The 57,671-nt window shown below is 38.3% G+C and carries 51 protein-coding genes, 1 tRNA gene and 4 pseudogenes (2 of these 56 cut by a window edge); 34 read left to right on the forward strand and 22 right to left on the reverse strand.

What is annotated here, in order from left to right; genetic code table 11:
- Positions 1-1,977, forward strand: the 3' portion of a protein-coding gene (locus F933_RS02455; RefSeq protein ID WP_005058226.1) for an NADPH-dependent 2,4-dienoyl-CoA reductase. It extends 54 nt beyond the left edge of the window; the window shows 1,977 of its 2,031 coding nt (coding positions 55-2,031); the start codon falls outside the window, past its left edge; it ends in the stop codon at positions 1,975-1,977.
- An 85-nt stretch (positions 1,978-2,062) separates the two neighbouring features.
- Positions 2,063-2,152: transfer RNA gene (locus F933_RS02460), tRNA-Ser, on the forward strand.
- Positions 2,153-2,597: 445 nt separating this feature from the next.
- Here the strand turns inward: F933_RS02460 and F933_RS02465 are convergent.
- Positions 2,598-3,947, reverse strand: a complete 1,350-nt coding sequence (locus F933_RS02465) for a hypothetical protein (protein WP_004801557.1) — start codon at positions 3,945-3,947, stop codon at positions 2,598-2,600.
- Positions 3,948-4,096: 149 nt separating this feature from the next.
- Here F933_RS02465 and F933_RS02470 point away from each other — a divergent pair, with 149 nt between their 5' ends.
- The 3 genes from F933_RS02470 (at position 4,097) to F933_RS02480 (ending at position 6,752) form a co-directional block, all read left to right on the forward strand.
- On the forward strand, positions 4,097-4,270 hold the full coding sequence (locus F933_RS02470; protein WP_228127864.1) for a helix-turn-helix transcriptional regulator: 174 nt from the start codon (positions 4,097-4,099) through the stop codon (positions 4,268-4,270).
- 216 nt (positions 4,271-4,486) lie between these two features.
- Positions 4,487-5,821: a YagK/YfjJ domain-containing protein gene (locus F933_RS02475; protein ID WP_005058230.1), complete on the forward strand. Its 1,335-nt coding sequence runs from the start codon at positions 4,487-4,489 to the stop codon at positions 5,819-5,821.
- 1 nt (position 5,822) lies between these two features.
- Positions 5,823-6,752 carry a hypothetical protein gene (locus F933_RS02480; RefSeq protein WP_005058232.1) on the forward strand — a complete coding sequence of 310 codons (930 nt, stop codon included), beginning with the start codon at positions 5,823-5,825 and terminating at the stop codon, positions 6,750-6,752.
- Positions 6,753-6,820: 68 nt separating this feature from the next.
- Here F933_RS02480 and F933_RS02485 read toward each other — a convergent pair whose 3' ends face one another.
- Positions 6,821-7,330, reverse strand: coding sequence for a hypothetical protein (locus F933_RS02485; RefSeq protein ID WP_005058234.1), 510 nt, complete (start codon positions 7,328-7,330; stop codon positions 6,821-6,823).
- A 112-nt stretch (positions 7,331-7,442) separates the two neighbouring features.
- On the reverse strand, positions 7,443-8,564 hold the full coding sequence (locus F933_RS02490) for a hypothetical protein (RefSeq protein WP_005058235.1): 1,122 nt from the start codon (positions 8,562-8,564) through the stop codon (positions 7,443-7,445).
- Between the two features lie 799 nt (positions 8,565-9,363).
- Between F933_RS02490 and F933_RS02495 the strand changes: the two genes are divergently transcribed.
- The 13 genes from F933_RS02495 (at position 9,364) to F933_RS17130 (ending at position 22,943) form a co-directional block, all read left to right on the forward strand.
- Positions 9,364-9,681 carry a hypothetical protein gene (locus F933_RS02495; RefSeq protein ID WP_005058237.1) on the forward strand — a complete coding sequence of 106 codons (318 nt, stop codon included), beginning with the start codon at positions 9,364-9,366 and terminating at the stop codon, positions 9,679-9,681.
- 63 nt (positions 9,682-9,744) lie between these two features.
- Positions 9,745-10,794: a DUF932 domain-containing protein gene (locus F933_RS02500; protein WP_005058238.1), complete on the forward strand. Its 1,050-nt coding sequence runs from the start codon at positions 9,745-9,747 to the stop codon at positions 10,792-10,794.
- Between the two features lie 170 nt (positions 10,795-10,964).
- The gene (locus F933_RS02505) at positions 10,965-12,107 is read left to right on the forward strand and encodes a YqaJ viral recombinase family nuclease (protein WP_005058240.1); all 1,143 of its coding nucleotides are present in this window, start codon (positions 10,965-10,967) and stop codon (positions 12,105-12,107) included.
- Positions 12,108-12,206: 99 nt separating this feature from the next.
- Complete coding sequence (locus F933_RS02510) at positions 12,207-13,103, forward strand: recombination directionality factor (protein ID WP_005058241.1); 897 nt, start codon at positions 12,207-12,209, stop codon at positions 13,101-13,103.
- A 155-nt stretch (positions 13,104-13,258) separates the two neighbouring features.
- The gene (locus tag F933_RS02515) at positions 13,259-13,711 is read left to right on the forward strand and encodes a hypothetical protein (protein WP_005058242.1); all 453 of its coding nucleotides are present in this window, start codon (positions 13,259-13,261) and stop codon (positions 13,709-13,711) included.
- A 48-nt stretch (positions 13,712-13,759) separates the two neighbouring features.
- Positions 13,760-14,959 (forward strand): TolC family protein, encoded by a 1,200-nt coding sequence (locus tag F933_RS02520; RefSeq protein WP_005058243.1) that lies wholly within the window; start codon positions 13,760-13,762, stop codon positions 14,957-14,959.
- 10 nt (positions 14,960-14,969) lie between these two features.
- Positions 14,970-16,448: an efflux RND transporter periplasmic adaptor subunit gene (locus F933_RS02525; RefSeq protein ID WP_005058244.1), complete on the forward strand. Its 1,479-nt coding sequence runs from the start codon at positions 14,970-14,972 to the stop codon at positions 16,446-16,448.
- Between the two features lie 11 nt (positions 16,449-16,459).
- Complete coding sequence (locus F933_RS02530) at positions 16,460-19,588, forward strand: efflux RND transporter permease subunit (RefSeq protein WP_005058246.1); 3,129 nt, start codon at positions 16,460-16,462, stop codon at positions 19,586-19,588.
- An 11-nt stretch (positions 19,589-19,599) separates the two neighbouring features.
- Positions 19,600-19,935, forward strand: a complete 336-nt coding sequence (locus F933_RS02535; protein ID WP_005058248.1) for a hypothetical protein — start codon at positions 19,600-19,602, stop codon at positions 19,933-19,935.
- A 41-nt stretch (positions 19,936-19,976) separates the two neighbouring features.
- Positions 19,977-20,690, forward strand: coding sequence for a HupE/UreJ family protein (locus tag F933_RS02540; protein WP_005058251.1), 714 nt, complete (start codon positions 19,977-19,979; stop codon positions 20,688-20,690).
- An 11-nt stretch (positions 20,691-20,701) separates the two neighbouring features.
- Positions 20,702-21,340, forward strand: coding sequence for a hypothetical protein (locus F933_RS02545; RefSeq protein WP_005058253.1), 639 nt, complete (start codon positions 20,702-20,704; stop codon positions 21,338-21,340).
- 81 nt (positions 21,341-21,421) lie between these two features.
- A complete protein-coding gene (locus F933_RS02550; protein ID WP_005058254.1) occupies positions 21,422-22,729 on the forward strand; it encodes an MFS transporter in 1,308 nt (435 codons plus the stop codon).
- A gap of 88 nt (positions 22,730-22,817) precedes the next feature.
- The gene (locus F933_RS17130) at positions 22,818-22,943 is read left to right on the forward strand and encodes a YHYH domain-containing protein (RefSeq protein ID WP_000733641.1); all 126 of its coding nucleotides are present in this window, start codon (positions 22,818-22,820) and stop codon (positions 22,941-22,943) included.
- Between the two features lie 50 nt (positions 22,944-22,993).
- Here the strand turns inward: F933_RS17130 and chrA are convergent, their stop codons facing one another.
- From chrA to F933_RS02570, 4 genes are all read right to left on the reverse strand, one after another.
- Positions 22,994-24,346: a chromate efflux transporter gene (gene chrA / locus F933_RS02555; protein WP_005058256.1), complete on the reverse strand. Its 1,353-nt coding sequence runs from the start codon at positions 24,344-24,346 to the stop codon at positions 22,994-22,996.
- Between the two features lie 11 nt (positions 24,347-24,357).
- Positions 24,358-25,269 (reverse strand): chromate resistance protein ChrB domain-containing protein, encoded by a 912-nt coding sequence (locus F933_RS02560; protein ID WP_005058258.1) that lies wholly within the window; start codon positions 25,267-25,269, stop codon positions 24,358-24,360.
- A gap of 301 nt (positions 25,270-25,570) precedes the next feature.
- Positions 25,571-26,449: a toll/interleukin-1 receptor domain-containing protein gene (locus tag F933_RS02565; RefSeq protein WP_005058259.1), complete on the reverse strand. Its 879-nt coding sequence runs from the start codon at positions 26,447-26,449 to the stop codon at positions 25,571-25,573.
- 73 nt (positions 26,450-26,522) lie between these two features.
- Positions 26,523-27,800, reverse strand: coding sequence for a tyrosine-type recombinase/integrase (locus F933_RS02570; protein WP_005058260.1), 1,278 nt, complete (start codon positions 27,798-27,800; stop codon positions 26,523-26,525).
- Positions 27,801-28,132: 332 nt separating this feature from the next.
- Between F933_RS02570 and F933_RS02575 the strand changes: the two are divergent.
- Positions 28,133-29,340 (forward strand): annotated as a pseudogene (locus F933_RS02575) (tyrosine-type recombinase/integrase).
- Positions 29,341-29,425: 85 nt separating this feature from the next.
- Here F933_RS02575 and F933_RS02580 read toward each other — a convergent pair.
- The 6 genes from F933_RS02580 to F933_RS02605 form a co-directional block, all read right to left on the reverse strand.
- On the reverse strand, positions 29,426-30,529 hold the full coding sequence (locus F933_RS02580; RefSeq protein ID WP_228127860.1) for a DUF5677 domain-containing protein: 1,104 nt from the start codon (positions 30,527-30,529) through the stop codon (positions 29,426-29,428).
- Between the two features lie 327 nt (positions 30,530-30,856).
- Entirely contained in the window at positions 30,857-31,120 is a 264-nt protein-coding gene (locus tag F933_RS02585) for a Txe/YoeB family addiction module toxin (RefSeq protein WP_005058263.1), read from the reverse strand.
- Positions 31,104-31,367 (reverse strand): type II toxin-antitoxin system Phd/YefM family antitoxin, encoded by a 264-nt coding sequence (locus F933_RS02590; RefSeq protein ID WP_005058265.1) that lies wholly within the window; start codon positions 31,365-31,367, stop codon positions 31,104-31,106. Before F933_RS02590 ends, F933_RS02585 begins: the two co-directional genes overlap by 17 nt.
- 347 nt (positions 31,368-31,714) lie before the next feature.
- Positions 31,715-31,981 carry a helix-turn-helix transcriptional regulator gene (locus F933_RS02595; RefSeq protein ID WP_005058267.1) on the reverse strand — a complete coding sequence of 89 codons (267 nt, stop codon included), beginning with the start codon at positions 31,979-31,981 and terminating at the stop codon, positions 31,715-31,717.
- Between the two features lie 103 nt (positions 31,982-32,084).
- Positions 32,085-33,080, reverse strand: coding sequence for a hypothetical protein (locus F933_RS02600; protein WP_005058270.1), 996 nt, complete (start codon positions 33,078-33,080; stop codon positions 32,085-32,087).
- Between the two features lie 22 nt (positions 33,081-33,102).
- Positions 33,103-33,876, reverse strand: coding sequence for a YagK/YfjJ domain-containing protein (locus tag F933_RS02605; RefSeq protein WP_005058272.1), 774 nt, complete (start codon positions 33,874-33,876; stop codon positions 33,103-33,105).
- A gap of 770 nt (positions 33,877-34,646) precedes the next feature.
- Between F933_RS02605 and F933_RS02615 the strand changes: the two genes are divergently transcribed.
- Both F933_RS02615 and F933_RS02620 read left to right on the forward strand, forming a co-directional pair.
- A complete protein-coding gene (locus F933_RS02615) occupies positions 34,647-36,095 on the forward strand; it encodes a hypothetical protein (protein ID WP_034710334.1) in 1,449 nt (482 codons plus the stop codon).
- A 293-nt stretch (positions 36,096-36,388) separates the two neighbouring features.
- A complete protein-coding gene (locus F933_RS02620) occupies positions 36,389-36,973 on the forward strand; it encodes a hypothetical protein (RefSeq protein ID WP_005058277.1) in 585 nt (194 codons plus the stop codon).
- 61 nt (positions 36,974-37,034) lie between these two features.
- Here the strand turns inward: F933_RS02620 and F933_RS02625 are convergent, their stop codons facing one another.
- From F933_RS02625 to F933_RS02640, 4 genes are read right to left on the reverse strand one after another with little or no spacing between them, the layout of a single operon-like run.
- On the reverse strand, positions 37,035-37,652 hold the full coding sequence (locus F933_RS02625; RefSeq protein WP_005058279.1) for a hypothetical protein: 618 nt from the start codon (positions 37,650-37,652) through the stop codon (positions 37,035-37,037).
- Between the two features lie 18 nt (positions 37,653-37,670).
- On the reverse strand, positions 37,671-38,270 hold the full coding sequence (locus tag F933_RS02630; protein WP_005058281.1) for a lipoprotein: 600 nt from the start codon (positions 38,268-38,270) through the stop codon (positions 37,671-37,673).
- A gap of 50 nt (positions 38,271-38,320) precedes the next feature.
- A complete protein-coding gene (locus tag F933_RS02635) occupies positions 38,321-38,734 on the reverse strand; it encodes a hypothetical protein (RefSeq protein WP_005058282.1) in 414 nt (137 codons plus the stop codon).
- 17 nt (positions 38,735-38,751) lie between these two features.
- A complete protein-coding gene (locus F933_RS02640; RefSeq protein WP_005058284.1) occupies positions 38,752-39,180 on the reverse strand; it encodes a hypothetical protein in 429 nt (142 codons plus the stop codon).
- A 694-nt stretch (positions 39,181-39,874) separates the two neighbouring features.
- Between F933_RS02640 and F933_RS02645 the strand changes: the two genes are divergently transcribed.
- The 7 genes from F933_RS02645 to imm40 all read left to right on the forward strand — a co-directional run bounded on the left by F933_RS02645 (position 39,875) and on the right by imm40 (position 49,112).
- Positions 39,875-40,108 carry a hypothetical protein gene (locus F933_RS02645; protein WP_005058286.1) on the forward strand — a complete coding sequence of 78 codons (234 nt, stop codon included), beginning with the start codon at positions 39,875-39,877 and terminating at the stop codon, positions 40,106-40,108.
- 37 nt (positions 40,109-40,145) lie between these two features.
- On the forward strand, positions 40,146-41,192 hold the full coding sequence (locus F933_RS02650; RefSeq protein WP_005058288.1) for a DUF932 domain-containing protein: 1,047 nt from the start codon (positions 40,146-40,148) through the stop codon (positions 41,190-41,192).
- Between the two features lie 160 nt (positions 41,193-41,352).
- Complete coding sequence (locus F933_RS02655) at positions 41,353-42,474, forward strand: YqaJ viral recombinase family nuclease (protein ID WP_005058290.1); 1,122 nt, start codon at positions 41,353-41,355, stop codon at positions 42,472-42,474.
- 251 nt (positions 42,475-42,725) lie between these two features.
- Complete coding sequence (locus F933_RS02660) at positions 42,726-43,628, forward strand: recombination directionality factor (protein ID WP_005058292.1); 903 nt, start codon at positions 42,726-42,728, stop codon at positions 43,626-43,628.
- A gap of 146 nt (positions 43,629-43,774) precedes the next feature.
- Positions 43,775-43,981, forward strand: a complete 207-nt coding sequence (locus tag F933_RS02665) for a hypothetical protein (protein ID WP_034710335.1) — start codon at positions 43,775-43,777, stop codon at positions 43,979-43,981.
- An 11-nt stretch (positions 43,982-43,992) separates the two neighbouring features.
- Entirely contained in the window at positions 43,993-48,801 is a 4,809-nt protein-coding gene (locus tag F933_RS02670) for an RHS repeat domain-containing protein (protein WP_005058294.1), read from the forward strand.
- Between the two features lie 11 nt (positions 48,802-48,812).
- Positions 48,813-49,112 carry an Imm40 family immunity protein gene (gene imm40 / locus F933_RS02675; RefSeq protein ID WP_005058296.1) on the forward strand — a complete coding sequence of 100 codons (300 nt, stop codon included), beginning with the start codon at positions 48,813-48,815 and terminating at the stop codon, positions 49,110-49,112.
- Between the two features lie 313 nt (positions 49,113-49,425).
- Here imm40 and F933_RS02680 read toward each other — a convergent pair.
- A pseudogene (locus F933_RS02680) lies at positions 49,426-50,049 on the reverse strand (IS256 family transposase); the annotation flags it as partial.
- A 258-nt stretch (positions 50,050-50,307) separates the two neighbouring features.
- A pseudogene (locus F933_RS17500) lies at positions 50,308-50,445 on the reverse strand (tyrosine-type recombinase/integrase); the annotation flags it as partial.
- Between the two features lie 238 nt (positions 50,446-50,683).
- Between F933_RS17500 and F933_RS02685 the strand changes: the two are divergent.
- Positions 50,684-50,956 (forward strand): hypothetical protein, encoded by a 273-nt coding sequence (locus F933_RS02685; protein WP_005058299.1) that lies wholly within the window; start codon positions 50,684-50,686, stop codon positions 50,954-50,956.
- A gap of 165 nt (positions 50,957-51,121) precedes the next feature.
- Positions 51,122-51,581, forward strand: a pseudogene (locus F933_RS02690) (recombination directionality factor); the annotation flags it as partial.
- 140 nt (positions 51,582-51,721) lie between these two features.
- On the opposite strand, the gene F933_RS02695 reads toward F933_RS02690, so the two are convergent.
- From F933_RS02695 to F933_RS02705, 3 genes are read right to left on the reverse strand one after another with little or no spacing between them, the layout of a single operon-like run.
- A complete protein-coding gene (locus F933_RS02695) occupies positions 51,722-52,729 on the reverse strand; it encodes an aldo/keto reductase (protein WP_005058302.1) in 1,008 nt (335 codons plus the stop codon).
- Positions 52,730-52,745: 16 nt separating this feature from the next.
- On the reverse strand, positions 52,746-53,744 hold the full coding sequence (locus F933_RS02700) for an NADP-dependent oxidoreductase (RefSeq protein WP_005058304.1): 999 nt from the start codon (positions 53,742-53,744) through the stop codon (positions 52,746-52,748).
- Positions 53,745-53,800: 56 nt separating this feature from the next.
- On the reverse strand, positions 53,801-54,604 hold the full coding sequence (locus F933_RS02705) for an oxidoreductase (RefSeq protein WP_005058306.1): 804 nt from the start codon (positions 54,602-54,604) through the stop codon (positions 53,801-53,803).
- Positions 54,605-54,840: 236 nt separating this feature from the next.
- Between F933_RS02705 and F933_RS02710 the strand changes: the two genes are divergently transcribed.
- The 4 genes in view from F933_RS02710 to F933_RS02725 are tightly spaced (at most 51 nt apart) and all read left to right on the forward strand, a layout consistent with a single transcriptional unit that may run on beyond the window.
- The gene (locus F933_RS02710) at positions 54,841-55,854 is read left to right on the forward strand and encodes an alpha/beta fold hydrolase (RefSeq protein WP_005058308.1); all 1,014 of its coding nucleotides are present in this window, start codon (positions 54,841-54,843) and stop codon (positions 55,852-55,854) included.
- 37 nt (positions 55,855-55,891) lie between these two features.
- Positions 55,892-56,755 carry an alpha/beta fold hydrolase gene (locus F933_RS02715; RefSeq protein WP_005058312.1) on the forward strand — a complete coding sequence of 288 codons (864 nt, stop codon included), beginning with the start codon at positions 55,892-55,894 and terminating at the stop codon, positions 56,753-56,755.
- Between the two features lie 51 nt (positions 56,756-56,806).
- Entirely contained in the window at positions 56,807-57,193 is a 387-nt protein-coding gene (locus tag F933_RS02720; RefSeq protein WP_005058313.1) for a hypothetical protein, read from the forward strand.
- A 9-nt stretch (positions 57,194-57,202) separates the two neighbouring features.
- Positions 57,203-57,671, forward strand: the 5' end (the start) of a protein-coding gene (locus F933_RS02725; RefSeq protein WP_005058315.1) for an NADH:flavin oxidoreductase/NADH oxidase family protein. The gene runs 782 nt beyond the window's last position; only the first 469 of its 1,251 coding nucleotides appear in the window; the start codon lies at positions 57,203-57,205; its stop codon lies off the right edge, out of view.

Raw genomic sequence — 57,671 nt, forward strand, 5'->3', positions numbered from 1 at the left:
AAAAACCGTGTCGTAATGGGCTCAATGCACTCAGGTTTAGAGGATCGTTTTTTTAATTATCCTAAACTAGCTGCTTATTTTGGTGAGCGAGCAAAGGGTGGAGTTGGATTGATCATCACAGGTGGTATTTCTCCAAACCGTCAGGGTTGGTTACTCCCTGCGGGCGGAACGATGAATAGTTTGGCAGATATTCCTCATCATCGTTTAGTGACTCATGCAGTGCATAAGCATGGCGCAAAAATTTTAATGCAAATCTTGCATTCAGGTCGCTATGGTTATCATCCATTTTCGGTTTCATCTTCACCGATTCAAGCGCCTATTAATCCATTTAAACCGCGTCAAATGTCTGATTCTCAGATTTTAGCAACAATTGATGATTACGCGCGCTGTGCAAGCTTAGCGAAAAAAGCAGGCTATGATGGCGTAGAAATCATGGGTTCGGAAGGTTATTTAATTAACCAGTTTCTCAGCAGCCATGTGAACAAGCGTACTGACCGTTGGGGCGGTGATATCGACAATCGTATGCGCTTCCCTGTTGAAATTGTAAAAGCAATTCGCGCTAAAGTGGGTGAAAAATTCATTATTGCATTCCGTTTGTCTTTACTTGATTTGGTACATGATGGCAACACAATGCAAGAAGTGATTGTGGTTGCAAAGGCATTAGAGAAAGCTGGAATTACGCTATTAAATACAGGTATTGGCTGGCATGAAGCACGTGTTCCAACGATTGTGACTTCTGTGCCACGTGCTGCATTTGTGGATTATACCGCAGCAGTGAAACAGCACGTATCTGTTCCAGTTATTGCTTCAAACCGAATTAATATGCCAGATGTTGCCGAAGAAATTATTGCTTCTGGCAAGGCCGATATGGTGCAAATGGCACGTCCATTCTTGGCCGATGCCTATTGGGTAAATAAAACCGCGACCAATCGTGTTGATGAAATTAATACCTGTATTGCGTGTAACCAAGCTTGTTTAGACCATGCCTTTAAAAATGAACGTGTCAGCTGTTTAGTCAATCCACAAGCGTGTCATGAAACAGAATTAGTTTATATCAAAACCAAGAAACCAAAGCGTATTGCTGTTGTTGGTGGTGGTGTAGCAGGTATGTCTGCTGCAACCGTTGCAGCAAGTCGTGGCCACGCCGTAACGTTATTTGAAGCCAATAACGATGTCGGTGGTCAGTTTAACTTGGCGAAAGTTGTGCCTGGTAAAGAAGAGTTTCATGAAACGATTCGTTATTTCAAAGTTCAGCTCAAGCAGACTGGTGTTGATGTACGTTTAAATACTAAAGCCAGTCGTGAGCAATTAGAACGTGAAGGTTTTGATGAAGTAATTGTGGCAACAGGTGTTGTACCACGCGCATTAAAAATTCAAGGTAGTACTGCACCACAAGTGTTGTCATATGCTGAAGTATTACGTGGTGCAGAAGTGGGTCATAAAGTTGCCGTGATTGGGGCAGGTGGTATTGGCTTTGACGTATCAGAGTTTTTATTAAAACCACCACACCAACCACAGCCACAACCATTAGTAGAATGGCAACGTGAATGGGGTGTTGATCCAGATCCTAATTATATTTCTGAAGGTGGAATGCAACGTCCAGAAGTTGAAATACCTGTGCGTCAAATTTATCTATTACAGCGTAAGACAACGCCATTAGGTATTGGTTTGGGCAAAACCTCTGGTTGGGTGCATCGCGCGCAACTTAAAAAGCATGCCGTACGTATGCTGCGTGGTGTGCAGTATAAAGCCGTAACTGATGAGGGCCTATGGGTTGAGCACAATGGTCATGATCAATTATTACGTGTCGATACGATAGTAGTATGTGCAGGGCAGGAATCAGTTAAAGAGCTGATGCCTAAAGAGGGTGAAAACACGTCGGCGAACTACCATATTATTGGTGGTGCGAAGCTTGCAGCTGAGCTAGATGCTAAACGTGCGATAAGAGATGGTGCTGAATTAGCCGCTAAACTCTAAAACTGATGAAACAATATGCACTTGAATACGTTGCAGTTAAATTTCTCTTGTGTAAAGAGGGCAAGCTTTGTATTCTTACGCACATGGAAGCGTGGCAGAGCGGTTTAATGCACCGGTCTTGAAAACCGACGAGGGTGTGAGTCCTCCGTGAGTTCGAATCTCACCGCTTCCGCCAAATATTTAAATAAGCCCTTGTTTTTACAAGGGCTTGTTTTTTATCTATGATTTTACCCCTCAACCTACCCCTCATCAAACATTGGATTAGGTGATATCTAAAGAGACATCTTTTTACTTATTTGGACATCATATTAGTTGAAAGAAAATTTCTAGTAGAATTCCAAACTGATTTTAAGGTGGGGAATTTTGCAAATATCCACTTTGGTCTTATGCTTGAATGGTCTGTTGTATTTGGTTTTTTACTGTTGCTTATCTTTACTTTCATCTTGGATGAGTTTTCTTGATCTTATACATTCTGTTTATGAGATTTTATCGATTCATAATTATGGGCAGACTGTAAAAAAATAAATCTACCCATATTCTTTAGATGCTTGTAAGTGATGTTAAACCCATAAATTTGATGATACTGGTATATCATACGGACTGTTAAGTTGTCTGCATCCTTACAGATTGATGATCTCATATAAATTTTCTGGTGATAAATTTTTCACCATATCATTTAGACCTTTACTTAGACTTGCTTTACTAAATGTATGTTCATAAAGTATGTCCCTCATACCACAAGTGATAAATATTGTTGCTTTTTTAGGCTTTATGGTTTTTATATCTTTATCATTTTCAAGTAATTCATAAAGCGTTTGGAACAAATCGGAAAAATAATCCATGCCTGTATGATTGATTGAGTTGCGACGATCTTGATTGATAGCATTCTCAATTATAGTTTGGTTTGCAGAGCCGTGAATTTCACTTAGCATAAATTTAGAATAATTCGCTGATTCAAACTGCTGGATGTTACCCTTGTTGATCTTTGTTTCAAAAATTTTATCGTAGTAAATCAGGCTGATTAGCGCAGTAAGAATTGCATCAGCTCTTTTGAGTACTTCAAGTGAATTTGCACAATCATCTAAAATGATGCTCAAGCTATGAATTTTTTCAGAAACCTTATTGTCAATAATAGGCTGGGCATCTGTCCCATTTCTCTGATTATCTAATCTTGTAGCCATAAATTCATGTATAAATTTACTTAAAAGCACAGGCAGATTGCTAACATCCTCTTCTAGATTTAGATGAAGATTTATGAACTTTGAAGGTGGCAAATTGGCATCTAACGGAGAGCATCCAATAAATGATTTTGTGGACTTCTGTAGTGGTGTACCATAAATTTTCAATCCTTTAATTGCATTCCTAACTTCGTGATATGAAGGGACTTGAGTTATATTTGTGCCTTTTATATCTTTGCTATTCTTAAAATTATGATATTCAATATAAATTTTAAGATAATCCAAAAATAGAGATTTAATATCCCAGAATGGTAACAAGTCAGGTAAGAAATACTTTTCGTTCAAAATACGTTTGAGGTTTGTCGAAAAATTGGGGAATTGTGTCCATTCTTCATAACTTTTGATGTTTTCCCAAAATATGCAATAAAGTTCTTCAAATATTGATGTTAGTTCATCTGGTTGAAGTAAATGGTTTAACAAAAATATATCTTCATCCACTAATTGCCTTGTTTGACAATATCCCATTACATGGTTGAGTAACTGTCTGCCAAAGACAATTATCTCTACTTCAATCTTGATTTGCTCAATAGGTAGTGACTTTCTTTCTTTATATTTTTCAGTTAGCAGGTTGACCAGTTGCCTCAATATTACATCCCTAATACGTATTAACTCGTTATACAGATTTGGGAAAGTTGCTTGAAACTCTCTTGCTTTTACAGCTTGCTTTACTAATTTTTGCATTACAGGGTGAGCTATTCTGTAAATTTCATGATCGAAGACGGGATTACTCATTTAAATACGCTACTTAACAATTGTGAATCTTGTTTTGCTGATGTTTCTGAGGATTCTAGAGCATATTTATATCCGAAGACATCCACATCAGGTTTAAATCGGAGTAAACAATGCAAACCTCAGAAACCAAAAAAAATCAGATTCTTAGAATGAAAGGAGTAACAGAATTAGTCTGTTTAAGTAAATCAAGTCTGTATGACAAAATGAACCCGAAATCCAAGAGATATGATTCGTCTTTTCCTCGTCCGATTAGATTGGGACTATCAGCCGTTGGTTGGTTAGAGCAGGACATAATTGATTGGATCAATTCAAAAAAAAGCTAACCAGATTAGCAAGATATCTTTACAACTCTCACATACCCTATTAACCCTTATAACACTGTAATTCCTTGATTTCGAGGTCATGGGATTACAGTGATTTTTACGCCTGACCATTTGTGTTACTTATATGATCAGTATATCTAATAATATTAATTATTATATAAATTGACTTAATTAACAAATTGTTAGGTGTAATTACGTACAGAGAAGTTCATTATTATGAATCAATCATCCTATCTTATGAGTAATAATCAAACACCTGCTTTAGCACATGAATACTTAACACAAGTACCTGAACACTTTCTAAATCAGCAGACTGAAATAACTGATACTGATTCATCTAATCAGCCCATTCAGATTACAGCACCATTGGAAGAGCAACAGTCTTTACTCAATTCAATGTATGAAGAATGCTTCAATGCAGCAGACGATCAGCATTCAAGCTCATTGGCATTGGATTACTTATTAGATTTCAACACTGAATATAACCAATATGAAATTCGATCAAATCCTGAAGCTGAGAAAATATTCTCAGAAATTGAATTAGTAAAACAAATCTTAAAACACAACTATGTGCAGGCTTATCGTAAGATCAAAGGCACTCTGTATCATGGATGGTATGAGCCTATTGATAAAAAATTCATTGAATTATTAAAGCAAATACTCATCCAAGGGTTTGATCCCCTAGAGCATTATGATTGTGAGCATCATAGGATTGTTATGCAAGCGTATAACGAAACTCTAAAGGGGTATTTTCATGCTGATTTTTATCTACATTATCCCAATGATCTTGTTCAGCTAAGAAATACTGATGGAACAATAACTTCAATTTGTTATGCAGAATTAATTAATCTATTCATTGAACGTTTGTATTTGCTAACTCAAGAAAAGGAATTCAAATACCAACAGAAAAAACGAATGGAACGTTCCCAATATCAGCAAAAGGTCGCTACAGAATGTGTAGATACGATACTGGCTAAACATTCGAGAATTGTCATTGCTCGTGTCGATTTTCGTTATGGAAAAACACAAAACCCTGAACTTGCCCAAGTCAAAGCAGATTTAATCACATGCCTTCGTTATTTAAAGCGGACTTCAAATTTACGTATATTGGGCTATCTATGGAAATTGGAATTTGCCGAAAAAACTGGTTATCACTACCACTGTTTTTTCTTTCTCGATGGTCGTAAACACTCACAGGACATTAAGCTAGCACAACAGATTGGTGAGGTCTGGAAAAGGGTGATTGGTATTGAGGGGGCTTACCATAATTGTAATCTTGATGCCCACAATGGCAAATATCGAGATGTAGGTATTGGCATCTTGCATCGCAAAGATAAACAAAAATACGAATATTTGATTGAAGCCATTCGTTATATCACCAAAAGAGACCAATTCATTGTGCATAAAAGGATTAAGCGGGATGAGGAAAATGAACAAAACCTTAGAAATGATAAAGCCTACTTCATACGTGTTTTTGGTAAAAATATTGCTAAGGATGTTGCAATAAAAATGGGGAAATCTGTTGGAAATACTGGAAAAAAGGAGGCTTGAAATGACCCATTATGCAATGACTCCTCAAGTACAACATATATTACAGACACCAATGCTCCCATTCATGCTAGATGTTAATACCCATTTATTTTTACGAGAGAGTATTCAAAATGCAGCCCAAATTGAAAATGGGAAACTAGCAGTTATGGATAAACGTGCGCCCAAGTGTATAGATAAGAATTATCGTATATTCTTAAATTCCCTACAGTGGCTGCATTACCATCGTATGGCATTACATGGATTCCAATTAAACCCTTATTGGGTTGCAATGCTTGATACGGCAGGTTTTTCTCATTACGGTAATATCAATTACCTTATAGCGAATGCAGAGGGTATTCATGGTCAATTTAAATATAAGTTCTTGAAACGACGGATTGCACTGGAATATACAAAATTTATTGAACCTATGAATGAAAGTATTAAATTTCAAAAGGCACTGTTTAAACGCTGTCTAGACAAACATAAGCAGATCAATTGTATGTTCTATGATTTGCCTTGTATTTTTACCATTCCTTTACAATTCGACGCTGAAGTTAAATTACCAAAACTTACTCGTAAATGGCTGGAAAGATTACACCGATCGGAAGTATTGTCTGATAAGTTGTATGATGTGCAATGGCGTATTGTTAAGTCACTGAATGGGTTTTACTCAGTCCAAGCAATTATTTATGTAATTGGTGATGAGACCCCATATTCCGATTTTATCTTGCAGGAATGGAAAGGGACTTGTTTAAATAAGGGGTATGAGATTAAGCAAGAAGCTCAATATTTACTTGAAGAAAAACACTGTTACTTTGCGGACAACGATATGCGTAGCTACTGGCGTAAACAGATTGAGTTTCTAAATGAACCACTCAAGATTTACCGCTATATGAGTCAGCATATTTCCTATTTGTGGCAAAGCTATACAGGGAACATCCCAACTCATTAAGTTTCTAAAATACAAGGCGCTCTGATTAGAACGCCTTTTTGCCATAGTAAATTTCCGTGATTAAATCTCTAAAAATTATAGGTATAGGTCAAACCACTATTGGTGGTAACCGTCACTTCACGCACATATTCAGCCGAACAACCAAGATAGACCTTTGCCACAGAACCATAGCGCATATTTTGGTAATCATAAGTACCTTTGCTTCTACAATTGCCACGATTGATTAAAACCCCTGTAATGGTGGTTGGCGCATCGTTCAAGGATATGATGTTTAATAAATCGCTATAACCTGTCATGGAGTATTGAGATTCCTCACGACGGACACGGACTTCAAACTGTTCTTGCACAGTGGGTTCAGTCACTTCTTCAGCATTATATGATTCATCTTCCAGAAAGGATTTATCAACGGCTGGAAAATCATCTTCGGATTGTTGAGGCGTTTCAGTCGCATCAGCAGTGCTATTCTCACTTGTTTGGGTCTGAGTATTTTTGGGTTTTGGTACATCGTTGCCTGAATTACATGCGGTTAAAGTCAGTAGCAGCATACTGTATAAAACAATAGATGGAATAAAATTCATTACACATGCCTATATTTAATTGAATATTGTGATCTACAGGGTTGGGCGAAAGCCCAACTCTGTGTATTTAATTGCTAGATAAATCAATTTCTTACTTTTATAAAAGTGGGAATTACTCATCGATCTTTTTAAATACCTTCTGGATCGGCGTGTAGTTATCCAGAGTGAAATCAAAAGGAATTGGTTTTTTCAGCGACACATCAAATTTCTTTAATCGGGCATTTTCTATGCCGTTGAAATGTTTGCGTTGAAAGGACATGGTACTTGGTTCAAGGATTGCGATCGGTTCATTTGCAGAATCAGCTTGAGTATTGTTAGTTTGATAAATGACTAAGCTATCTAATTCCAATTTATGGTTGTTGAAGTTGAAAATGTAACCGACATACTTTTGTCCATCAGCCGTAATAATATTTTGTGCTAACTCTGGCGTGGATGGTGCGGTGAAATTCACAATAAGATCCGATGCGAAATTCATATTCTCAAAATGTAATTGTTTCGAGTCAGCATCGTAATAAACAAAATTATCAATCGGACCATTTGGTCGATCATTCGGTGTATAGCTGCTTGGCATAAACAGACTTTGACCAGACGTAGCATTTAAACTAAGTTCTAAAAGCTTCAAGTCATAATTTAGATGGGCATTTTTAGTATCCAGTTCTTTTTGAAGTGTCTGAATACGTTGTTGATATTGTTCTGTACTCTCAAATTGATCTTTTTGCGGTGGAGTCACCTGCATTGTCGATCTTATATAATTGATTGCCGTATCATGCGCTGCACGCAAAGAATAGTCATCACCTAAAGCAAAAGTGAATGCTGGAAACTGTTGACCAGTATGTCCGATCACTAAAACCTGATTGTTTTTTAAAGCCAGTACATTTCTTAAATCATTCAGAACGGTCTGGAAATGCACACAGTTTGCACAATAGTCAGCCACATCCGAATTTTCAGCAAACATCTGCAATCCAGAGATGGTTTTATACGGCGGATAAAAGGAAAAATATCCCTCATCTTTTATTAATTCCTGAAAGCTTTCACCTGTTTTGGTGAGCGGAGGTGTAATTTCATTTCGAGCGATAATCAATGGAGAAGAAACAGCCTGTGCAGGGGCTTCATCATTCAATGATATTTTTTCAATCTTTTGAGATAGTTCTTCTTTCTGTACATTATCTTGTTGTGGTTTTGAGCAGCCGACCAACGCAAGGCTGGTGAGCAGTGCAATTGAAACGTATTTCATCCTCTTATTTCCCCATCCAATATTTTTAAAGTTTTTTAAAATGAATTATGAAATTGACTGTAATTTCAAATACATTTTGCTTGGCTGTCATAGGCTCTAGCTATGCTGTTACTGAGCACAATAAGGACACGCCAAATAAGCTGTGTGACGAATTCCATGATTTTTATCCAGCACAAAGCACCACTGTTGAATAACCCCATAAAGGAACAGCAGCGGATGGATGCCTTGAATCAATCAGGACACAGCGAAAGCGTGTGATAAATGAATCGGAATAAAATGTCGAAGAGGCGGGGAAAGTGCAGGGGAATAAAGCACAGTAAATTGCGTCATGGTTGACTATTCCTTTTGTAATGAGAAGTAGTCTTACCAAATTACTGTCAAATAATGGTGGCAAGACTAGAAGGGTTGACAGACTGATACAAAAGGAAATCAGCGCACGCAAGCGTGCCCCTCCTAGCCTCACCATAAAGGCGTGACTTAAGAGAACGCACAAAAACCCATATCGCGTTTGTTGTGCGCCTTTTGTAAACGGTCTGTCAAAACCGACTGACGATGTAGGTCAGCCCTAGCATCATAATCGTTGATAAAAAACAGGTCAATTGATCTGTAGACCGAGTATTCAAAAATCACTAAAAAATGATGATAAAAACGCATTCTAAAAAAATACAAATACATAGCATCTAAATGAGAACGATGCCTCTCCATTCGAGACAGCATCAAATAAACGTTTCACATACACAGCAATCATTTTGCCTGCTTTCCCAGCAGGCTTTTTTATTCATTTACAGGAAATACCACAATGAGTTTGCCATGTCCTTATTGCCAGTCCAGAGAGACGGTACAACTGCAATCACCCCAACATTTACCCAGCACCTCAACTAACAATCCAATTTCTAACAGTGTGATGTCACCGATGGCACTTGCCACATTAGGAGTGAGTGTTTCTAAAAGTCTAAACATTCCTCCGATTGCAGGTGCAATCGTTGGGGTGCTGATCGGAGGTATCTGGATGTTGATCACTGAAGATGAACAGCAACAACCACTACAACCAATCTATTGCAGACAGTATTACTGCAATCACTGTGACCGCAGCTTTAGCCCAAATTTACGCAATTGAGTATTCAGCAAAATTTAAATCTAACGCTTTACCCATTTTAAAATTAATACAGGAATTATTCTTATGGCACATTTAGTTGAAACAATGGCATTTGTAGGACAAACCCCTTGGCATGGTTTAGGCAATGAACTTACCCCAAACCAACCCATCGAGGTCTGGGCACAACAAGCAGGAATGGATTGGCGCATCGAATCCTCGGATGTCAGTTACATGGCTCAGAATGAAAAGGGACAAAGCATCATCATGCCTTTTGAAGAACAGCGTGTACTTTACCGTTCTGATACTCATGCACCGTTATCGGTGGTCAGCCAACGCTTTCAGGAAGTGCAACCGATGGAAATCCTACACTTCTATAAAGACCTGACCGAACAATCAGGCTTTGAACTGGAAACAGCAGGGGTGCTGAAAGGTGGCAAGAAATTCTGGGCATTGGCACGGACAGGACAAAGCTCAGCCTTAAAAGGCAAGGATGTCAGCAATGGCTACATTTTATTGGCAACTGCTTGTGATGGTACACTCGCCACTACTGCACAATTCACCAGTATTCGAGTGGTCTGTAACAACACTTTAGCCATTGCCCTCAAAGGACAGCACACCAGTGCAGGTGTGGTGAAAGTCCCACACAGCACTAAGTTTGATGCCGAGAAAGTCAAACAGCAACTGGGTATTTCAGTTCGCGCATGGGATGAACACATGTATGAAATGAAACAACTGAGCCAACGTAAAGTCACCCAACAGGAAGCAGCAGCTTATTTTGATGCGGTGTTTAACAATACCAGTCTGAGTATGGCTGAACAGGATGAAAGTATTATCCAGTTTTACCGTAATGCTGCAACAGCGACTCAAATAAACCCATCCAAAGCAGACAATAAAACCGAACCAAACGGACGTGCCATGTCGAAAGTCATGACCATGTTTAACGGACATGGGCGTGGGGCAGAACTGAGTTCAGCTAAGGATACCGCTTATGGATTATTGTGCGCGATTACCGAGTTCACCGACCATGAACGCCGCGCCATGAGTACCGATCACCGCCTTGATTCTGCTTGGTTTGGCGCAGGGGCAGCGATTAAACAACGCGGTTTGGAACAGGCACTTCGAATGGTGGGTTAAGAAAACTATACCATTCATTCAGTTTTATTTAAGCCCATTTATTTAGCCTAAGCATACGGTAAAGCAAGCCGTACAAGCACAGCAACACCTTTCGCCACATTCTCCAGATGTGGCTTTTTTTATGCCCGAAATTTAGCTTTTACGATTCTACTCATACAGGAATATTCAATATGCATAGCCATACTCAAATTCAAAACAGTTTAAATCATCCACCTTTACAACCTTATTCACCAAACCTGAATCCACCCACCCAAAACTCACCGACTCAGCAAGTTGAGGTGGGAACTCGAAGCAAACGTGACCGACCGAACAAACAGCCACGAAAAACCAAAGCCCCTGTAGCCAAACGTCTTGCCAATACTAAACAGCTCAATTACCAACAATGGCTTGAAGTTCGCAAACAGGGCATTGGCAGTAGTGATGCAGCAACTGCATGTGGATTGAATCCGTATATGTCGATGCTCGAACTATGGATGATTAAGACAGGACGGATGCAACAAAACATTGAAGATGAAAGTGCAGGCTATGCGCCTTTGTACTGGGGTAAACAGCTTGAGCCGTTGGTGGCAGAATACTACAGCATGCATACCAACCATAAAGTACGTCGAGTCAATGCGGTGCTGCAACATCCTGATGAAGACAAGTATTTTATGCTCGCCAATTTGGATTATGCCGTGGTAGGCAATGGCGAAGTGCAGATTTTGGAATGTAAAACCGTTGGAGAATATGGCTCAAAACTATGGAGAGATGGTGTACCACTGTATGTCCTCTGCCAAGTTCAGCATCAATTAGCCGTGACAGGCAAACAGGCAGCGCATATCTGTGCCTTGATCTGTGGACATGAAACCAAAATCTATAAAGTGACACGCAACGAAACCGTGATCCAGCACATCATTAATGCGGAACGTCACTTCTGGCAATGTGTGGAATCAGATATTCCACCGAGTGTAGATGCGTCAGATTCAGCAGCCAAAGCCTTGCAACAACTCTACCCAGAGCAGATTCCACTATTGGTGGAAGACTTGACCCAAAATGAACAAGCCAACTATCTGTTTAACCAATTGCTTGAGGAGCGACATAAGGTTGAGCAGCATCAACAGTATTTTGATGAACTCAAACATCAACTGCAAATACTGATGAAAGAAGCAGAGCGAGCGGTATTTACAGGTGGCTCTGTCACATGGAAGAAATCGCAGGACTCGATCAGCCTAGACAGTAAGTCCTTATTGAAACAGCATCCTGAATACCTACAGCAGTTTCCGCAAACCAAAGCAGGAACACGACGCTTTCAGATTTATCCGAATGGTGGATAAGACAGCTACGCATATCCCAAATTCAACTAAACCAACTGATCCCATACCTCAAAAGGTGTGGGATTTTTTATGCCCAATTTTTATTTAAAGGAAATGATCATGATTAAAGGTTTAGCAATTACACCACCAGTTTTAGGTCGTATCAGTATCGGAAAGATCATCGAAAAGAATGGTAAACGACTCCCTGAAAAGGATGACCAATTTACCATTACCAGTCAAATTCAAGGAAAAGATGGATGGGTCAAGCATCCACTGGATGAACAACTACGAGCTAAAGCACAAAACCAAAAACTCAGAACCATACCTGTACGGATGATCTTCAATGATCCTGATCTCAACTTAAGAGCAGAGTACAGCCTATTTGACCGCCAAACTGGACGTTTAATTTGCTCAGGCAACGGTGAAAGCTGTCAGCGACTTGGACAACATGGGATTGAGCAACATCCATGTCCATCTCCAGATTTATGCCCATTGGCACAAGGTGGATTGTGCAAGCCCTACGGACGACTTTACGTCAATCTGGATGAATCGGATGAGTTTGGCACATTCATCTTTAGAACCACAGGCTTTAACAGTATCCGCACTTTGGCGGCACGGTTGCGTTATTACCATGCCGCATCGGGTGATTTGCTTTCGTGCCTGCCATTGCAACTCACTTTACGAGGCAAGAGCACCACGCAAAGCTATCGCACGCCGATCTACTACGTGGATTTAACCTTAAGGGATGGCATAAACCTGAAAGATGCAATTAGCTCAGCCAAACAGATAGATGAGCAAAGTAAGGCAGCAGGGTTTTATCAGGAAGCTTTAGATCATGTGGCACGGCAGGGCTATGGCAATGCCAGTTTTGAGGTGGGTGGTGAAGAGGGCTTGGATATTGTTGAGGAGTTTTATACGGATGAAACGAAGCCAGAGCAGCATCAACAATCTTATGATCTCACTCATGTTCAGGATATTCAGAAAGGGTTGCAGCAGTCGGTGCAGGCTTTGAATTGAAATGAATTTAATTAGAAAAGAGTACTCGTACTCTTTTTTTGCAGATTTTGGTCTGTAGATAAGAAGATATTCACTTCTAGAATATCTGAGAGATGGATTTACTTTAATAACGCTTTTTAGTATTTTGTTAGCAAATCAGAAGTATGTCCATCGTCATGCGTTCAAGTAGGTTGTCTAAGCTTATACTCGCATTTATCCTGTTTTTGTTTACGATAACAATTACGGGAGTTCATGCGTGGGCACCTGTTTTACTTGAAAATATTGAACACCAACATGAATTAAGTATTGTTGTGGAAGATGATGCATCAAGTCATTGGTCTTTGCAGCACTCAGGTGATTCTTTTACAAGTATGACTGATCATGATGTAGAAACACACACTTGGAAGAATTTTGATGAGCCAATCTACCATCACTCGGTGAAGCCTATTTCTTCTGATAGTGATCTAAGCATAGACCCTGTGTTTATTCTAAGTTTTATCACTGCTCTTATTTTTCTGTTCCTAAAGTTATCTGAACATCAGATTCGGGTATTTGACTTTAGAAAAAGAATATTTATTTTACGTAATTCTTATACCTATACAAAAGCTCTTATTGTTCTAAGAAATTGATTTTTATATACAAAAAATAATTATTCATTTTTTTGTATAGGTAAAGTCATGTCTAAAATTTATCAGCTATTCCTTAGCTGTGGTTTTGTAGTAACGGCAGCAAACGCATTTGCGGAAACGAATTATGCTGAACTACAAAAGCAGGTTATCGCAAGTGATGCTGTACTCAATAGCCTACAGCAGTCCGAGCAAGCTTATGAAATCAACCAAAAGTTTGCTGGCAGATTAAATAATCCTACTTTCAATGTGGAGTTGGATAATCTTGGTAATTCCAAATTGAAGGGTTTGGATGGCTCAACAACCTTGTTAGGGTTGTCACAAGAGATTCCTCTTAGTAATAAACTCTCCTTGAGAAAGCAAATTGCGAGTTTTCAAGGTGATCGTAATCAGTTCGAAATAGCAAAGCGTCAGGCTGAACTCAAAGCAGATTTAAGAATCTGTATGGCGAACTGGTATGTGGCAACTCAACGTGCTGAAGTTTATTCAACAGAAAGCAAGTTTAATGCAAGACAAGCCAATGTTCTTTCGGAAAGGCTCAAGTTTGGGCGAGTCATTCCTTCGAATGCTCAGCTCAGTGCAGCACTTTCATCTGAATCAAAACTACGTTATCAAAATGAAGTGAAAAAGGGGCAGTTTCAGAAGAATCTGTGCTCTAAGTTCACATCGAATCTACCAAGTAACGCTTTAGAAGTTCCTCTAAGTTTTAATTTCACAGACAAAATTAGTTTGGCTGAGCAAGAAGCGTTTCTGAGTTCAAAATTGAAAAAGACACAATTTGAACTCGCTCGTAAAGAAGCAATACCTGATATCACTTTGGGTGTTGGGGTCAAAAACTATCAAGAAACCAATGACAAGGTATTCCAAGTTTCAACCTCAATACCACTCAATATCTTCAACCGAAATAAAGGCAATATTGCGATTGCCCAAGCGGAACAGATGAAAGCTGAAACGCAGTCTGTATGGGTTAGCCGTAATTCTAAAATTGAACTGGAAAACAAGTCCATTGAGGTTTCTAACTTAATCGATGTGATCCACCAATATGATCAAACCGTTTTGCCCGCAACCAATGAAAGTCTTCGCATTGCAGAGATGGGATACCAAGCAGGGAAAAACTCGTTACTTGAGTTCAATAGCATTAAGCAAATTTGGTTAGACAAACATCTTGCTCGATTCGATTTGTGGTTGGCTTTGCAGACAGAAATTGCAGAAGTCGAGCGCAACTACATTACTCATTTAGATCAAGAATAAGGGCAAGAATATGAATAAACCAACCAATACTTTAATGGCTACGGGCATTATTGCCTTGCTTGTCGTGTTATGTGCTGTGGCATGGTACAAGACAGGTCAAAAGACTCAGTCTTCTTCAGCACATGGGGAAGCAACAGAAGTAAAAGTTGCAGTAGCAGGTGACGAGAAAGGACCTCATGGTGGACGTTTATATCGTGATGGCGATTTCTCAGCGGAAGTGAAAATCTTTGAGCAGGGCGTAGAACCACATCTCCGTGTTTATGGGTATTTCAAAGATAAACCGCTTAAACCTGAAGCATTAACGGCAAATGTCTACATCAAACGTTTGGATGCAGAGCAAAATATTCAATTTAAACCAGAGAGTGATTACTTGATCGGTAATGAAATTGTCTATGAACCACATTCATTTTTAATGATTGTCAACGTTGATTATCAAGGTAAAAAACATACGTGGAAATGGGACACCAAAGAAGGTCGTGTCACCATGTTGGACAGTAGTATCAAGAGCAGTGGTTTAGAGCTCCTAAAAGTTGAATCCATGATGTTTGAAAATGCTTTAGAGTTAAAGGGAGAATTGAAGTTCCCTGATAATTTTGAAAGTTTTATCACACCGAAAGCAAGTGGAACACTCATCAAAACATATCGCACGATTGGCGATAAAGTAAGTCAAGGTGATTTATTAGCTACAGTACAAAGCCAAGACTTGATCCGCTTAAATGCTGAGCGTTCTATTGCAGTAGATAATTTGCAATTTGCACGTAAAAAGATGGAGCAAGAGCGAACGTTATTTCAAAAACGAGTATCGCCTGAAATTGACTACATTAATGCAAAGCGTGAATTTGATAATGCTCAGATTCGTGCCAATGAACTGAACAATTTAATCAGCTCTTATGGTGGTTCAGGCAACGGTACAATTGAAGTTCGGGCTGCGATGTCTGGCACAGTCTTACAAGTGCTAGGGGCAGTTGGATCAAATGTCACACCAGCTTCGCCAATATTTAAAATTGCCAATACATCTCAGTTACTTGCAGTAGTCAATGTTCCTGCGGATAAGCTGAATACAATTAACCCGAATGCTAAGGTGACTGTAAAACCTCAAATTCAATCAGGCACAGAAGAAGCATTGGGGACGATCAAATACATCAGTGATATCATTGATCCAAAAACACGTACTGCTCAAGTCTTTGTTGAAATTGCCAACCAATTTAAATGGCGTTCAGGTCAATTGATCACCGCACATATTTTTGAAAATCAAAGCTTGAAGCCTATGGTGGTTCGTGAAGATGCTTTACAAAACTTCCGTGATTGGGATGTGGTGTTCATTCGTGTAGGCAATGATTTTGAAGCACGTCCATTAGAGTTGGGTGAAAAATATAACGGGTTTGTTGAAGTTAAGTCAGGCTTAAAAGCAGGTCAGGTTTATGCGGCAGGCAATTCTTATTTATTAAAAGCAGAGCTAGGTAAATCTGGCGCTACTCATGATCATTAAGGGGTAGTACTATGTTTGACCAAATTGTTAAGCTTTCGATTAAGAATCGTTGGCTTGTACTGATCGTCTTCCTATTCGTAGCTGCATTGGGTGTTTATAACTATTTTAAACTACCTATTGATGCTGTTCCTGATATCACAAATGTACAAGTCCAAATCAACAGTGAAGCACAAGGCTTGTCTCCTATGGAGATGGAGTCACAAGTCACTTACCCGATTGAAACAGCTTTGGCAGGTATCCCTAATCTTGAATATACACGTTCTGTGTCGAGATACGGTTTATCTCAGGTCACGGCGATATTCAAGGAGGGGACGGACATCTATTTTGCCCGTCAAATTGTCAATGAAAAATTGCAAGGCGTGACACCAACACTACCAAGCGGCATATCGACTTCAATGGGACCTGTTTCTACAGGGCTTGGCGAGATCTTCATGTATACAGTTGAGAATGCCAAGAATAGTCTAAACCCACTTTCACCCACTGAATTAAGAACCTTGCAAGATTGGGTCATTAAACCTCAGCTTCGAAATGTAGAGGGTGTGAATGAAATCAATACTATTGGTGGCTATCTAAAACAATTTGTTGTTCAACCTGATTATGCTTATTTGCGTAGTATAGGGCTGGATCAGAAAGCTATTTTAGAGGCGATCTCTAAGAACAGCATGAACAAAGGTTCAGGGTACATTGAGAAAAATGGTGAGCAGTATTTAATCCGTTCTGATTCTCAAATTAACTCGATTGAACAAATCCAAAATATTCCGATCACGACGAGCAATGGTTATATCCTCAGATTGAAAGACGTTGCAAAAATATCGATTGGTCATGAATTACGGACAGGTGCTGCGACCAAAGATGGGCAAGAAATTGTACTGGGTACAGCGTTCATGCTTATTGGCGAAAACTCTCGAAATGTTGCTCATGCTGTAGATCAAAAGCTACAACAGGTTCAAAAGTCGCTACCTGAAGGTGTTGAAGCGAAAGCAGTCTACAACCGAACAACTTTAGTTGATGCAACGATTCAGACAGTGAAGAAGAATTTACTTGAAGGTGCAATTCTGGTCATTGTGGTACTTTTTCTTTTTCTTGGACATTTCCGAGCAGCCTTGATTACGGCGATGGTGATTCCATTATCCATGTTGATGACAATTACAGGCATGGTTAACCAAAAGATCAGTGCCAATTTAATGAGTTTAGGTGCACTCGATTTCGGAATTATTGTTGATGGTGCGGTGGTTATTGTCGAGGCATCTCTCGCTAAATTAGCCATGAAGCAAAAAGAGTTAGGACGTATTCTGACTCAAAAAGAACGTTTTACGACTGTGTTTGAAGCAACAAAGGAATCTCGAAAAGCGATTCTTTATGGTCAATTGATCATTATTTTGGTTTATCTGCCTGTGATGACTTTGACTGGTGTTGAAGGCAAGATGTTTACACCAATGGCTGCAACGGTAGTTATGGCTTTAGTTGGTGCAATGATTCTGTCAATTACGTTTGTCCCTGCAATGGTGGCATTAGTTACTACAGGTGAAATTAAAGAAGAAGAGTCAAAGATTGTTCATTTTATTAAGAAATTGTATAGCCCAATTTTAGATTGGTCTTTAAATCACAGATATTTACTGATCGCCTTTGTCTCAATATTCTTTATATTCAGTGCAAGTCTTTCAACTCGTTTAGGTTCAGAATTTATACCTTCTTTAGATGAGGGGGATGTGGCATTACATGCTTTGCGTATCCCAGGTACTTCATTAACTCAAGCCGTTGAAATGCAATACACGCTTGAAAAAGAAATTGTGAAAATTTCTGAAGTTCAGACCATGTTTGCCAAAGTTGGAACAGCAGAAATCGCCACTGACCCAGTTCCACCCAATGTGGCTGATAACTTTGTCATGTTGAAGCCACGTAGCGAGTGGCCAAATCCAAAGAAACCAAAAGCGGAAGTCGTTGCAGATATTGAACGAGTAGCTAAAGGTGTTTATGGAAATAATTACGAGTTCACTCAGCCGATTCAAATGCGCTTTAACGAACTTATTTCAGGTGTCCGTACCGATGTTGCTGTGAAAATATATGGTGATGATCTAGGTCAACTACTTGAATCAGCAAACGCTGCCGCTAAAATTTTAGAGGGAGTGAATGGTACTGCTGACTTGAAAGTTGAACAGATGACGGGTTTACCCATGGTATCTGTCGAGCTGAAAAAAGACATGATTGCCAACTATGGGCTTGATGCTGAGGATGTACAGCAACAGGTTTCTAGCCTCATCACTGGTGAGACAGCAGGTAAGGTATTTGAAGGTGATCGAAAGTTCGATATTGTTGTTCGAATGGATCAAAACTCTGTCACAGACTTAGAAAAACTCTATCAAGTTCCTGTGAATCTGCCTGATGGTTCAAGTGTACTTTTATCAGAATTGATCGAGTTAAAAAATGTTCAAGGACCAAACCAAATTTCTCGTGAGAATGGTAAGCGTCGTATCGTCATCACAGCAAATGTCCGTGGTACAGATATTGGTAGTTACATTGCAGAAGCACAATCTAAGCTGAATGCAGATTTTAAATTACCAGAAGGCTACTGGCTGACTTGGGGGGGTACATTTGAACAAATGGAGTCTGCATCGAATCGACTCATGGTTGTTGTTCCAATTGCTTTAATTCTGATCTTTGCCATGATCTACATGGCTTTAGGTAATGTTAGAAACAGTGTCTTGGTATTCACAGGCGTACCATTTGCATTAACAGGTGGTGTGATCGCTTTAGCTTTACGGGATATTCCATTCTCAATTTCTGCTGCCGTCGGCTTTATCGCATTGTCAGGTGTGGCTGTGCTGAATGGCTTAGTTCTTGTTTCTGCCATTCAAAGGCTTCGAGTGCAAGGGGAAAGTGTCATTGATGCGGTGAGACATGGTGCAATGGAACGACTTCGCCCTGTGTTGATTACAGCCTTAGTGGCTTCTCTAGGCTTTATCCCAATGGCTTTAAACGTAGGTATTGGTTCTGAAGTTCAACGTCCAATTGCAACTGTCGTTATTGGTGGGATTATTTCATCAACCTTACTGACTTTGATTATTTTGCCGACCTTATATGTGTGGTTTAACCAAGGTTGGTCAAGAAAATCAAACGATGCTACTGAACAGGTTGTTTAGGGGCATCTTTAATGACAAATATATTGCGAGATAAACAAAGCAAATTTGTGATGATGTGGCTAGTCTGCATGATCAGTCTCGCTTTATGTTTGCACTTTAATGAGCATGTAACTGAAAATGAATTTCAGAGACACGTTTCAATTGACGCAATTCATTCTCATCATCATGAGGTCAGCCAACAACATTCACATGGTCATCAGGATAACTACTATGAACATTTTGTTGGTTATGACGTACTTAAATCGATTGCTTTAGCTCATCTATTAAAGGGGATATCGATTCTAGATTGGTGTAAAGAATATGTTTTTTTGATGATAAGCCGTATTTTTAAACCGCCCAAAAAGTGAATGGATTTTCAATTCATTTTAAATTTTGGAGTTTGATATACATGCAAATTATTGATTCACACATTGTGAAATTAAGTGCTTACATAAAGCGATTACTTACTTTATTCATTACATTGGCAAGTCCTACACTTTTTGCTCATGGTGTAGCAGAAGGTGATAAGGGCTACATTCAAGAAATTTATGGCGTTCATGTGATTCCATTCATCTATTTGGGTGCTAAGCATATGGTCACTGGATATGACCATTTATTATTTCTTGTTGGCATTATCTTCTTTTTATATCGAATGAAAGATATCGGCTTGTACGTCAGCCTATTTGCACTTGGGCATTCGATTACCATGCTCGTGGGTGTTTATTACAATATCTCGATAAATGCTTACATCATTGATGCAATCATTGGTTTTTCAATTGTTTATAAGGCTCTTGATAACTTGGGGGCTTATCAGCGTTGGTTTGGTTTTCAACCAAACACGAAAGTAGCGACTTTAATTTTTGGTCTGATTCATGGTTTTGGACTCGCAGTAAAAATTCAGGAGTATGAAGTTCCGAGTGATGGACTGTTGGCAAATTTAATCTCATTCAATATTGGGGTTGAATTAGGTCAGTTTATGGCTCTGTGCATCATCATGTTATTGATGACGTTTTGGAGAAAGACATCGTATTTCTTTAAAACAGCCTATCAAAGCAATGTCTTCCTCATGTTCCTCGGTTTTTTACTTGTTGGCTATCAACTTACTGGCTTCATTACTCAATAAGGATCTAAATTATGTATAACGCTGAAATTCCAAAAGATATCGAATTACCTTCATCAAGAAAGTTAATTAAATCAACAGCGATAGCTGCCGTTAGTGCTGTGGTCGTGTTGGTTACCTGTGTCATGCCTGCGGAGTATGCGATTGATCCGACGGGTATAGGTAAAGTGCTTGGCTTAACGAAAATGGGTGAAATCAAACAATCACTCGCTCAAGAATCAGTGAATGGTCTCAATGCTCAACAGGTAGTGAATAGTGCTGAAGAAATGTCAGTAGAAACTCCGACTCAAACGGCAATTGATACTGTTCAGATGACCATGCCTGCGATTAATAAAGAGAGCATTAGTATTGAGTTAAAACCTGGGCAGGCAACAGAGGTAAAACTAACAATGCCACAAAGTGCAAGTGTCAACTTTGATTGGAAAGCTGTAGGAGGTGGTCTTAACTATGATACTCATGGTGATCCCGTAAATGCCCCTAAAGGGTTCTATCATGGCTATGGAAAAGGCAAGAATGAGACAACTCAACAAGGTGTCTTAAAAGCAGCTTTTGATGGTAAACATGGTTGGTTCTGGCGTAACCGTACAGAAAATCCAGTGACTGTAACTCTACTTGTAGAAGGACAGTTTAGTGAAATGAAGAAAGTCTTTTAAGCTTTAATCAATCTCCTTGGAATAGTCTTCCAAGGAGATTTAATCGTTATAGATGTCAGATTCTAAAAAGGAATCCATAAAATGCTAGAAGTACTAAAAAATACCACATATCGGCATTTGTTCTTGGCCCAAGTGATTGCACTCATTGGAACAGGGTTAATCACGATCGCCCTAGCTTTACAGGCATACGATATTGCCAAGGGAGAAGCTGCTCAAGTTCTTGGTATTGCTTTGGCAATTAAGATGATTGCTTATATCGGTGTAGCACCTATAGCATCAGCATTTGCAGAGCGCTTACCAAGAAAACAGGTATTGGTTGGATTAGATATTATCCGAGCATTAACAGCTTTGTGCCTACCATTTGTGACACAAATCTGGCAAATCTATATTCTCATTTTTATTCTGCAATCTGCATCTGCTGCATTTACGCCAACATTTCAGGCAATGATTCCAGATGTTCTGCCTGAAGAAAAAGACTATACCAATGCTTTGTCATTGTCTCGACTAGCCTATGATTTAGAAAACATTATCAGCCCAATGTTGGCAGGTTTCTTACTCACTGTCATGAGCTACCATAATCTGTTTTTAGGAACAGTATTAGGTTTTATCGGTTCTGCTTTGTTTGTGGTAAGTGCAAAATTACCAGTCGCCAAAGTGCCTGAGTTTAGAGGTGTTTATAGCCGTATAAAGCAGGGAGCTAAAATTTATTTTAATACGCCGAGACTTAAGGCGTTGCTTGCTTTAAATTTAGCTATTGCTTCGGCGAGTGCTGTTGTGATTGTAAATACTGTTGTATTGGTTCAATCGACATTTAAACTTACCGAAAATGCAACGACATGGGCATTTGGTCTTTTTGGACTTGGGTCAATGTTATCTGCTTTTGTTTTACCAAAGATATTGGATAAATTTCCTGATAGATCAGTCATGTTGACGGGAACAACAATTCTTGTCATTGGACTATTCAGTGGTTCTTTGATTGCATCTTATAATGGTTTGTTAGCACTTTGGTTTGTCCTTGGTATTGGATATTCAGTTTCACAAACACCTACAGGTCGCTTGATTCGTAAGTCTGCATCAAGTGAGAATAGAACATCATTGTTTGCCGCCCAATTTGCTTTCTCTCATGCTTGTTGGCTGATCACTTATCCATTGGTTGGATGGTTGAGTACGAATATAGGCACATTACAGACTTTTATTCCGATGGCTGTTATTGCGATTATTGCTCTCATTCTTGCATTATGCTTATGGACAACTAAAGATGAAGATTTTCTAGCACATAGCCATGATGATTTACCCGCAGACCACGAACATGTGATTCAGCATCAAATTAATGGTGTACATGTGCATGAGTATGTGATTGATGACCATCATCAAAAATGGCCTAAATAATTCTTTTCGACTAATGGCTTAGAAGTAAATCGTTTGTTTGTTGTACAATTTCAAACTTGTTTTATCGTTCAATAAAAAGGGAAACAATATGAAAAAACTAATCTTGGTATGTTTAATGGGGCTTGCGGTAACAAATGCTTTTGCTCATTCAGGTGGTACTGATTCTTCAGGATGCCACACGAATAGTAAAACAGGGGATCGTCACTGCCACTAATGGTATAAAAAAAGGAAGCTAAGCTTCCTTTTTTATTAAAAATTATAAGTTTACGCACCAATGTACAAAATCAAACCACAGAATGCCGAAGCTAAAATGACATACATGACTTTGACTTCAAAATGGAACAAGGCGATGAATGCTGCAATCGCAATAACCATTGCTTCATAGTTGAATGGATGATCGAATCCATTTGGCCATAAAACGTGGTAACTGAAGAAAAGTGCAAGATTTAAAATTACACCAACAACAGCGGCAGTGATTGCCGTCAAAGGTGCAGTAAATTTTAATTCATTGTGGGTTGATTCAATCACTGGAGCACCAGCTAGAATAAAAATGAAAGAAAACAGGAAAGTAAACCAAGTCACAATCACAGCACCCAACGCACCTGCCAAGAACAGATGATCATTGCCTAACAGAGCATGATTAAAGCCACCTAAGAATCCTACAAACGCAACAACCATGATCAGAGGACCTGGGGTGCTTTCTCCAAGGGCTAAACCATCGATCATTTGTGTTGGACTCAACCAACCATAAAAATTAACAGCACCTTGATAAACATAAGGTAATACTGCATAAGCACCACCAAATGTGAGCAAAGCAGCTTTTGTAAAGAACCAAGCCATTTGAGTATAAGCATGATCCCAACCAAGCGTTAAAACCAAACTGAAAATTGGGGCAAGCCATAGGATTGCTCCAATCAAAAGTATCTTAGCTAAATGTTTCCAACTAAATATGGCATGTTCTGGGGTAGGTGTATCATCATCAATTAATGCGGGACCATAATCTTTTTTACCTTGCTGATGTGAACCTCCGCCTGTAAAAACGCTTGGATATTTTTTACTTGCTAAATATCCAATGATCGCAGCCGTTAGAACGATTAAGGGGAATGGCAAGTTAAAGAAAAATATAGAGATGAATGCAAGCGCAGCGATTGCCCATAAAAACTTATTTTTCAACGATCGGCTACCAATCCGATATGTCGCATGAAAAACGATAGCAACAACAGCTGGTTTAATCCCATAAAAAAGACCTGCAATAATAGGAACATCACCAAATTTTACATAGACCCATGACAGACCAATCAGGATAAATAGAGAGGGTAATACAAAAAGGATTCCTGCAACTAATCCACCAACGGTTCTATGCATCAACCAACCGATATAGGTTGCTAATTGTTGTGCTTCAGGCCCAGGCAGTAACATGCAGTAGTTGAGAGCATGTAAAAAACGCTTTTCAGAAATCCAACGTTTTTGTTCAACGAGTTCTTGGTGCATAACAGCGATTTGCCCCGCTGGTCCACCAAAACTAATAAACCCCAATTTAAGCCAAAATAAGAAAGCTTGCCAAAAATGAACTGGCTGTGCTGGTTCTTCATGTACAGCGGCTTGTTCTTGTTCCATGATTATTCTCTTTATAGGTTGGCATATAAGCCATCGAAAATGTGATTTGATAAGGCAAATAGGTGGTCATCGTCACTTATCTGGCTTCTAATTCCTTGAATAACCTTTTCAATACCGATTGCTTCGGGAGGCTCAATTCCACCGACATCTAAGTAATGAACAATTTCAGCAATTTTCTTTAATGCAGGTGTTTCTAAATTAAAACTATGTAAAAGAACTTCGAAGGTCACCCAATGATTGACATGACTGAAAGGTGCACCATCAAAATCGAATCCTAATGCTGCTTCTGGGCAGTCACTTGGCATTTCTAACCAAATGAATGTTGGTGAGGTATCAATAAATGTCTTTATTAGCCATGCAGAGGCTAGACGATCAATCCAAGGTCTTTTACGTGTTGCCCAAATTCTGTTTTGATAACTAGCTTTATCTAGAAGTTGAATATGAGCTTGTATCGCTTGAGGCTCATTCACTTCACCAAGACGTGCAATTGAAAGTTCTAATGAAGATAGCTCATTTAAAACCTGTGCTTGAGTCTCATCGGGGTAGAAGTCAATTTCTACAAGCGCATCGATACTTTTTCTCAGTTTACGAACTTGCTTGAGTAGCTCTTTCTTTTCATCTTTAGTCTGTCGATCTCTTAACTCAGAAAGTTGTTTATAGAGAGTGTCGTATTCTTCTTTTCGATTGAAGAAAGGAGCAAGTTCAAGATTTAAGGGTTGCTCAGCATGAAACACATAAGCAGTTCCTTGTTCTGAAATAACATCATTAGCAATAGGGTCAAACTTTTCACTATGCGAAATAGGGAGTAAGTAGACCCCATCTCTTAGAATTGCTGCGCCACTTGCTTTGAGAGATCGCCAGACTCTCATACGAGTGGTTGTGTTCTGCGTAGGCAATGAGGATATGAGTAAGGATATTTTCATGTAATATACTCAACTTATTTGTTTAATATATTACATATAAAAAATTAAAGGGCAAATACAAAGAAGTGATTTCTTATATCAGAAGAAATATTAAAGTGCGGAAATGACTAAAGAGCAGTTGTTTTTTAAGTTTATGATTTTATATAAATTATTTGGTTATATATTGTTTCAGCACACTTCAATATTTGTGAGTTTAGTACTACTTATCAAAAAAATTGTTTAAATTGCAGGGTGTGCAAAAGTTGACTGAGAATTAGGTTCTTTGTAAATCTCAGTCAAAATTTTAACTCTTAGAAGGTGCTTATCGATTTAAGATGACATCAGCTAATTGATGGGCAATTTCCTCAATACTATTTACAGAAGTATTTAAGGCGACTTTATCAGCTAAATTCGGACTATAATCTAAAACATCATTTTTAGTAATTCTGTGCCAAATCGGTAGAATCATTTTGTGACCATTCATTTCACGGGCTACTAAGCCATCAAGTTCATAGTTGGTCCAGTCTTTTTTTATAAAGTCAGTTGAAAGAACAACGGTACCGTATTTAGAGTTTCGGAGACCACTATCAATTTTACGACGCAAACTATCCCCAACTTTTAACGTGAATTCGTCGTACCAAACTTTTACTCCAAGTTGCTGTAATGTCTCTGCAAGTGGTCTGACAAAATCTTCTTTATCTTCTGAAGCGTGTGAAATAAACAAATCATATTCTGGTTCAATCTCAGGTATTGTATTGTTGTAAGATGGTATTGAAACATCAGTAATGTATTGGGTAGAAGCCTTAATAGCATCAATTTCACGTTTCAGTTTCTTTTGATGTTCAATTTCGTCTTTCTGATGTTTTTTAGTCAGAGCCTCTAATTTTTTTCTTTCCAGTATTTCTTCTTTTATAAGGTTCTGTTTTTCTTTCAGTAGCTTATTGTCAATATCAGTTTTCTTCTTTTGCAAGTCTGAAAGTTTTGATTGTATTCGAGCGTTTTCTTGTTCTTTCCGACTAATTTCTGTTAACTTTGTTTTTAATGTAGAAGGGCTAGTTGTCTTCCCGATAGAATTTTGAATTTGTAAAATTTTAGAAATTATATCAGCTCCCTTTTTCTGTTCTAAGCTCATTCGATGGGTAATATCTGCTAACTCCTTATTTAATCTTGTTATAGTACTGCTTATAGTTTGTATTGACATGTTGGCTCAATGATAAATATTAAAGAATAAGATTATTATTTGGTTGGGTTAAATACAAGGTCTATGTATTACGTCATTGTGTAAGCGTAGAGCAATACTCTGCCCAATCAGCCATTAAACCTTTACGCTTTCCTAGATAATTTCCACGTAGATAAGAAGCTTCAACTTTATCTGGCAATTTATGTGCTAACACATGTTCACATACTGCACGATCGTAATTAGTTTTATCTGCCGACCAGTCACGGAATGTGGAACGAAAACCATGCGTAGTAATCACCCGATTTTGTTTAGGATCAATATAGCCTAAGCCATTTTCTTTAAGCTTTTGTTCATGCATTCGTTTGATCAATGTGGTTAATGACATATCAGAAAGCATTTCTCCAGAACGTGGAGCTGGAAAAATGAAATCTTGTGGTTGGCTATATTCTTGAATTGATTCAAGCAACGTAATGGCTTCTTCAGACAAAGGTACACGATGCTCTTTATCGGCTTTCATCCGTTCTTTAGGAATAATCCAGACCTTATTCTTAAAATCAATTTCCTGCCATTTCGCCCCAAAAATCTCACCAGAACGACAGGCGGTTAAAATTGCAAATCCCAAAGCTTTAGGTGAAATTCCTTTTTTCTGTCTTAGATGATGGATGAACTCAGCAACTTGTTCATAAGGCAGGGATGGGTGAGGGCGTGATTCCTGCTTTAAGTTACCCAAGATTGGTTCAAGATTACCTTTCCATTCAGCAGGGTTGTCACCCTCAAAATATCCCATAGCCTTGGCATAATCAAAAATGGTTTCTATACGACCACGGATACGTTTGGCTGTTTCGTTTTTCTCAACCCAAATAGGTCTTAAAACTTCAGCAATTTCGGCTTTAGTAATGTTACCAATAGTAAGATTGCCCAAAGTTGGGTAAATATAAGTTTCTAGTGTCGATGACCATTGTCCAATATGTTTTTCATTTTTGAGTTCACGGGTTTTATTGCCAATAACAACTTTTGCACATTCCATGAATGTTTTGTTCCGTAGTTGCTGAACATGAAGCTTTGCAAGCTGTTCCTGTTGATGGACAATTGGATCAATACCACTTCGTATTTGTAATTTTAATTCAGTGGCTTTGGCACGAGCTTCAGCTAAAGAAACTTCAGGGTATGGACCAATACCAATATCACGGCGATGAGGTTTTAATTTTCCATTTTTATCCAGACGTTTTCCCACAACGGCACGTAAAATCCAGACACGGGAATCTCCCTCGATATTTAAACAAAGACCATCAACACCGCCTACGTGGTATCGACCAGTCTCTTTAATTCTTGCTACACTGAGTGCAGAAAGCTCTTTGGATTTCTTTGGCATGCCTTTGATTTACCCCTCAACCTACCCCTCATAAAATACTGGAAATGGTAGGATTAGACAAGATGGATTAGGATGATATAATTATTAAGTATTTGAATAATATATTTTTATAGCATTTATTTGGATTGCTTAGGACTATTGTTAGACGGACACCGCTTCCGCCAAATTCAAGTTTCTGACACTGTTTAACACTATATAAGTTCATGATTTATAAAGTTAAAGTTGGAAATTTACAATATAACAAGCCGTGACGCACTACGCCAATCGGTAGTTATAAAGTAGTAAAAAATGCAGTAAGATTATTTCTTACTGCATTTTTTTATGTCTGAACTATGGCGACTCGTGGAATCAACAAGCTTAGTGCTTTACAGGTTAAAAAAGCTAAACCTGATCCTGACAAGATGTATAAGTTGTCAGATGGTGGAAATCTTTATCTACGTATTGATCAAAGTGGTAGCAAGTACTGATATTCAATTACACACGTCCATTCCTAGGCAAGCGTAATGATTTATCTTTAGGTACTTACCCTGAAGTTTCCTTGGATGATGCCCGTACGATTCGTGATGAATATAAAAAACTCATCAAGCAGGGTATTGATCCAGCAATGGAGCGGATTGAAACAAAGTCTCAGAAACAGAAAGAGGCTGAAAATACCTTTCGTGTTGTTGCAGAAGCATGGTTGTATAAACGTGAGTTAGAGCAAAAACAAGATGAAGAGACAGTTCGTCGTTTGAAGCATGATGTCTATCCTTACATTGGTGATTTAACCTTTCCACAGCTTACCTTGGAAATCCTTGAGATTAAGGTCTTTAAACGCATTATTGAGCGTGGAGCTTTGTCTGTTGCCAAGCGCCTTAAATCAGACCTCAACCAAATCTTTAAATCAGCGCGTAAAAAAAAGCTCATCCAATATAATCCGATTGAAGATATTGAATTACCAAAACCACAGGGTGGGAACTTTGCAGCTGTGACAGAAGAGCAAGACTTAGTCCCAATGCTGAATAAAATTTGGAATTACTCTAAGCTTTATACACGTTGTTTGCTGACCACACAGGTAGCATTAAAAATCTCGGTGCTGACTTTTCAGCGACCTGGGGAGATTCGCAAGCTGAAAAAGGAGTATTTCTATCGTGAGGAACGCTGCTTTAAATTTACAGCCAGTAAAACCAAGCAACTTCATATTGTGCCTCTGTCAGATCAAGCTTTTAACTTGATTGAGTCAATTATTGATATGCATCCATACAGCGAATACATTTTCGTAGGGCGGGATGGTAAAACCTTTATTTCTGACAATACCATTAACTCCGCTTTAAAACGCTTGGGCTATGGTGGTGAACAGACAGCACATGGCTTTAGGGCAACTGCACGTACCATGCTGGATGAAATTCTGGAGCAACGTGTGGACTTTATTGAGCACCAGTTAGCCCATAAAGTAAAAGACAATAATGGTACAGCCTACAACCGAACTAAGTTTCTGAATAATCGTAGGGAGATGATGCAGGAATGGGCTAACTATTTGGAATCTTTCCTTCAAGCGTAATTTTATTGAAGTGTAATCTATAGCTTGTTTTAAGCATTGGTAACATTGATTTAAGGGATTGAGTAATATTGTCTACTGAAACTATTCAAGCTTTTGATGCTTCCTCATTATTTATAGCTTCTTGAGTGGCAGTTAGTCGATCCTTTAAATCTTCGAAAAAAATTTCAAGCACTTTGATAGCAATCCTATTGTCAAATGAATCAAAACATCCTACAAGCGCTTTGTTTATTTGAAGCAGTGAATATGCAGTAAGTTGACCTGGATCAGTAAATCCAACATTTGAGGCCCCTGCGAGACTAAATAACATATTAGGTTCATCTAAATTGCCTAATGAAAATAGAGATGCTTTGATTCCCGCATGTACTGGATTACAAGCCCATTTATAAAAGGCGTCTAAAAAATCTAATCCAACCAATTTTTCCAATTCGGAAAAATATATTTTTTTGGAAGTTATAATATTTCTTGCCCAACCATACTCTTTTACGAAGTTATCCCCATATTTTTGCTTTAAATTCTCTAGAGAATCTGCAATCCGCTTTTGATCTTCTTCAGATATTTTCTCAAAGTCTAGATACTGAGCGCTACTGTTATATGCTTCTAATTCTTTGGATTGTTCAACAATATAGTAGTCCGAATATCTTTGGGCTACTTCCTCGCCATTTTTTGAAATGAATAGGAATATTACTGATAGCTCATGTAGAGTACGCCATCTAGCCAAAGCTCCATCAGCAAAGCCATTTTTCATTAGAACCAAGATTTCCTGAGCAATCTGAATTGATCGCGCATGGAGTTTTAGAAGTACCCTAAAAGTATTTTTTTTAGATTCGGTATGATAAGTGGCACCATTGGAGGCAATATTCTGTGCAATTTCGTAAGATACGATGTTGAATAAACATAATAAGTCAAATGACTCAAACCATCTGAGATTTAGATTGGCAATGAATCTGTCATTAATATACTCGTGATCTTTTAACGTGACATATCCAGTTTTATAGCTGGTCTCTAATAGGAGATTAACTATATCGGCCTGTACTGAATCAAATAGCTTCTCAAGATGTTGATCAATTTTCGTAATGTCAGATTCATACTCGCTAACAATGGATCGTAACTGTTCCATAATCCCTGAAATTAGATTCAAATTTTTCTGCTCCACAAATATATAATTATTGAAGCTATTACTAAGTGGCAATAAATAGCTCCATACCCAATAGGATGTTGATAAGAATTTTATAGCTGTATAAGACTCGTTAATGATTCAATGAGCCATAAACTAAAGCAACCAGCTGTATAGTTTATTACTTAAAGCTATTCTTTGAGAAATATCATGGTTTTATTCAACGTTGAATAAATCAGCCTGTCAATGACAGGCTGTTTTATTTTATGCTGCTTTAGGACTTTTCGCTTCAAACCAAGCTTTGATTTGGCTTTAAGTTTAAGTACAGCTATTGATGTAACGTGGGTTATGTAGCAAATGATTTATGTAAAGAAGCCCCAACACGAAGTTAGGGCTTCTCTTTTATTCGTAGTGATAACGACAAGAAATTATCGTTATTGCTACGTCAGTTACTTCATAGACTAATCTATTTTTTTCATCTATTCGTCTGCTCCAAAAACCCGATAAATCACCGAGTAATGGTTCAGGCTTGCCAATACCTTCAAAGGGTGTACGGAGACACTCTTTGATTAAGATGTTGATGCGCTTAAGAGTCTTTTTGTCTTGGCTTTGCCAGTACACATAATCCTCCCAAGCTGTTGGAGTAAAACTAGTCTTCCGTTTCATCTAAAAGTTCTCTTTCGATTGCTTTAGATGCTCGTAATTCTGCAATTGATTTCGCTAGGTGTGCTGCATTATTTGGAGAAGACATGAGGTACAATGTTTCCATTATACTGTTGTAATAGTCTTGTCCCATTACAACCGCATGTTGACCTTCTTTCCTCGTAATTACTGCAACATCTGAATCATCAATAACACGGTCTAAAACCGTTTTCAGATTATTGCGAGCATCGGTATAAGTGAAAATTTGCATAGTCTTAATTTTCCTATTACTCAAGCATTACAAGTCATTAATTACGATCTGTAGGATATTCGCCACTATATTTTGACATTTCATTTAGCACTATTTTGGTCACTTCTTTAGATACATTGATCATTACATTTGGACACTATGGCTGGCTGTATTTTCGTCATTCACTTTTGGGCATTAAATTTAGATACTTAGATAGACACTAGTTAGCTTATTACTCTTACAATTGCGACTAAGCATAGTAACTATAAGTCTCTTTAATTTAAGTGTCAATATTCTGTACAGACAATATTTTGTACATAATGTAAAAGTGTAAGAAAAACAGCCTGTCATCGACAGGCTGTTTGTATTTATGCCGCTTGCTGTACTTTCTGTTCAAGCCAAGCATTAATTTGGCTTTCAGTCCACGTTGGCATACTTGCAGTCAGGTAAGTGGGTGCAGGGAAGTCACCACGACGTACCATCTTCCAAAAAGTGGATTCTGCGATATTCAGCAAGCCTTTGCTGGCAGGCTTGTATGAAACTTTGCGTCTACGACCGCTACGGTCCACATAGTCCTTTGCTGGGCGTTCAGGATAGTTCACCAACTCTTTCACCCGATATCTAATTTCAACCATTATTCATTGCTCCCACAGCATGTACCTATCCTCAAAGGTAAGTACACACCGATTAACCTTATAAAATCCTCACTTTGATTCGCGGCACAATAAAAAAATTGTGCTAATACGGTTGCCATTTCCAATCGAATCCATTGGATTCATAGCGATAAAACTCTAAAGGAATTTGGTAACGTTCAATGAGCTGCTTCCATTCATTACCCACAATGCCATTTCCATCGTAGCAATGGCTCGACCGAATACGCATCTGGTTCTTTTGCAGATGAAACTTTTTACTGAGGCAGGTGAGTTCCCATATCTCATTAATTTCCACATGATAGTCCGCTGCTTCACCCACCACGTAAAACATGATTTGCAGAATGCCCATACCATCAAAACCTTTCACAGTCCGCCAAAACAGGTAACAGGATTTCTGTTTAAAACTCCAACCACCTTTAAGATCACGTAGAAATTGTCTAGCGACTTCAACAAACTTTTTCTCCTGCTCATCCAGTGTAAGCGGTTTTAAAGGCTTCGCTCCATAATCAAACAAACATGGGATTTCCAAAAAGATGCCGTTCGACTGACCATGTAAAGACAGAATCTTATTAAAGTACTTTTTCTGCTCAGTTATCTGCTGATTGACTACTTTTTTCTCATTCTTAGCTTTTAGACCAGCTTGGGAAAGTAGTAATGCACCTTGGAATTCATTGTACTTATAAGCTAAGTACTCAGGCACTGAACTGAAGTTCACATTAATTTGATTTGCCAATTCTGCCTGTTGAAAAAATACCGTCAGATGAGGATTAAAAACCATGTTCGAAGCATGAGAGATAATCGTAGGACAATAGCTTTGTTGGCTAACTAACCACATGAACCTATTGTTCGGTGCAGGAAAGCCAAAATTGTCTTTGATGAAAGGCTTTAATTTATCACGTTCAATGTCTTTCATAGACTGAGTGATATGCAGAAAATACTGACCAACTTCAGGATTCCCCCATGAGAAATCATTGGGGGGATTAGGGAACAGTATTGGTTGCAACTTACCACTGGACATGTAAGAGGATAGATTGCCCATTGGATGAGCGAATGGAATTGTAGCGATAGTTGGATAATTCATAGTATATAGCTCAAATAAGTGGTTATTTTTTTTGGCTAGGGCGTCCCATGTGTAATTTCACAGAGAACGGTCGGCCTGTATCAAATGTCTTAGTGTTCAAACAATTACGGTGAATATTGAACTGGTCTTTTTTAGAGAAATAACGAATCACTTTAAGCAATGCGTTATATTTGATGGGGTCATTACGCTCTAGACGACCCACCGCAGATGTGGGGAAACGTTTCTGATATTTCGGGTCATTACAATTGAAGTAACTATTGTTTGCACCGACCACTTGATTCCATATTTCACCCATCATTTGCCCTAACAAAGTGTCACGGGCGTGCTCTCTGCCATCCAGAAAAAAGATGAAGTGATAATGAAACTGGGTGTGAATACCGTATTCAAGCTTCCAGATATAGCCCAATAGCTTGATCTTCTTTCTGCGTCTCAGCTTCTGTAGAAATACGCCATGAAAATGCTTGAATTCAGCTACAGTTATAGGTCGCTTTGGTTGATGTAGATCAAGACGGATTACAAGCAGTCGAGAATGCTGTTTGAGCAGGGTATCGAGATATTGTTTGCCTGTATTGTAATTACGTTGAGCACGTCTGTTTCTTTCACGCTGAGCTTCTTTAAACTCACGACTGGTACATTCCCTATGAATTTCCGCCTGAAACCGATTTATTGCTTCAGCAACACTTATATATTCATGATTACCATCTGACTTAATCACCTGAATGATATCTTGAGGTGTATTAAATCTCGTAATCAATTCTGGACATAGATGTTCTATTTCCTGTAGAGCACTAAGCACACAGCGTAGATGTTCGCAGTCATAATCATCAAGTACAGTCTTTATTTCATTTTTATGTTCGATAAGTTGCTGTAGTCGATATAACTGATCATCACTATTACTGATCTAGCGATTTGGTAATGTGGTGAGAATACTTTTAGCAGTATAAATACAAGAGGCATCATGACTAATCGTATATTCAACCGCATGAATACAGTGAAATACCTGCTGTATGGATTTACAGACTGGTTTGATGATATGTGTTGAACTAACAGCATCATATTGAATAAGTTCATCACTTAAACTGGCTGTATGATAATCATCAGGAGCATCTGATATATCAGAAAAGATATTATAGCTTCTACGTCAACAGTATCTAGTCCATCAGAGAGTGATGATTCTGAGTCTTCATCAGAACATTTACTCATGTATTGTTCTGGAATGTTTATCTCGTTAATTGTGTCATTGGATGATCTAACTGCCATATATAAACCTATGACTATTTATCATTCTATGAATGATTTATATTGATAATAAATATATGATTAATATAATCATATAAGTTCCACATACGTGATTTTTAGGCAGACAATCACACGACAGGCAAACGTAAAAGTGCAAACCTGCTAAAACCAGTGGATTGTTTAACTAAAAAAGATGAAAAGATGTTCCCGCAAAGCAGTGAAGCGAAATGCAGGCTTACATCTCAACATGCATATTTTTAAATGGGTCACCACGAATAGGAATCATCATGTTTTCTGGTCCTCATTTGTGAACGTGTTGAAAACAGTATGATGATGAAGTTGCAAAAAGTTAAGGAATCGTATTATTGTTTTTATTTGATTGATTTATATAAGGAAAAAATAGTGGCTAAAAGCAACAAAGCGAATGACAACCAAATTTATTATATTGCACACCCCACTGTAAAAAATTTAGTCAAACAGGCAGTCGAGGTTCGACGGTTTAGACTTCTTTTTCCAACATTGTTTAATTTTCTTGAAGGTTATAAACCGCAACTTACTCGATTGTTATTCGATCCAATTTATAACCATTACACGCAGTATCGGAATGATGTAGTAAATAATGAGACCTTAGTCAATGATGTTAACATTATAGTTAGTGATCGGCACATTCTTCAGGTAGCATTAGATTTTATACAGAACAATACAATTCCTTTATATGATAGATTCTTATTGGATAATGGAGTTGTTGAAGAATTAGATTTTGACATAATTTTTTTTGCTGCTTATCATAACTTTGAAAATAACCTTACCAAGCTTAATTTAGAACAAGACTGGAATAATGCAAAAGAATATATGAAAAAAAACAACTTATTTTTGTCAACACTACTGCCAAACTGGACAATGGAACAATTGTTAAATGATTACCTACCAATACATATTTCATATTCATTATTTAATGATAAACCACCAACAAATAAGCAAATGCTGAAAGTTTTAAATCCAATATTTAGGTATATTAAACCAAGAATAAAAACAAAAAACTCTATGATTGGTTTTAAAATTGAAGATCATCAACAAAAACATGTCGAACATTTAGGACTCAAGCTTGCTTTGGATGAGGATGCTTCAAATATAGCAGAAATATTTTTAGACTTCTTAATCAAGTATCGTTCAGAACAAATTGATTACATAAATATTAAAAATTATGATAATAAGGAAAAAATTATTGAGGAAAATATGAAAGTTGGTGTAATTGTTAATGATCTATCTAATTTTCTAGATCAGTTCGTAAGGAAAAAATTGGGTGATGAATTAAGTGAGCGCTTAAATAATTATGATAGCCTTTTAATCGCTATTATTGATCTGGTTTATTTCGATCAGGTACTTGATACAAAATTTAGTGAGCAGGATCTCACTATAATTAATAATTATAATCGAATTGATATGTATGGACAGTGGGTGGAAAGCAATGCAGATTTAAAGGACCAATACTTGGAAATAAAAACAGAGGATAAAAAATATACATATCAGATTTTTCTGAGAAATCTTAAAGAAATACTGAATGTTAATGATTATTTAACCTTAATTATTGATCCAATTAATCATAAACAGAGAAATATAAAAAATATTAATTGTGTATTAAATGCTAAGCATTATGGATTTGATAAGTTAAAAAACAAATCATTTCATAATTTCAGTACAAATAGTCTTGAGCAAGGACTCGAAGAGAGGCTGATAAAGTTGATCCCAAAAACGGCAGAGCTCTTTGTTTTCTAGGGATAGGGGGTATCTTTACACCTCTAATTTCTGGGGTATTGACCAATTTTTTGCTTTTTTTTGGCTCAAAAGTCATTTCTAAGTGAAAAGACGAGTGTTCTCTCGACAAGTAGTGTACTTATTTTTTGGTCTTTAATGTATATAATAAGATTTATGATAGTATCACTTTGATTTACTACATATATTGTTGTTGTGAGGTAATTTAATTTTCTATTCTGGAAATTTTTACCTATATTTAATAGTACCACCAAAAAATAAAATACAAGTTCAATTATAAAACTAAGGATATACAAATGAAAAAAACATTCATATTAGTGCCATGTTTAATGGGGTTGTGGACAGTATCAGTGTTGGCACAAGATTGTATTTCGTTAAGAGAAATGCAAGAAACACGCATAGCAAACATAAAAGATGAGTATGAGCCTGATAATAGACCTTGGGTCAAGGAATACATTTGGGATAAGTTGAAATTCTCAGGTGTATATAGTTATGGATCAGAAAGAAGCTTTGAGGATGAGCAGGGGAAAACATGGAAAGATAACTCGAAGCATAGGAGTGAAGTTAAAGTAAGTTATGAAGTACCATTAAATATACTTTACCAAAAGAAAAAAGAAGCACTGAATAATGAGAAGTTGAAAAATAATGCTTTGGAAAAGACAAAGTTTGATTCTGACAATGCGATCTTGGACTGGCGTATTGCCAATAATTTACTCGAACGTAATAAGCTTGAATTAGAGTCTGGTGTAAGTAATATGTCACTAACTAAAAAGAAAATTACTGAGTTGGAGATTGAGGAAATGCAATACAAGGTTGATAAATTGGCTAATCAGATAAAGAATTTAAATGGTATTGCTAATACATCTAATATTTGTATCTGAAAAAAATGCTGTTAAGTTGAGAATAATAGGTCAGCAATAGCTAACCTATTTCTCTTAATGTTCATTGTCCATTCATATTAAAAGTATATTCACCCTTAGCGGTGCTTAAAGTGACTTCACGAACTTGACTGGCATCACAGCGAATAATGATTTCAGCAACAGTGCCGTACTGCATATTCTTGTAATTTTCACCACCCCCTACAGGACAATTGCCTCGATTGACTTTCACCGACGTGATTGACGTACTCGTATCATTGAGAGAGATCACTTCAAGTCGATTAATAATGGTTGCCGCATAATGTGCCGTAGCATCAGGCAACGGCTTTGCGGTGAGTCGAATTTCAAATTGTTCATTGGTTGAGTCAGTTGGTTGGGCTGCTTGTTCAACCTCTTGAAGTTCACTAATAAAAGCACGAATCTCATCTAGATCACCAGCACCTGTTTTGAGCATTTCATAATAGGCATTCGCTAATTTCTGTTGTACAGGCGGTAGATTTGGATTGTCTTTATATTCGGTAAGTTCATCCATTAATTGTTGACGATCGGCATCAATCTGAGCCGTTTCACTTGCAGCTAAATTGCTATCAGCTGAAGTTTGGTTGGATTGAGATGCATTGTTCTTGTTACAGCCGAATAATACGATTGAGCTGCACATTAAAATCAGTAAACGTGTTTTCATGATTGATTCCTGTATCAGCTATTCTTCAACAATTGGCGTGTACGTCAATTTGCCACGTGTGGTATAAAGATCAACCTGCTGAATTTGTTCTGATGTACAGTGGTTGAGTACTAGATCGAAGACTGCACCGTAGTACATCAATTTAGGAAACTTCACCGTATTTGGTTCAATTCGCTGAATGGTGCATTCGCCATGATTCATTTCAACTTTGTCGATCACCTCTTCAACTTCAGAAACGACTCTTAAGCGAGTGGTATTGTTGGCTGTACTGGCGATGACTTTAAAAATTGGATATGAATCTACAGGTCGGAACTTCACCTCAACGGATTCGCCAGGTCGAAGTCTCTTTTTTAGCTGTGGCGGTGGTATGGCAATATTGTCCGCGCCTGTATAAATACTGTCTGGGTCATATTGATCATGAGCAATCGCAGCCGCTTCTGCCTTTTGTTGTTTAGCTGAATCCAAAGGCCAGTCGGGTTGATTGCTACTTTCTTGTGTTTTCAGTTCTGATAAATCAGTGTTGGCGATATCGCTTGCAGCGGCAGATTCTTCAACAGGCTTTTTATTACATGCAGTGAGGCTAGCGACAATTACAGCCGCGAGAATGAGTCTCTTCATGGCGTGGAGTCCTTTTAAATCAATAATGGCGGTATCAAGTCGGAGGCTGATTACTGTGCTGATTGGATACGCTGAACGTACTTCAGTACAGTTAAGCCTTTGATGTACAGCCACCTGTCATTAAAATTCTCCGCATTGTAGTCAAAGATCTGATACGCCAAATCATCGATTTCTTGTAATTTAGGATCATGCAAATCTTTGCCTTCGATGATCAAGGCATTTAAATCACCACTGTAAATGAAATAGCGTAATGGATCGTCTTTCGGAATCACTTGCCACTGCTTACTGATTGCGACAAAGGCATTACAGTTTGGATTGTTGTCACAACGACGAACCGCTGGTGCAGAGGCAGGATCGTTGATCAGTGCCATGACTTGACTCATATCTGCATGACTTACACTTGTGAATAACATGCAACTTGCGACCGCAGTACCTTGCAGCAAAGTTTTAATTGAATAATTCATGAATAGCTTCCTTTTTATTATTTGCTGTTTGGACCACGATCGATGTAGTGAAGTACCGCGAGTCCTTTGACATACACCAGTCGATCAGCATCATTACGGGCTTTTTCATTAAAGACTTTTTCACCCGCCTCTAGAATCTGATAAGCACGATCTTGTTGCGGTGGAGCAAAGCCACGGCTTAAACCTTCACCATCATTGTCTTCAATAAAGCTTATGAGTTGATAACCACTTAATTGGTAATGTTTCGGAATGACTTGCCATTGTTTAGACAGTGCATAAAAGGCGTTGCAATACACATCACCTTTACAACGAGTCACTTTGGGTGCGCTGGCTGGATTGTTATAAAACTGATTCATGCTTTTCACATCAGCATAACTCAGGCTAGTCAATGATAGGCAGGCGGCAACAGCACTGCATTTTATAAATGCGTGGATTCGATTGTTCATTCAAATGTATTCCTGATTCTTGTTGTTTATGGTTTTTTAGAATGCGTACAGACTGAATTGCAGATAATTAGGCGTAGTCAGTTATCAACGATGCATATACATCATTGAAGATTGGCAGTAGAGACATGCCCAAATAACAACAAAGCGGCTGTATGACGAAATGAATTTACCGAGTCAAAAGATCGAGTCGATCAAAGGACACGCCAGAATAAAAAGGCAAGGGTGGGGAATACTGAGAAATAAAGAAAACAGTCATGATTGACTCCTGTATGTATATGGAGTTCTACCGCATCACTGCTAAATAATGGTGGCAGAACGAAAAGGGGTTAGCAGACTGGACATACAGAACCAGCACGCGCGAACGCGTCCCCCTCCCGTTCTACCGCAAAGGGGGACGAGAAGGTTTTTACGCATACGAAGAATACTCAGAAGAATAAACCCTGATGCGCTGTATGAATCGGTCTGTCAAAACCGACTGACCATGAGGGTCAGCAAGCTCATCATAATCATAACGATTTCATAGGTCAATTCGATTTGTCCTGCTGATTTGTACAACTCAGTAAAAAATGAACAGCTATACGATTCCAAATTATTTCAAATACATATTACGGAAATGAAGCAACGCCAAGCACTGAACTGATGATCTCAGTCAAGGCGTTTTAAACTCTTATTTCTTAAACATTGGAGAAGTTCCATGTCGTATTTGGACGCAGAAGAAGAACCGTATAGCCCTCGTTTTAGAGAACCACAACCACCGCAACTTAGCCTTGCTAGCGCACCGACGACTTTGGCGGTGCTGGGTATGAACCTTGCCAAGTCCATCGGCTTTTCACCGATGCTTGGTGGCGTGGCAGGCGCTGCATTAGGTGGCGTGATTTTAGTACTGGCAGATCAAACACGATCAAGCATTAGCACGCATAAATACTGAGCAAACATCATTCAAATCAGAATAAAGGACACATCTTATGGCACATTTAGTTGAAACAATGGCATTCGTTGGACAAACCCCTTGGCATGGTTTAGGCAATCAACTGACACCAAATCAACCTTTAGAGGTTTGGGCACTGCAAGCTGGTATGGATTGGCGGATTGAATCTTCCGATGTCAGTTATATGGCGCAAAACCAACGTGGTCAAAACATGATTATGCCCTTTGAAGAACAGCGGGTACTTTATCGTTCTGATACTCATGCACCGTTATCAGTTGTGAGCCAACGCTTTCAGGAGGTACAACCGATGGAAATTCTACACTTCTATCGTGATCTGACTGAACAATCAGGCTTTGAACTGGAAACAGCAGGGGTGCTCAAAGGTGGCAAGAAGTTCTGGGCATTGGCTAAAACTGGACAGACCTCAGCTTTAAAAGGTAAAGATGTCAGTAATGGCTATATTCTTTTAGCAACTGCTTGTGATGGCACACTCGCTACTACCGCACAATTCACTTCAATACGAGTGGTGTGTAACAACACTTTAGCGATTGCATTGAAATCACACAACAACTCATCGAACAATGCGGGCGTGGTTAAAGTTCCACACAGTACGCGTTTCGATGCTGAGAAAGTCAAACAGCAATTGGGAATTTCAGTTCGTGCATGGGATGAACACATGTATGAAATGAAACAACTGAGTCAGCGTAAAGTCACACAGCAAGAAGCGGCTGCTTACTTTGATGCTGTATTCAACAATACCAATCTGAGTATGGTTGAGCAGGATGAAAGCATTATCCAGTTCTACCGCAATGCAGCCATGCCAAATCAAACAAATTCATCCAAAACTGAACCCAATGGACGAGCAATGTCGAAAGTCATGACCATGTTTAACGGACATGGACGTGGGGCAGAACTGAGTTCAGCCAAGGATACGGCGTATGGATTACTGTGTTCGATTACCGAGTTCTGTGACCATGAGCGTCGAGCGATGAGTACCGATCATCGTCTTGATTCAGCTTGGTTTGGTGCAGGGGCTGCTATTAAACAACGCGGTTTAGAACAGGCATTAAGAATGGTGACTTAATAAACCTTGTCATTATTCAGTTTTATTTAAGAAAACTATCTTATTTTAATCATCAGGTAAAACTTAAACCGCAGAACCCTTTCGCCACGTCACCCCCGACGTGGCTTTTTTTATGCCCAAAATTTAGCTTTAAGATTTTCGCTATACAGGAACATTTACAATGAATAGTCATACGCAAATTCAAAACACGCTTAATCATCCACCCTTACAACCTTATCCCATCAAGATCGAGACAGAACATAAAGCTGAAGTCGGAACACGAACTAAGAAAACACCAAAGAAAACCACTCAATTACCTTCAGCAAAACGACTGGCCAACACTAAACAGTTGAATTACCAACAATGGCTAGAAGTTAGAAAGCAAGGCATCGGCAGCAGTGATGCTGCAACCGCATGTGGACTCAATCCCTATATGTCGATGTTAGAGCTGTGGATGATCAAAACAGGTCGAATACAACAAAACATTGAAGATGAAAGTGCAGGACATGCACCGCTTTATTGGGGTAAGCAGCTTGAACCACTCGTGGCGCAATACTACAGCATGCACACCAACCATAAAGTCCGTCGAGTTAATGCCGTACTTCAGCATCCTGATGAAGATAAAAACTTTATGTTGGCAAACTTGGATTATGCCGTAGTGGGCAATGAGGAAGTTCAAATCTTGGAATGCAAAACCGTAGGGGAATACGGTGCAAAGTTATGGCGAGATGGCGTGCCTTTATATGTGCTGTGTCAGGTACAGCATCAATTGGCAGTCACAGGCAAACAAGCAGCACATATCTGTGCCTTGATCTGTGGGCATGAAACCCGAATCTTTAAAGTGACGCGCAGTGAAACGGTGATCAAATATATCGTAGATGCTGAACGTTACTTCTGGGAATGTGTAGAGAAGGATGTACCACCTGATGTGGATGCATCTGAGTCAGCAGCCAAAGCTTTACAACTGTTATATCCAGTTCATGTACCGCTGAGCAATACGGATTTATCTGAAGACCAAAAAGCCAATCAAGACTTTGAGCAATTGCTCAAACAACGTCATTTGATTGAGCAGCATCAGGCAAGCTTTGATCAACTGAAACATCAAATCCAAGCCAAGATGCAAGATGCTGAACGGGCAACTTTTAAAACAGGATCAGTCACTTGGAAAAGATCAAAAGACTCGGTCAGCTTAGACAGTAAAGCGCTATTGCAACAGCATCCTGAGTTTTTACAACAGTTCCCACAAAACAAGCAGGGCACACGGCGTTTTCAGATTTATGCAGATGATGATCAGTCCAAATAAATTAGCCTAAGCAGACTCACTAAACTGCCCAAACATTCTTCACCCATTCAACTTTATTTACCTAATCCATTTAATCCCAAATCCATCAAAAAAGCGCAAAACAGCCCCCGCTCCCTATAAGCACGTTGAGGAAACGTACCTATAGAGAGCAAATGGACTGCCTTGCGAGATTTATATGCATTTCAAAAAATGACTGCTTCTTACTCATATCAAAGGGGCATCAGTCAAAAATTACCACAGAGGAATTTAACATGATTAAAGGTTTAGCAATCACACCACCTGTACTTGGTCGTATCAGCATCGGCAAGATCGTAGAGAAGAACGGCAAACGACTGCCTGAAAAGGATGATCAGTTTACTATCACTAGCCAAATCCAGAACAAGGAGGGGTGGGTCAAACATCCATTGGATGAACAACTACGAGCTAAAGCACCGAATCAGAACCAAAAGCTGAGAAGCATTCCAGTACGTATGATCTTCAACGATCCGGAACTGAACCTACGGGCAGAATACAGCTTATTTGATCGACAAACAGGGCGCTTAATCTGTTCAGGCAACGGCGAAAGCTGTCAGCGCCTTGGTCAGAATGGTATTGAACAACACCCATGCCCATCCCCTGACCTATGTCCATTGGCACAGGGAGGACTGTGTAAGCCTTACGGCAGACTCTACGTCAATCTAGATGAATCGGATGAATTCGGTACATTTATCTTTAGGACTACTGGTTTTAATAGTATTCGGACATTGGCAGCAAGACTTCGTTACTATCATGCTGCATCGGGTGACCTACTTTCATGCTTGCCATTACAACTGACTTTACGAGGTAAAAGCACCACACAAAGCTATCGTACCCCGATCTATTACGTAGACTTGACCTTACGTGATGGAGTGAACTTTAGTGAAGCCATTACTTCAGCTAAACAGATGGATGAACAAAGCAAGGCAGCAGGATTTTATCAGGAGGCGTTGGACCATGTGGCACGACAGGGCTACGGTAATGCCAGTTTAGAGGTAGCTGGTGAAGAGGGGTTGGATATTTTTCAGGAGTTTTATTTAGATGAAACCAAACCTGAACAGCATCAACAAATCCATAATTTAAGTCATGTTCAGGATATTCATAAAGGGTTGCAGCAGAGTGTACAGGCTTTGAATTAAATGAATGGGATCGGGAGATCCCTTTTATTTTTTTAATTTTTGGAAAAAATGACATAGGTAAAAGCTCAATAATGACAATGTTTCTAATTATTGTTTAAATATAATATTTTGTAAGTTTAGGCTGATTTTAAGTTAAGGTGCAATCTGTGAAGAAATCTAAAACATCTATATTCATCTGTATCATTTTATTGGGAGGTATAGTTCTAAGTACGGGCTGCGAAACAGAACAAAAAAAAGATAAAAGCTCTAGTCCAATGGTTTCATACAATGAAGATTTTGTAAAAAAACAAGCGCAGTTAATAAATGAAGGGAAAAATTCAAAAGATCAATTAATCAACTCTTCTTCAAATTAGTGGGTGAAATGATGATAAAAATTAGAGGAATTGTTGTTTTACTCACCACACTTTTATTTATTATTTTAAAATCTGTACATGCCACCTCAGATGTCGTTGCACAGAATTATGCAGCCGCAAGGTCTGCTGGTATTCAATCTTGTACAGTTGGATACAATGTATTAAGTGGTGATGTTAATTATCAGCAGCAACTTATCACTGGGAAGTTACCCTATTCATTCAATTATAAAGCTCCACTCAGACTAAATATTTCTTCAGCTCAAGAATTTGCTCAGCCAGAAAATAGTACTTTGGGTTGGTCAGATAACTACCAATCATCTATTTTGATTCAAAGGATTTCTACTAAAACTACACAATACCAAAGTTCAAGATTTTATTATAAGACAAGTAGTTCAAAGTATTATACTTATGAGACTTCAAATCCAGTAACGACAACTTTTAATGCTAAAGTGATATTTGTTCGGTTGCCAGGTGAACAGACTTCTCAAATATTTAAAGAAGAAAATGGTCAATTTCAGCGACTAGAAAGTGCTGATGCAATGAATGATTTTAATTCAACGGCGATACAACAACTGAATTGGAAGAGTTCATTAGGTGGATATTCATTAAGCTGGTCAGGCAATAATCTAATTATTCAAAAGTACGGCACAAAATTTACAGTTACAAGTAGTTCTCATGTGATCGCACCATCGGCAACTTATAATGATACTATTTATAAATATTTAGATGCAAGTTTGCAGGAGCAAGAAACATCTAGTTTTTGGTCTACCTCAAGTGCTACACGAACAAATACCGCATTGTATTTACAGACATCAGCAACAAGTTCAATTGACTTGCATAGAATTGAAAATATAGAAGTAAAAGGTCAAAGCTTAAAAATGCAATACGATGGTCGTATGAATTTAAACCAAGTTTCAGATCAATATAATAATAAAATCGTATTAGAACGTAATTTTCATGAGTCAAGTTCAGGTAGTACTCAAACCATAGATGAATCTCGTTTAGTAACTAAAGCTACCTATACCGCAACTGGGCAGACGACCTCTCAGGTTGCTGAATTTAAATATCAATCTTACGATGTTTCTACACCGAGTACGGGCATTAAAAGTAAGGTTTATGCATTAACTGAAAGTAATTCAACAGGTGCTGGTAAAACAAGTTTTATCAGTACCTTAACCGAGTTGGGGGCAATCAAAGCCTATGTCGCTCGTAAAGGTCGAACATCGGATGCAAGCTATAACTATCCTGTCCTTACCCAAGTAAAGAATTCTTTGGATCAAATTGTACGTCAGTGGAATATTACTCAGAACTATTTACTTGCGACAGATGGGACCTATTCTATTGCACAAACGACTTTGCGTTCATTTACTCCGAATACAACCAATACGGCATATGATAATACTTCTATCTACAATGATATTGATCGCACAATTACTACGTCAATTGCCTTAGGCAACTCAACTGGTACTAACACACTTAAATCAACATTATCAGGTTCATCGTTATTAAAAGTTGAAGCAAGTGGCTATCCATGTTTGAGTTTTGGTAAAACTCCAATTAAATCCGCTGAGTTTTCAATCCCAAAAAGTCAATTATTACAAATTACAGATGCGAAAGATCATATAGCAAATATAAATTACGATTATCGAGATAGGCTCAGTGGTATTCTTGAAGCGAACGGAACTTCAGTGAGCCGTAATACTAGCTATATTTATGGGAGTGCTGAAACTTCTCAGTTTGATGTACCTGTTCTAATAGCCATTTTTACTCCAGATTCTAGTCAATACACAGTCGTTACTAATACCGTCAACGCACAAGGAAATATTACATCACAAACACAAACATCAAGTCAGTCAGGAAGTACCAGTAAAGTTACAACCTACAGTTATGATGAGACAGCAACCAGTAAGCATTTTGCTCGTTTAATTAGTGTAGATGGGCCACGTACTGGCACAGCAGATAAAATCACTTATAGCTATGACAACTTTGGTAACTTGGCGAGTCAATCACAAACGGTAAATGGTGCAGTCCGTACCACACAATACTTAAACTATAATACTTTTGGCAATCCTGAACGAATTGTCCACCCAACAGGTTTAGTGGATCAATTTGTTTATAATGCGGATGGTACTTTAAAAAGTCAAACTACAGGTGTGGGTGGAGCAACAGGAGCAATCACAGGTCAAACTACAAGTTTTACTTACAACGCTTTAAAACAAAAAATCAGTGAAACTAGTCCTGATGGTGAGATCACACAATTTACCTATGACCTAGCAGGAAGGCTAACGCAAATAACTTTACCGAATGGAAATAAAGTACAAAAGAATTACTACTCTATCGGCGCACTGGCGAGTGAAAAGAATTTAACAAGTGCAGGAGTAGTTGCTTCAGAAAGCTATCAATATCTTGATAGCAAAGGTTTTGTCTCAAAAATCCAACAGGGAAGTGATCCTACACGTCAATTCACTACATTTAGTTATGACAATAATGGAAATTTAACTCAGACCACAAGTGCGGCAGGAATCATTGAAAAATGGAGCTATGATGCACTCAATCGTATGGTCAGCCATACAGATGGTGCAGGGAATGTAGATACAACGGCTTATGATGTGAATGACAACGTCACAGTTGCTAAAGATGCTCTGAATGCTGGAACGAATCCTTTTAGCTATCGAAACGGTAAAACCTTAACTCAGGAAGTGAATAGTGATTATGGCACGAAAACTTATAGCTACAACGAAGCAGACCAACTCACCCAACGTTTACATGGTGCACGTAAATGTAATTTTAATAATTTAGATGAGTTGGGTCGCTATCGAGCATTTGCATGTACTGCGAATAGTGGAACGACTGCAAGTGAATATCAGATCAATGATAATTACACCTATGACCAAAGTCGTTATGGACGATTAGATAAAGTCAGTACAGGCTTGACAGGTTATGATGTTGATACAAGCTATAGCTACGATGCTTATGACCGAGTTACTGCAAAAGCAACCATCAACCAGCTATTTAACCGATATGCTGTCAAAACAGGTCAGTCTCTGAATGTAAATTATGGATACAGCATAGGAGGAAAACCAACAGCATTGACCTTACCATCTGGTCGAACTATTACCTATGTGTACAATGCACAAGGCATGCTCAGCAGTATCAATCTTTATGGCAATCCATTGATACGTAACATCAGCTATGATGGTGCTAATCGTGTCACAGGATGGTTGTGGAGCTCAGCAGGAAATGCAAGTTACAGCCAAAGTTATAACAATGATGGCTCGACGAATAACATTACTAATAAAAACAGTGCAGGTACTACAAACTATTCATTAACCTATGGTTATGACAAAGTTGGACGTATTACTCAACTGACAAGAAACAATGGTACTAAAGACAATTATGGCTACGACAATGTTGATCGTTTGACCAGTGAAAGTCGTACCACAGGCACAACCCAAACCTATAGCATTACTTATACTTACGACAAAAACGGCAACCGTACTAGCCTCACAGCAACAGGTCAGCATATGCAACCTGCTGCGAGTGCAACTTACTCTTACTCAGGCAACAAACTCTCCAGTTTCAGCAAAGGTGGTGTAGGTCAAAGCATCAGCCACACAGACAATGGTGAATTGACTCATGGTGCAACCCCAACCTATGATAATGGGGCGAGACGTAAAGTTGATCGTATAAGCAGCACAGACTACTACTACATGAACTACAATCATAAAAATGAACGTAGCTTCAAAAATAGAGTACTCAACAGTGCGATAACTACCATGACCCAGTACATCTACGATGAACAAAGTCATTTGATAGGGGAATACGACAAACTTGGCGCACAGGTTGAATATGTGTGGTTAGGAGACAAACCGATTGCAGCAATTTATGGTAGTGGTGCAGCGACGAAGATTTATTACATTGTTACGGACCATCTCAACACGCCAAGACGTTTAATCGACAGTGCAACCCATGCAATTGCATGGAGTTGGGACTCAACCGCCTTTGGTTTAGGCAACCCAACAGGTACAGTGACCTTTAACCTACGCTTCCCTGGTCAGTACTTTGATGCAGCAACAGGTCATTTTTATAACCACAACCGTTACTATAACCCTGAACTAGGTCGTTATATGGAGCCTGATCCGATTGGATTAGAGGGTGGGCTGAATCCGTATGCTTATGCGGGTAGTAATCCTGTGATGAATGTTGATCCGAGCGGGTTATTGTTCCAAGAATTATCAGAAAAAGCTTTAAGAACTCCAAATTTGGATATGCCATCAATCCCTCAACCCATATTTGATGCATTAATGGGGGCTGCAAATAGTGCATCTTTTGGTATTGGACAGCCATTTAGTAATTGGGTAAATGGTTACCCAACAGCCAATATGGACTCATCTGCTTATAAGCTCGGAGAGTATGGTTCTGTAGCTGGTGGTGTAGGTGGATTGGTAGTTAACGGTGCCCGAAGTATTATACGAGAGGTAGGGGTTTCAGTGTGGGATATGGCTTCTCCTACAGTAAGCAGAACTGTACTTAGACAAAGGGATCCATCTATTATTACACCTGATAATTTCTTCCAAGGAGCTCGTTATACTGATAAAGTTAAAACGCAGGCTTCATCAGGAGATTACCATTCTTTTCCTCAGGCAATAGATGGATTCGCCTCAATAGGAAAGGTGTCTAGACTTCAAGGTGGTGATAAGTTATATAGATGGAAATTAGAAATACCAGGTGCTTATAGAGGAAAGGACGGGATTTTTGAATACATCCGTAATCATAATGGTACTATTAATCATCGTCTTTTTGAGCCTAATAAGAAATAAGGGAATAAATTATGCTAAGTCAAATTTTGGAATTGTATTCTCGTTGTGGTGAGAGTCTTGGAAAGATTGGAATAGATGAAGCCGTTTTACCAATTTGTGAGATTAATAATGCTTTAAATCTTTTTATGCAGAATAAAATCTTAATTTTGGGTGGAGATTTGTACATTAAAAGTGATTCAGATAATTTTGAAAATTTATATGCTGATTGGTTTTATGAAGGTGTAAATTATTCTGAAAGTATTCTTGATGCTAAAAATTATTTATCTAGATTTGAAGATGGGAATATATATGTTTCTTTTGTATTTAAATAGTATTTTTACTTTGCCTCGTTCCACCGTTGTACGGTGGAATGCCAAACTGGTTAATATTTAATATTCCCTAAAAAAATGACCAATTATTCATCCGTGAGTAAATGGTTTTTTTATTTCTTATTGTCCGAGTAAAGAAAGAATGTCCAGTTGAGCACGCCATAAGGTGTACAATTGGATAAAAATACGCAGTTGCCCTTGGGTTGTCATGATTGATGAAAGCTGCTTGTTTGTGGATAATTTAAGACATATCAACAATCGATAAACATGTACTATAATCTGGAGCCTGTACATTATTTTGTGTAAGTCCGAATTTTTATAAATGATCTTTTAATCGATCATCGAACTGAATCGTAAACCAATTCATCGCTAAACGCCAATTTTGAATTGGCATTGTCCATTTCTTGGCAGCATTGGTTGTTGCCAAGTAAATGACTTTCTTGACTGAATCATCAGAAGAGAAAATCTTTCGCTTCTTGGTTGAATGGCGGATTACGCTATTCAACGATTCAATCGCATTTGTTGTATAAATCGCATGGCGTATTTCAGCTGGGTAACTAAATATCGTTCGGATATTTTCCCAATTTGCTCGCCAAGATTCGCCAATCTTAGGATATTGGTGATTCCATTGATCGCAGAAGATATCCAGAGATCTTAAAGCATTTTCCTCTGTACTTGCTTGATAGATCGCTTTAAGACCAGCTGTAACAGCCTTGTAGTCTTTCCAGCTTACAAATCTCAGGCTATTGCGTACAACATGCACGATACACAACTGAATGTCCGTATGAGGATAAACAGAGGCAATAATAGCATCAGGAAAGCCTTTTAACCCGTCTACAGAGGCAACAAGAATATCCTGTACTCCTCGATTTTTGAGTTCTGTCATGACGGATAGCCAGAATTTGGCACCTTCTGTCTGGGCAATCCACATACGAGCAAGTACATTTTCATAGAGTTCACGTGGGTAGTCAGTTAGTGTACCTAGAGCCATATCTGAAAATTATTGCGCTTAATGTACAATCACCAAATTATTGAAGAAAATTGAGTTCACTTAATAAAATAGCAGCAGATAAAGAATTGAATTTTTGTAGTAAAAATCGAAGTAAAAAATTAAATATAAATTATTTTATATATACTTATCAATAATATATGTGTTTAATTTGACTATCACCGCTTCCGCCAAATATCTGAAAGGGAATCAAATATATAGTTTGATTCCCTTTTTATTTGGCACAATTTTGGCGCTATTCAAAATTTTCGTGCTCGCTTGTTTTTTCTTCTCTAAGCTAATCCACTTCGCATAACGATCCATCAGCATGATTGCACTATGACCTAACTATAAAGCGAAATAGCTTTTTAATGATCATTTAGTTGAATTAGCCTAAGCCATCTTTAATATACACTTTACCAAGTGACATTTTTCGTCACATCAAAACTTATGTGGTTATATATGTTAAAAATATGACTTAAGTTATTCATAGTTATAAATAAATATTGAAAATTGGTTGAAATAAAATCAATTATCTTTAATGATAACTATACTTCACTTGGTCATTCATTCTAGGAGGTAGATCATGATTGATGTGCAATATTCCGAAAATGTCTCGATTCAGCAATTAGCTGATAATGCGTTCTTATTAAAAATTAATGATGCAAAGGTTTATCAGTATTTATTGGTGCAATGCGGCACAACCTTTGGTTGGGAACGATCTATACAAAAGTCACAAAGCTTCTTTAATGGAGACATTGAATATCAAATCAATGTTTCTAATATTCCATTAGAAAACTTTGGTCGAGAGTTTTTTATGCTTGAACCTGAACTACTCAATAATATTGCTAGAAGTTAGTCATTAAATGAACAGGGTATTAATCACATATTGATGCCCACACCGCCATTCACACTTTCCCCACGTCTACCCTGACGTGTTTTTTTATGCCCAAAAATTTAAAACTTTACTATTTCAGCTATATAGGAACTTATACAATGGATAGTTATACGCAAATTCAGAACAGGCTTATGCAAGCCTTATGGCAGACTTTACGTCAACTTAAATGAATTGGATGATTTTGGCACATTTATTTTTAGAACCATAGGCTTTAATAGCATTCGAACTTTGGCTATACGATTAAGTTATTACCATGCGACATCGAGTGCTTTACTCTCATGTTTGCCTTTGCAGCTCACGTTACGAGGCAAGAGCACCACATAAAGCTATCGTACTCCAATCTATTACATAAATCTAACTTTACGTGATGGCATCAATTTGCAGGAAGCAATTACTTCAGCTAAGCAAATTGATAAAGAAGCAAGCACGTTAGCAGGGTTTTATCAGGAGGCTCTGGATCATGTGGAACGACAGGGCTATGGTAATTTCTGTTTTGAGGTGGGCGGTGACGAAGGTGTGTATATTGTTGAGGAGTTTTATACTGAGGAAGCAACATCATCAAATGTATGATTTAACTGGTATTTAGGATATTCAGAAAGGATTGCAGCAGTCGGTTCAGGCTCTGGATTAAAAGTATTAAGGGGGCTAAAGACTCCCTTAATATCTAATTTTATACCAAAACTTTAGAATACCTTGAGTTAAACTTAAAGCATTCGTCCTATAAATCTAAGCAATACGCAAGCCATGCAGGTGATTGTCAGTGCTTAGTATTTTTCGGTTTTGATCCAAACTAACTAACGAGCTAACATCATCCAATAATTTAATCTGATCTTCTGATAACTCAATATTGATCGCATTTAGATTGCTATTTAACTGATTTAAAGATTTTGGTCCAATTATTGGGATAGTCCCATGTGTACTTGCCCATGTGATTGCAACTTGATCAGCTGAAACGCCAAGTTGATTAGAAACTTCAAGTACTGCATCTAAAATTTTTGTACGCTGCGCTGTGTTTTCTGCTTGAAAAACATTTCCACCAAAACCTTCTGCACGCCCAGTTTCACCTTTACGATATTTTCCAGTTAACATGCCTCCACCCAAAGGGGACCATGTGACCATTCCTAATCCTAGTGCTTTTGAGGCTGGTATTAAGTCTACTTCTGGTTCTCTATGAACCAAACTATGTTGAAATTGTATAGCTGCGACAGGTACTGAATTTTTAAGTTCAGCCAAGGTAACAGCACGTGATACTCTCCAAGCTGGAAAGTTCGAAAGTCCAGCAAAGAGTATTTTCCCAGCACGAGATAGATCTTCCAGTCCTCTAAGTATTTCCTCACTGGAAGTAATATTATCAGGATGGTGTACCCAGTAAAGATCGATATAGTCTGTTTTTAATCTGCGTAAACTTTCCTCAACTGAGAAAATCATTGCTTTACGGCTATTACCTTTATGTAGTTGATTTGAGTTTGGCGTAGCGCCACTTGAAAATTTTGTTGCTAAGACAACTTCATTGCGGATACCTTGTAGCAATTCACCTAATATTTGTTCAGATTGACCAAATTGATAAACATCCGCGGTATCAATAAAGTTCCCACCAACATTTAAATATTGATCTAGTATTAATTTTGCTTCTTCAATAGAGGCACCATAGCCCCAACCTGTACCAAAATTTCCTGTTCCCAACGCGATTTGAGAAACATTTAATCCTGTTTTTCCAAATACTATATTTTTCATAATTTAAACTCCAAAATTATTCTGCAATTTCTACAACGACTTTGCCTTTCGCACGTCCAGTATTCACGTATTCAAGTGCTTCGTTCATTTGTGAGAATGGATATTCTTTATCAACGATAGGTTTAATTTTCCCAGCCTCAACAAGTTCAGCTATTTGAGACAGCTGATATCCATTTGGTTGCATGAATAAAAATGAATAGGTAATGTCTCTTTTTTTTGCCTTGTTACGAATGGACCAACTTAAAAGAGGAATGATAAATTTTAATAACCAATTTGCTTTGATTGCTTCAGCAAAAGCACGGTCAGGTGGCCCTGAAATACTGATAATACGACTACCACGCTTTATAACGTTCAATGACTTTTCTAAAGTTTTTCCACCCTGCGTGTCTAAGACTACATCGTAATCTTTCAGTTCTTGCTCAAAATCCATGGTTTTGTAGTCAATAATAATATCTGCGCCTAGTTCTCTAACCCAGCGAGTATTTTTACCACTTGTCGTTGTTGCGACAGTTGCACCGAGATGCTTAGCAAGCTGAATTGCAATCGAGCCTACACCACCTGAACCAGCATGAATCAATACTTTTTGTCCTGATTTAACTTTTGCAATTTCTACTAATGCTTGCCATGCAGTCAAGGCGACAAGCGGTAGTGAGGCAGCATGCTGCATAGAAATATTTTGAGGTTTCAGTGCAAGTGACGATTGCTGAACGATTGTGTACTCAGCAAAAGAACCATTCGAATCTGTCTTGGCATAGACTTCATCACCGACTTTAAACTGAGTAACATTTGAACCAACTTGAGCAACGACACCTGCAAAGTCATTACCTAAAATAAATGGAAACTTAACAGGTAAAATAGCTTTGAATTCACCCTCTAATACTCGTAAGTCAAGCGGGTTGATACTTACAGCATGAACTTTAACAAGTACAGAATCTTTCGAAATAGATGGTTTAGGCTGTTCATCCAACTGTACATCATCGATTTTGCCATAACTTTTAATATAGGCTGCTTTCATTTGGGACCTCTATATATTTCTTTTTTAATCGTTAGAAATGGATTAATTAAGTTGGGTTAAACTTTCAAACTGCGTTGAATCAATGCGTCAAAGATCTTTACTGGGGTAAATTTTCGTAAATTCTTTAAGTGTCTTGCTGTCTTGCCTGATGTATAACGAGGCAAAATGTTTTGACTGTTGATTACCGTTAAAATTGTCTTAGCAACAACACCTGGATCATCTGACTTATTAATTGCTTTTATCATGTGCTGATGGAGCTTCTCGCGAATGTGGTCATACGCTGAGATTTTTGCATCTGCTTCTAGTAAGTTTATGCCTAATGAAGTTTTAGTGTAAGCAGGTTCTATTAATGAAACACGAATCCCTTGTGTTCTCAATTCATGATCTAAGGACTCTGAATAACCTTCAAGCGCATGTTTTGATGCAGAATAAAGCGCGCCAAAGGGCATTGGCAGAAGTCCTAAAACAGAGCTAGTGTTCAAAATAAGTCCAGAATTTTGTTTACGCATCACTGGAAGTACTGCTCGAGTCATTCGGACAACACCAAAGAAGTTGGTATCAAAAATAGCTTGAGCTTGTTGCATCGAACTTTCTTCAGCGCCAGCAGGTGCGATTGCAAATCCTGCATTATTGATCAAAACATCAATTCGACCTTCATTTTGAATCACTTTCGCGATTGCACGATTAACCGAATCTTCATTATTTACATCTAGTTCAATCAGATTGAATTTATATTGAGATGACTCACTTGTGCGTCGACTCGTACCATAAACAATAAAACCTGCTCTATGTAAAAGTTCTGCTGTTGCTAAACCAATACCAGAAGATGCACCTGTAATAAGAACCACTTTGCTTGTCATACAACATTTCTCACACGTAATAGGTTGGTGATGGAACAACCAATTTCACCTTGATGTTTTGATCATAATCTAAAATTAAAATAGTTACTACTAAAAAGATAGTGACAATGCGTTTTTGTTGATGTATGGTTAATATTAAATCGATACTGACTTTGTTTTTGATTTCCTTATCTCAAGAAATAATTAATTAAATTCAGTTGAATAGGCTTTATGCATTAATTCTGAGGATTAAAAAAATGAATTTTTTACTAAATACAATTGCGATGGGATTGACGGTGGTCTCTGTTTTTATTTCGCCATTAACGCAAGCCGAAACAGTAGCATCGATCTCTTTTAGCGACTCGGTGGCTAAAGGTGACGGATTATCTCCAAAACTTATTTTCAATCAGCAAGCTAGTCAAAATCCTCAGTTAGCTACGAATTGGAAGAATGTACCAACTCAATTTATAAATGCTGATGGAGTTAATTTCGCCTACAGAGAATATGGTCAACAAAATGGTGGAACACCTATTATTTTTCTGAATCATTTAGCTGCTGTATTAGACAATTGGGATCCAAGAATTATTGATGGAATTGCCGCAAAACATCATGTGGTGGTTTTTGATAACCGTGGTGTTGGTGCTTCTACAGGTAAACCTGCTCAGTCGATTGAGCAAATGGCAGATGATGCAATTACCTTTATTCAAGCAAAAGGTTTCAACAAAGTTGATTTATTTGGTTTTTCAATGGGAGGCATGATTTCACAAGAAATCGTATTGAAACAACCAAACTTAGTCAGAAAGATGATCTTATCAGGAACAGGACCTGCTGGAGGAACTGGCATCAGTACAGTTGGACGAGTTTCTAATTGGGATTTAGTCCGTGGGATGGCAACGCGCCAAGATCCTAAAGTCTATTTGTTTTTTACTCGGACCGACAATGGTAAAGCTGCTGCGAAAAAGTTTGTTCAACGGATTAATGAACGTACTGAAAATCGTGATAAAGAAATCACCATTTCTGCGTATCGCGCTCATTTAAAAGCATTAAAAAAATGGGGAAATAAAAAATCTGTTGATCTTTCAGTTATTCAACAACCTGTTTTAGTTGCTAACGGTGATCATGATCGAATGGTTCCTACTGTAAATACTTATGACTTAGCAAAGCGCCTTCCAAATAGCACGCTTGTCATCTATCCAGATGCTGGACATGGTGGAATTTTTCAGTTTCATGATGATTTCGTAAAGCAATCTTTAGCTTTCTTGGCGAAATAAATTTCAACTTAGTTATGTATGAAATGGGATAACGACAATGACCACAATTAATCATCAAACCGCTGAAACACAATTTATAGAAGTTGATGGAGCCAAATTTGCTTATCGTAGATGGGGTAATGCAAATACACAGCAACCACCTTTGTTTTTTCTACAGCATTTCCGTGGTGGTTTAGACAATTGGGATCCACTCATTACAGATGGATTAGCAGCGGACCGCGAAGTTATTTTATTCAATGGGCGAGGGGTCGCGTCATCAACTGGACAACCTCGAACTCGGATTGAGGATATGGCTGACGATGCAGCAGCGGTGATTCGAGCATTAGGTCTGAAACAAGTTGATTTACTCGGCTTTTCTTTAGGTGGTTTTCAAGCACAAGATCTAGTACGTCGCCGCCCTCAATTAGTCAGAAAATTAATGCTTTTAGGGACAGGTCCTCGGGGTGGAAAACCTAGAGGCGATGACCCAGATGTTCCAGCTTTAGTTTTAAAGCATGCAACCAGTGCAGTGCCTTCTGAAGAAGACTTTCTATTTTTATTTTTTGGTCGATCTCCAACAGCAATTCAAGCAGGGCGTGATTTCTGGCAACGTCGCCATCAACGTAAAGATCAAGATCCAGCAAGTTCAGACAGCGTAATGCAGGCTCAGATTGAAGCCAATATGCACTTTTTACCAAAACTTGATGAACAAGATCATTTTGCTCATTTACGCGAGATTAAACAGCCAACTTTTATTCTTAATGGTGTAGATGATGTGATGATTCCAACCATCAATGCTTATCAGATGGCACTTAATATTCCAAATGCACAGCTGTTTATTTATCCCGATGCTGGTCATGGTGCACAGTTCCAGTACCCAGAACGTTTCCTAAAGCATGCAATACAGTTTCTAAATGAGTAATGCATCAGGATGCCTTATGTATCCTCATATATTGATGAACAGAGAACCAAAATGATGAAATTTAAATTATTACTGTGGATACTGACGAAGCTTTTACAACGAGCTGTGAAAAATAATCCAAAATGTGCTGCTTATGTAAAAGATAAAAATGTCACATTTCAAATTCAAACAGCAAGTGGTGAAGGGCGTTATTTTGAAATCAAAAATGGCAAAATAAAGTCTCATGCTGGTCAAAGTAAATCCCCAAGTTTTACATTCACTTTTAAAAATGGCAGTACAGGTTTTGCTGTGCTATCAGCTAAAGATAGTGTCAATACATTTTTAACAGCCCTTAGAACTCAGGATCTTGTGATTACTGGAAACTTTGTCGATGTCATGTGGTTTCAAAGTCTAGTTGACTTTATTCAACCTCAGCCTAAATCATCTTCAACTGTGTGAGTAAAGCCAATGATTGACTTGCCATTAAAAACAAATCTCCTGAATCAGTCTTTAACGTTACCGAATGGTTTCGTAATTCCAAATCGTTTGGCTAAGGCAGCAACAAGTGAAACGCTAGCGACCTATTCCAACAACCCAACTGAAAAGCATATACGACTATACCAGCGTTGGGCGGCGTCAGGGATTGGCATGATTATCACAGGCAACATTATGATCGACCGACGTGCTTTAGGGGAGCCTGGGAATGTTGTGATTGAAGATGAACGGGATTTTGTAATTTTACAGCAATGGGCAACAACGGTGACTGATCAAGGCTCCCAATTATGGGCACAACTCAATCATCCCGGAAAACAATCCCCAAAAGGATTAAATTCACGAAACATTTCTGCTTCAGCAGCGCCATTTGGGGCCGAAATGCGATCATTATTTGCAACGCCAGATGAAGCAACCCATCAAGAAATACTAGAGATCATTCAGC

The sequence above is a fragment of the Acinetobacter beijerinckii CIP 110307 genome (assembly GCF_000369005.1).
GTDB lineage: Bacteria > Pseudomonadota > Gammaproteobacteria > Pseudomonadales > Moraxellaceae > Acinetobacter > Acinetobacter beijerinckii.

What these genes read in the sequence shown, in the direction of transcription:
- F933_RS02535 (WP_005058248.1), top strand. Translation starts at nt 19,600, where the DNA reads ATGACAAATATATTGCGAGATAAACAAAGCAAATTTGTGATGATGTGG.
- F933_RS02570 (WP_005058260.1), bottom strand. Translation starts at nt 27,800, where the DNA reads ATGCCAAAGAAATCCAAAGAGCTTTCTGCACTCAGTGTAGCAAGAATT.
- F933_RS02620 (WP_005058277.1), top strand. Translation starts at nt 36,389, where the DNA reads ATGAAAAAAACATTCATATTAGTGCCATGTTTAATGGGGTTGTGGACA.
- imm40 (WP_005058296.1), top strand. Translation starts at nt 48,813, where the DNA reads ATGCTAAGTCAAATTTTGGAATTGTATTCTCGTTGTGGTGAGAGTCTT.
- F933_RS02510 (WP_005058241.1), top strand. Translation starts at nt 12,207, where the DNA reads ATGATTAAAGGTTTAGCAATTACACCACCAGTTTTAGGTCGTATCAGT.
- F933_RS02465 (WP_004801557.1), bottom strand. Translation starts at nt 3,947, where the DNA reads ATGAGTAATCCCGTCTTCGATCATGAAATTTACAGAATAGCTCACCCT.
- F933_RS02655 (WP_005058290.1), top strand. Translation starts at nt 41,353, where the DNA reads ATGAATAGTCATACGCAAATTCAAAACACGCTTAATCATCCACCCTTA.
- F933_RS02705 (WP_005058306.1), bottom strand. Translation starts at nt 54,604, where the DNA reads ATGACAAGCAAAGTGGTTCTTATTACAGGTGCATCTTCTGGTATTGGT.
- F933_RS02470 (WP_228127864.1), top strand. Translation starts at nt 4,097, where the DNA reads ATGAAAGGAGTAACAGAATTAGTCTGTTTAAGTAAATCAAGTCTGTAT.
- F933_RS02545 (WP_005058253.1), top strand. Translation starts at nt 20,702, where the DNA reads ATGTATAACGCTGAAATTCCAAAAGATATCGAATTACCTTCATCAAGA.
- F933_RS02490 (WP_005058235.1), bottom strand. Translation starts at nt 8,564, where the DNA reads ATGAAATACGTTTCAATTGCACTGCTCACCAGCCTTGCGTTGGTCGGC.
- F933_RS02630 (WP_005058281.1), bottom strand. Translation starts at nt 38,270, where the DNA reads ATGAAGAGACTCATTCTCGCGGCTGTAATTGTCGCTAGCCTCACTGCA.
- F933_RS02525 (WP_005058244.1), top strand. Translation starts at nt 14,970, where the DNA reads ATGAATAAACCAACCAATACTTTAATGGCTACGGGCATTATTGCCTTG.
- F933_RS02480 (WP_005058232.1), top strand. Translation starts at nt 5,823, where the DNA reads ATGACCCATTATGCAATGACTCCTCAAGTACAACATATATTACAGACA.
- F933_RS02540 (WP_005058251.1), top strand. Translation starts at nt 19,977, where the DNA reads ATGCAAATTATTGATTCACACATTGTGAAATTAAGTGCTTACATAAAG.
- F933_RS02635 (WP_005058282.1), bottom strand. Translation starts at nt 38,734, where the DNA reads ATGAATTATTCAATTAAAACTTTGCTGCAAGGTACTGCGGTCGCAAGT.
- F933_RS02565 (WP_005058259.1), bottom strand. Translation starts at nt 26,449, where the DNA reads ATGTCAATACAAACTATAAGCAGTACTATAACAAGATTAAATAAGGAG.
- F933_RS02585 (WP_005058263.1), bottom strand. Translation starts at nt 31,120, where the DNA reads ATGAAACGGAAGACTAGTTTTACTCCAACAGCTTGGGAGGATTATGTG.
- F933_RS02520 (WP_005058243.1), top strand. Translation starts at nt 13,760, where the DNA reads ATGTCTAAAATTTATCAGCTATTCCTTAGCTGTGGTTTTGTAGTAACG.
- F933_RS02670 (WP_005058294.1), top strand. Translation starts at nt 43,993, where the DNA reads ATGATAAAAATTAGAGGAATTGTTGTTTTACTCACCACACTTTTATTT.
- F933_RS02615 (WP_034710334.1), top strand. Translation starts at nt 34,647, where the DNA reads ATGATGATGAAGTTGCAAAAAGTTAAGGAATCGTATTATTGTTTTTAT.
- F933_RS02660 (WP_005058292.1), top strand. Translation starts at nt 42,726, where the DNA reads ATGATTAAAGGTTTAGCAATCACACCACCTGTACTTGGTCGTATCAGC.
- F933_RS02695 (WP_005058302.1), bottom strand. Translation starts at nt 52,729, where the DNA reads ATGAAAAATATAGTATTTGGAAAAACAGGATTAAATGTTTCTCAAATC.
- F933_RS02685 (WP_005058299.1), top strand. Translation starts at nt 50,684, where the DNA reads ATGATTGATGTGCAATATTCCGAAAATGTCTCGATTCAGCAATTAGCT.
- F933_RS17130 (WP_000733641.1), top strand. Translation starts at nt 22,818, where the DNA reads ATGAAAAAACTAATCTTGGTATGTTTAATGGGGCTTGCGGTAACAAAT.
- F933_RS02645 (WP_005058286.1), top strand. Translation starts at nt 39,875, where the DNA reads ATGTCGTATTTGGACGCAGAAGAAGAACCGTATAGCCCTCGTTTTAGA.
- F933_RS02600 (WP_005058270.1), bottom strand. Translation starts at nt 33,080, where the DNA reads ATGAATTATCCAACTATCGCTACAATTCCATTCGCTCATCCAATGGGC.
- F933_RS02700 (WP_005058304.1), bottom strand. Translation starts at nt 53,744, where the DNA reads ATGAAAGCAGCCTATATTAAAAGTTATGGCAAAATCGATGATGTACAG.
- F933_RS02640 (WP_005058284.1), bottom strand. Translation starts at nt 39,180, where the DNA reads ATGAACAATCGAATCCACGCATTTATAAAATGCAGTGCTGTTGCCGCC.
- F933_RS02485 (WP_005058234.1), bottom strand. Translation starts at nt 7,330, where the DNA reads ATGAATTTTATTCCATCTATTGTTTTATACAGTATGCTGCTACTGACT.
- F933_RS02650 (WP_005058288.1), top strand. Translation starts at nt 40,146, where the DNA reads ATGGCACATTTAGTTGAAACAATGGCATTCGTTGGACAAACCCCTTGG.
- F933_RS02475 (WP_005058230.1), top strand. Translation starts at nt 4,487, where the DNA reads ATGAATCAATCATCCTATCTTATGAGTAATAATCAAACACCTGCTTTA.
- F933_RS02515 (WP_005058242.1), top strand. Translation starts at nt 13,259, where the DNA reads ATGCGTTCAAGTAGGTTGTCTAAGCTTATACTCGCATTTATCCTGTTT.
- chrA (WP_005058256.1), bottom strand. Translation starts at nt 24,346, where the DNA reads ATGGAACAAGAACAAGCCGCTGTACATGAAGAACCAGCACAGCCAGTT.
- F933_RS02625 (WP_005058279.1), bottom strand. Translation starts at nt 37,652, where the DNA reads ATGAAAACACGTTTACTGATTTTAATGTGCAGCTCAATCGTATTATTC.
- F933_RS02715 (WP_005058312.1), top strand. Translation starts at nt 55,892, where the DNA reads ATGACCACAATTAATCATCAAACCGCTGAAACACAATTTATAGAAGTT.
- F933_RS02590 (WP_005058265.1), bottom strand. Translation starts at nt 31,367, where the DNA reads ATGCAAATTTTCACTTATACCGATGCTCGCAATAATCTGAAAACGGTT.
- F933_RS02495 (WP_005058237.1), top strand. Translation starts at nt 9,364, where the DNA reads ATGAGTTTGCCATGTCCTTATTGCCAGTCCAGAGAGACGGTACAACTG.
- F933_RS02595 (WP_005058267.1), bottom strand. Translation starts at nt 31,981, where the DNA reads ATGGTTGAAATTAGATATCGGGTGAAAGAGTTGGTGAACTATCCTGAA.
- F933_RS02500 (WP_005058238.1), top strand. Translation starts at nt 9,745, where the DNA reads ATGGCACATTTAGTTGAAACAATGGCATTTGTAGGACAAACCCCTTGG.
- F933_RS02560 (WP_005058258.1), bottom strand. Translation starts at nt 25,269, where the DNA reads ATGAAAATATCCTTACTCATATCCTCATTGCCTACGCAGAACACAACC.
- F933_RS02530 (WP_005058246.1), top strand. Translation starts at nt 16,460, where the DNA reads ATGTTTGACCAAATTGTTAAGCTTTCGATTAAGAATCGTTGGCTTGTA.
- F933_RS02505 (WP_005058240.1), top strand. Translation starts at nt 10,965, where the DNA reads ATGCATAGCCATACTCAAATTCAAAACAGTTTAAATCATCCACCTTTA.
- F933_RS02550 (WP_005058254.1), top strand. Translation starts at nt 21,422, where the DNA reads ATGCTAGAAGTACTAAAAAATACCACATATCGGCATTTGTTCTTGGCC.
- F933_RS02720 (WP_005058313.1), top strand. Translation starts at nt 56,807, where the DNA reads ATGATGAAATTTAAATTATTACTGTGGATACTGACGAAGCTTTTACAA.
- F933_RS02710 (WP_005058308.1), top strand. Translation starts at nt 54,841, where the DNA reads ATGAATTTTTTACTAAATACAATTGCGATGGGATTGACGGTGGTCTCT.